This window comes from Paraburkholderia sp. JHI2823 (assembly GCF_038900695.1).
GTDB lineage: Bacteria > Pseudomonadota > Gammaproteobacteria > Burkholderiales > Burkholderiaceae > Paraburkholderia > Paraburkholderia mimosarum.
The window spans coordinates 1-56,401 of sequence record NZ_JAYMRY010000045.1; the positions used below are offsets into that span (position 1 = coordinate 1).

Genomic DNA, 56,401 nt, shown 5'->3' on the forward strand with positions numbered 1-56,401 from the left:
GCTGCTCCAGACGCTATCCTTCAACACGGAATGGAGATTAAACCCGGGAAAGACGGAAGCAAATCTCGCAAAAAACCGGACATTTCTATTGAGCCGGAGACCGGACATCTGTATCTGGCCATGACATAGAACGATCGTGCTTTTTAGCTTCGATGTCTGGAGAGCGCCTTGACCGCCAGCATGCACATCGCGAACCTTGACATCTGATCTCGGGGCATGGTCTTCCGTCTGCCATCGACATCAGGCTCATCGCGTCGGCTGGCCAAACAGCCGCGGATCCAGCGTAAAGGGTTCCGTGCTGATCACCTTTACGCTTGCCATCTCCGGATGCATCGGGTTCAGCAGCAGATCGAAATCGGTAGGACAAACGACCGACGGGACCCGCATCGCCAGTTGCTCGCCCGCTTCGAGCCATTGCCGGCCAAGCGCCCGTGTCGCCACAGGATCGCTCGTCAGGTCTGCCCAGCCGTCCGGCATGCCGGGTGCGAATGCGGCATCGTAGACAACGTCCGGCACCTCCAGCGTCACGAGGAAATAGCCACCGGCCGGTAGCAAGCCCGCCATATGCACCAGCGCCTCAAGCAGCGCCGTCGACGCGTGGCAGCAGGTGTAGAGCACCCGCATGCCGCGCGGGTTCCAGCGGCCTCCGGCGATCGCTGCACCATTGCCACTCAGGTCATCGGCACGGTAATACCCGCGCCGCTCTTTCGCCAGGCGGTAAAGCCTCATGCAGACACGCCGTGAATGACGCGCAGCAGGATCTCACGCACGCGGTCGTAGCCCGGTTGCGAGTCGAGCACCTCGAGCGGGCTGAGTCCACCCAGTTCCGCATTCGATCGCTGCATCCACTCGGCGGCCAGCGCCGGGTCCTCAAACACCTCGACAGCAAGCTGGCGCACATAGAGCACGCGCGCAACACGATCCGACTCGGCTGGCGACAGGCGCTCTGCGCGCGCCATCTTGCGCAGGATCGTCGAACTCGGCAGATTGAGACTCGCGAGCAGCGTCTGCACCGGCACGTGCAGCAGCTCCTTCGCCACGCGCTCGATGATCGCCGCTTCCATGCCTTCCCGGATCTGCCGGCGTTGCTCGAGCGGGTCGAACCTGACGAGGAACGTTTCGATATCGTCAGCGTGGGCGCCGGGTCTGCCAGAGCCGACCAAGGCCTTGCCGGCATGTGCGGCACCCGGACGCGCGGCCGAATGACGGCCGGACGGTTGATTCAGGGACATGATACGCTCCATCCCAGATGGGAATTCCATGTCTCCCATTCTAGATCAATCTCAAACGGGAATCAAGACTCTCCCATTTGATCACTTATTATGCTGCCCCCCAGTACGAGCCCACCTGCGCTGCGTTCTCCACGAGCTTGTCGCGCTCCGATGATCGCCGGATTCGCGAGCGCGGCGGCGGCGCACACCGGGTGGCCCGAATAGCGTTCCGCGTCCCGATCACGCACGCCGCGTGGACAACGAAGCCGAACCGGGCCCTCGTGGCGACCGCGGACCGCGCGATCAATCCGATCTGGAGCGCTTCATGACCCAGCGCGCTGGCAGCAAGACGGTCGAGATCAAGTCGAGCCACGTGGCCTACATGTCGCATCCGGCCGAAGTCGCGAAGCTGATCGAGCAAGCCGCAGCGCAGTCCAGCAGAGAATGACGAAACCCGGCTCGCCGCCTGGCCACGACATTACGCCAGGCGGTCTGCTGTCGCGGTGTGTTCAGCCATTGCCGCCGTGAAAGAGCGTGAGCTTGTTCGTGACAGAATTGACGCCCTGCACCGAGCGCGCGACTTGTTCGGCCTGCTGGATCTGGTTGCTATCGCGAACCGAGCCGCTCAGCGTTACGGCGCCGTCTTTCGCCTGAACGAAAATTCCGGAGACATCCAGCCCTTGCGCTTTCGACAATGCGCGCCGGACGGCATGGGAGAGCGCGCGGTCCGCCTTCTTCCCGCTGGGAGCCGCCGCCATCGCGCCCTGAGACATCGATGCGTCCGAAGGCGCATTCGCGGACTGGGCATGAGACATGCCCGCAAAGATCAGCAGAATAGACGCACACAGGGCACATCGCAGATTCGATTTCATGGCCAGCTCCTATAGTTGCCGCGCAGATCGCCATCGCGCACAGTGCAATTCGGCCGGCAAGCCGAAATGGTTACGCCCGCCGCGATGAATATTGCATCACGATCTGAAAACGTGCTTATAGGGCGTTCGGGCGGACGCCAAATCAGTCGCCCTTGCGGTGCGCTGCGTGACGCGCCAGAAAACGGTCGAGTTGCCCGCCAAAGGTCTTGCTGTCGCGCGCGTCATAAAGAGCCGTGCCCCATCGGCCGTGCTCCTGCGAGCCGCGCGCGATCACGTCCCGGGTATTCGTACCTTTCGTGCAGTTCGCCAATGAACTGCAGCGCGCGGGGCGCGGCAAGCGTGAAGCGCTTGAAGAAGCGGCCGGCGTGCGCTTGCGGCCGATTCTTATGACGACGGCCTCGATGGTGCTCGGCGTCTTGCCGCTCGTGATTGCATCGGGCGCTGGCGCGGCGGGCCGTAATGCGATGGGGATGGTGATTTTTACCGGGATGTCGATTGGCACGTTGTTTACGCTTCTTGTCGTGCCCGCGATGTATATGATTATCGCAGCGGATCATCATCTGGATCGTGAGCATCCCGCGGCGGCCTGATCTTTTCCCGCCCACTTCCGCATGATAATCAGGATAACTATAGGTCTATAGGTATGCGGCGCAGCACGCATGGATGCGTTGCACGAGAGGTGGGCGAAAGTCGGGCAACCAGCCGGGCCACCTCTCGACTTCAAATCACCCGAACGCGCCCCGCGTCAGGTCCTTGTCGAACTCTGCGGTCCAGCCCGTGCCGTGTCCGGTCTGGTAGCCCTTTTCCCTGAGCGTTGCGCGGCGAATGATGGTGACGTAGCCGTGCAGGGGGTAGACCTCGTCCACCGCGTCCGGCGTGTCTGTCTCCTGTAACGCGAAATCGGACTCGGCAAGGTGATGACGGTGCAAGACGGCGACGAAATCGGCCCTTTCATCTGGAGCAATGACTGACATTTCGCGTCCCTCCTTACTTGACGATGCTTCCAGACCAGCACACCTGAGTTGTTACTACGTAGCAATATCGCGCCCCAGCGTGCTCCTGCGCGCCGATGCCATCCCGACGGGAACAGCCTGATCGCACGCTGGTAATCCAGCCCGGCAACGGCCTTTGGCGCTGGCGTGAGTTGTGCGCCGGCATGTTGCCGTAGCTCTTCCGTATCATCGATGGTCCTTTGCGGCATCGGGCTGGCCACGCACGATCGTGACGGAACACGGCGCATAGGCGATCACTTGCCTCGCGACGGAACCCAGCAGCCAACGATCGAAGGCAGTACGCCCTCGATGCCCTACGACGATGTGGTCGATATTTTGTCGCTCGGCATACAGCACCAGTTCCTTGGCCGGATGCCCGACAACCATCTCATACTGGACAGTGCCCCCGGATAGCCCGAGCTTACCCTTGAGCTCAGTGAGAAGGTCCTGGCAGTGGCGTTTTTCGAACTCGAGCAGTTCAGGCCGCTCGTAGGCCAGCTTACCCCAGTCCGGCGGACGAGCAACCGTAAGAATGTGCAGCCGCGCCCCTTCCTTTTCAGCGAGATTTTTTGCGAAGCGGACTGCCTCCTGTGCGGAAACCGAGCCATCGTAACCCGCGAGAATGTCGTGCATCATTGCCTCCAATTACGCATCCGGTTCTCTTGCACCATTTCGGAACACGCTGTAGTGGCCGCATGCCAGGCCGAGTGCCCGCGAACGCCAGGTGTGGCCAACATCAGTAAACACTAGGGCGCTCGGTCAGCGCGCTCGGCGCCGAACTTCAGCCAAATCAGTCCGCGCGATTCTCGGCGCCGCTCTCGAATCCATGGCACCGCAGCAAGAGGAACAAGAAACGCCGCAGTCATGGCTTGCGCATTTCTCGCCTTACCCGCTCCAGGTATTTTCCTGACGCGACCTCGATTCGCACCGTATCCCCTTCCTTGATGAACTGGGGAACGAGAACTTCCATGCCGTTCTCGAGCGTGGCCGTCTTGAACGTGGAGGTTGCATGCTCGTGCACGCCCGGCGGCGCGGACATCACGCTTAACTCGACCGAATGCGGAAACGCGATGGTGGCCGGCTCGTCTTCATAAAGCGCGACCAGGATTCGCATACTGGGCCGAAGGAATTTTTCGTATGCGCCAATGGCTTCCGAGGGCAAACTGATCTGCTCGAAGGTGTCGGGATCCATGAAGTAGAAGGCGACACCATCCGTATATAGATATTCCATCTCCTTGTGATCGAGCGCGATCTCTTCGAGCCTGTCGCCCGGGTGTAGCCGCAACTCCCTGATGTGCCCGGTCTTCAGGTTCTTGACCTTGGCAAACACTGCGCTACCCTGCTGGCCCCCGCCCGCATGGTACCCGGCGCTGGCGACGCCATGAAGTTCACCTTCAAGCATGAAGACCATGCCCGGCTTCAATCCGGAAGCTTCGACCATTTACCTGTCTCCGATTTGTGTCAGACCGTCTGTACGCGTCCATCACCCCTTCGGTCGAAACGTCATGACAAAGCTCGTCGGCGTGCTGCCGCTGACATCCGCTGGCATAGGACTCGAATTTTCGACGGCGGTCACCACGGCGCGATCCCACCGCGGATTTCCGCTCGGACGCTCGATCGTCACACTGAGCAGCGCCCCGCTGGGGGTGCACCTGACCGCGACTACCGCAGATGGGTTGCCATCGATATCGAACGGTGCGACGACGTTGGCGCGTACCCGACGTGCCACCATTTCGGCATAGCGCGATGCGGCGGCGACATCGCCTTCTGGCAAAGGTCTGCCGGCGACTGCCTGCAGCGCTGCGAGCCGTGCTTCGCGCTCAAGCTGCGCCGGCCGATTTCCTGGCAGTGCAATGGTCATTTCGTCCGCCAGGGGCGCCCGGGGCGCCACGCCGGCGCGAGCGAACCGCGAGACGGACCCAGGCAGTCGCGCGACTTTGGCGATGTGGCTGCGATGCTGCGCGTCGGACGCCCGGCGGTTCGCAGCGGAGAGCCGCACAGGCGCTGCCGTTGTCGACGCCCATGCCTGGTTGGCCATGTGCGGGACCGCAGCGGCCACCTGAAACGACGTAACCGCTCCGGCGGCGGACGCAAATTGCGGGCCCCGCGGGCCAACAATCACCAGCGCCAGCAGCACGGCATGCAGGGTCGCCGCCAGACCAAACGCAGTCCCCAGGCCGTGCTCGCGCGGCGGCCGAATCTGCAGGCTGGATTTCGTGCCCATGGCTGATCTGCACCGGCCCGCGCACCCCTTGGGGCGTAGCGCACCGGTGCCCGGTTTGCTGCCAGTTCCAGTTTAGTCCGGTTACCGTCCGCGCGCTCGCGATGCCCAGCCTTTGAGTTCTTCGGGGACCAATGGCATCGGCGACACCTGCGACAAAATAAGGGTGCGGTGATGAATCGGTGCGATGCAACGCCGATTCAGCGCCTCGTCGGTTCACGAGCCGTCCGACAGTCCCGCAATGCCTGACCATCACCGTTTTGAAACCAACACCGACGACCTCTCGCCGGCTCCGGACGTCACCACCCGCCCGGACATCCCGAAGGCAACATAACTTGACATCGACTCGTCCGGAGCTTGTCACGTATGGCGTGACCGCCGACGAGGCGCACCGCTTCGGCTTACCGTGTGGGGGAACACTTCAATTAGTCATCGAGCCAGTCAGCGCCGCATCGAAACTGACTGAACTTCTCGCCGGCGCCCTGAATGGCGAGACGAAATTGCGAAAGCTTGACGTGTCGACAGGGCATGCCGCGCTCAACGCAATCGCCGCGCCACAAAATGTCTGGGGGTGACCCACTTCCGTGGACGGTTAAGCAGTTGAATTTCGAATGTGCTGATTTCCTCCGGTTTGGGGTTGCCGCGAGTTGTCCACGGTCGGTCGGCGGGTCGCTTATTACGACCACGACGCCGACCGGCGGTGGACAACTCGCCAGCGAGGCAGATTCGGTTTTGTTCTTCCTGAACTTGCTCGTAGCGGATCGGCGAGCGGTAGCCAATGCTGCTAAGACGACGGCTGACGTTGTACCAACCTTCGATCCACGAGAACACCGCTTGCCGTGCGTGTTCGCGGGTTTCGAAGTGTGTGCGGGCGAGCAATTCACATTCGAGTGTCGGGAAGAAGCTCTCGCACAAGGCGTTGTCGAAGCAATCCGCCACGCTCCCCATCGACAGACGCACGCCAGCCTCACGGCAGCGGCGGCCGAAGGCAATTGATGTGTATTGGCACCCCTGGTCGGAATGATGGACGACGTCGTCGGGACGGCGTTGCACGAGCGCCATATCGAGCGCCCTGAGCATGAGCTACGTGTACAGGTGCTCTGACATCGCCCAACCCACGATACGGCGGCTGAACACATCGAGCACCACTGCGAGATAGAGGAACCCTTCAGCGGTCGGCACATAGGTCGCATCTGCTACCCACAGCCGGTTGGGCGCGTCCGCGCTGAAATGTCGTTGCACCAGGTCTGGCGCGGGCCGTGCGCCGGGTGGTCGAGATCCAGCGCCGGCGGCGCACGCCGCATAGGCCCGCCAGACGCATCAGGCGGGCAACCCGTTTGCGCCCAACATGCACGCGTTGCTCGGTGAGTTCGAAATGAATGCGAGGCATGCCGTAGGTGCCGCGCGAGCGGGCGTGAATCACACGGATGCGCGCGAGCAGTTCGGCATTGCTGCACGCTCGCTTCGATGGCGCGCGTTCAAGCCACGCGTAGAAGCCGCTGGCGGAGACCCCGAGCAGCCGAGCCATCGTCGCAATGGGCCATTTGGCCTGATTCGCTTTCATGAACGCGAACCCTTCCCGGGTACGGTTACGGTCTCCCGTGCAAACCAGGCCGCGGCTTTTGACAAAATCTCGCGCTCAAGCTCGAGTTGGCGCACCTTTCCGCGCAGCCGCGTGAGCTCCTAACGCTCGCTCGTGGTCAGGCCATCATGGCGCTTGCCCGCGTCGCGATCGGACTGTGCCACCCAGTTGTAGATGGTCTGTGCGGTGGGCTCGAACTCCCGTGCCAGGTCCTCTGGCGTTCGCCCGGCTTTAACCAGCTCGACTAGCTGCGCCCGGAATTCGGGCGGGTATGGGTTGCGGTGCTTTCCCATGATGGGCACCTCCTGAACAAAAGGATAGGTGTCCACGAAAGCGGGTCAACTCCAGTTCCGCATGGCATGTTTGACTATTCCGCAAAGACATCCTGCAACGTGCGCAGGGTGTCCAACAACGTTTTATCGGCAACTGAGCCTTCCATCTTGACCAGCCGCAACTTGTTCACCGCGCGAATCTGATCCAGGAGGATTCAACCCATGTTTGCGCTTGAACCTCACTGGAATCCGAAAAGGCGCTGCGTGTGCAGATGTTCGTACCTACCGGGCACTGGGTAAAACTGACTGTGACGCACTTATTGGCCTCCGAACGGACGCCATTTTTTAGTAACGAACATCGGGAAGGAAGACGGGGCAAGTTCCTCGAAGTACATCTCTCGGAATAGCCGTTGCCTTCGCCACAGCCATCCCCCTGAACCGGGGCATGACACACGGTTAATGTTGCCGGGGAAACATCGGAACAGCACGTGGCCAGTCAGCCCCCTGACACCGAAGTAGCTTTGGAACCGGCGCCCTCGTGCAGACCAGCCCTTCCATGCGCGGGTCCTGACGAGAAACATCATAAATTCATTACAGTTCGCAGTCCACAAGCAACATATCGAACGCAGGTGGAGCCTTGGAGTCGGTCAGTCCAAGGGCACTCTATCGCTTTGCCGCGGGAGGGGCAACATGAAACTAGACGTCACAGCGTTCCGGCAACTGCGCCGTCTCGCTCCAGTCCTCGACGACATACTTAGCGCGGAGGAGGTGGAACACGCAGACCAGGCCGTGAATCTTGCGGCGTTGGCGCGCCTGTGCTCACAGCTTTACGACGCGTACCACTGCCAGCACCCGGACGAGATTGCGCAAGCGCACCTCGACGCACTCGATTCGCAATAACACAAGTCGTGATGCTCACCGGCGGCTCCATTGAATCTTCCGGAGCGCGGCCACACCATGCCGGTATGACCAGTTTGTTTACGGCCAAAAACCGATAAAAATTTAGAACTCTGATGAAGTGTGCCCACGATACGCTCGCGCGTGAACGGAATTAGCACCTTGAGACTATAAAGCAGCTCTCCGTGGCCCGGAGCATATACCCCCGGAACTGCATTTGGTGTCAAACACGCTCCCTGAGCCGCACCAAAAAAGCCCGACTGTCCCTCGGCTCCGCAGCTGGGCAGTCGGCCCTCACCCCTCACCCCTACAACCTAACAGCTCCGCTGACGAGGTGAGTCGTTCGTGCCAGATGGAACAGGAGCGCAGCGTGGATGCCATTGATATCGTTTCGAAGCAAACACATCAACACAGCTGTCGCCTGTCGCCGGGAATCCGCAGCAGCCGGCTCACTTCGATACGTCCGATGGCTCTTGCTCGCGCATCCGCCCCTGGTAATCAGGCCGCGCGGCGGTCAACTGAACGATATGGACGGGAAGCGCAAGTCGGCTGCAGCGTTCTTGGGTTTTCACCGCTGTGGCTCTTCGCTCTCTTTGTGACAAGCACCGCTGGCATGCATGTTGCGTCGATACGAGTGCCGGGGCGCCGTGCGTCTGGATGCGCCTTCTCACTGGACGGAGAGGATAAGATGACCAGTACTGGAGAGCATTCCTTACGCTTCGTAGTGGAAAAATGGCTTGAGTTCAACCGTCTCAAGACAGTCAGGGTCACCATGTTCGGTCGTACGCTCTCGGGCGGAAGGCGTTATGTGTGCGTCGAGACCCTGCACGACAATGAGAAGCTCGCACTGTTCTTCTTTAGGCACGATGACGGCTGCTGGCGAGTGTTTCCTCCTGCTCCGACGTTGCCGGCGATGGCGTGGGAGCGTCTGGCTGCGTAGCGAATTGCGCGACGCGTCACCTTCGTACATGGCCGTTGTGCCCGGCAAGCTAGCCGAAGGGCACAACCGTCCCTCCAGGGTGGAAGGCTTCAGTATGGCCACACGTCCGCCCGAAAGGCGCTGAATGGCCGCGTGTCGCGGACCACTCACCGAAAACAGCGAGCGTCTTCAGTTCACTCACTTATGGCGAACGTCTGTTGCTCGCCCTCCGCTTCATCAGAAACTGTTCAAGTCTTCCTGCATCCGCAGGCTTGGGCATATGCGCAACGTAGCCCGCCTCGACGGCCGCCGCCCTGTCGTCGGCACAACCGGTAATCGCCACAAAGGTTGTCGCCTGGAGGCGCTCCAGTTTGCGCAATGCCCGGACCAGTTCATACCCATCCATGTCCGGCAGTCCGATGTCGCTCAATACGATGTCGGGCGTCCAGTTGGCCACGATAGAGAGTGCCTCGGCGGCACGATAGGCGACCCGCGTTTCATGGCCGGACAGTTCGAAATAAAGCGCAATCGCGTCTGCGGTGTCGCGGTTGTCATCGACCACGAGTATCGACATGGGCGGTACTGCCGTCACCGCATCCTCGCCCTCCCCGACGGCGGAAGCGCTCGCCGGCGCGACGCGGCGTAACGTCAGTGTGAATTCACTGCCGCAACCCAGTCCTTCGCTATGAGCCACCAATGCGCCACCGTGCAATTCAGCCAGCTTGCGCGCGAGCGTCAGCCCCAGCCCCATTCCTCCGGGTGAACGCGCCAGTGAGCGCTCGGTCTGTCTGAACAGCTCGAAAATTTCCTCCAGGTCGGCGGCGGCAATCCCAATGCCGCTGTCCTGCACCCGGAGGGCGACCTCCGTCTCGCCAGCCTGGACGCTTACGTCGATACGACCGCCTGGGCGTGTAGGTCGCCGCGTTTTTCAACAAATGGGCGATTATCAGCGGGCATTGTGTCGTATCGGCATCCACGTAGAGGGCCTCGTCCACATCAACCGTCAGGGTGTGGGCACGCTTTTCAAGGGCTGCTTCGCTGAGCTCGATTGCACGGTCGACGAGGTCCCGCAACCGGACCGGCTCCAGACTCAGCGGCACGGCGCCGCGAGACACGAGAGACGTCGATAGAAGGTCGTCGACGATTTGGCTCATGGTAAGCGTTGCCCGAGCACCGTCTAGACCGATGGCGCCAAAGTGGACACAGTAGGCCCCACCAAACGAGTGGTGGAGACTACTTTGTCACCTGAGATAGCGACAGCTGCGAGACGGACGCGTAAAGGCACCCCCAACCACCCCATCGAGTTCCGGCGAGAACTCGCAAAGCTGGCATGCGAACCGGGTGTCTCGGTCGCACGGCTGGCTCTGGAACACGGGCTCAATACGAACCTGTTGTTCAAATGGCGCCGGGCCTATCAGGCGGGACAGTATGAGCCGCCGACACTGCTGCCGGTAGAGGTGGCGCATGAGGGACGCACGATAGAGAACGCGGTTGCGTTGCCTGTTCAGTCGCAGAGCAAGGCCCAGCCGGTCGTCGCGGGTGTGATTGAGATTTGCGTCGGCGTCGCACGCGTGCGCATCGAGGGCACGCCCGACGCAGCCACGCTACGTGTTGTGTTGCGTACGTTGCGTGCAGCTGCGGAGGCTGAGACGTGATCGGCCTTCCTGCCGGCACGCGTGTGTGGCTGGCTGCCGGCGTGACCGACATGCGGGCCGGATTCAACAGTCTCGCCGCCAAGGTACAGACCGTGCTGGAACGCGATCCGTTCTGCGGGCACGTCTTCGTGTTTCGCGGCAAACGCGGCGACCTGCTCAAGGTGCTGTGGTGGAGCGGCGATGGCATGTGCCTGCTGATGAAGCGACTCGAGAAGGGGCGCTTCGTATGGCCTCAAGCCGACGGTGGCGTTATTTGCCTGAGCCCGGCGCAACTGTCGATGCTGCTGGAAGGCATCGACTGGCGGCAACCGACGAGAACGGCACGACCGATCTCGGCGTTGTAAACGTCGTCGCTGGCGCGTAAACTGCCTGCATGACGCGCGCGAGCCCACTTCCCGACGATGTCGAAACGCTGAAGACCATGCTGCTCAGCCAGGAGGCGAGGCTGCGCGAGCGCGACGCTCAAGTGCTCAAACTGCAAGAAACCGTCGACTCCCAACAAGTCGCGCTGGCTACGCGCGCCGCCGAAGTTGAACACCTGAAACTGCTCATTGCCAAACTGCGCCGTATGCAGTTCGGTCGCAAGTCGGAGAAGCTGGACCATCAGATCGAGCAACTCGAACTGCGCCTCGAAGAGCTCGAGGCCGACGAAGGCGCAGCGCCGGTCGAGATCCCGAAGTCGCCGCGCAAGGCTGTGGAGCAGGCGCCGCGCAAGCCACTGCCTGAACATCTGCCGCGCGAGATCCGAACGCACCTGCCCGAATCTGCCCGGAGGTGCGCGGAGTGTGGTGGCGAGATGAAACGGCTGGGCGAAGACGTCGCCGAGCAGCTTGAGTACGTACCAGCAAGCTTCCGGGTCATCCGTCACGTGCGCCCCAAGTTTGCGTGCGTATGTTGCGATCACATCTCCCAGGCGCCTGTGCCGAGTCGTCCCATCGAACGCGGTCTCGCCGGCCCTGGGCTGCTGTCACACGTGCTGGTCTCGAAGTTCGCAGACCACGTGCCGCTTTACAGGCAATCGGTCATGTACGCGCGAGAAGGCGTCGAGCTTGATCGCTCGCTGCTGGCGAAGTGGGTCGGTCACGCGGCGATGCTCCTGCAGCCGCTCGTTGAAACACTACGTCGTCATGTGATGTCGGCGACGAAACTGCACGCCGACGACACGCCGGTTCCAGTGCTTGCACCGGGCAACGGCAAGACGAAGACCGGCCGCCTGTGGGTGTACGTACGCGATGATCGTGCATCGGCCGACATGACGCCGCCGGCGGTGTGGTTCGCCTATACGCCGGATCGCAAGGGCATCCATCCGCAGCAGCACCTCGAGTCGTTCAACGGCACACTGCAAGCCGACGCATATGGTGGCTACCAGGCCATCTACGAAACCGGGCGCGTTACGGAGGCGGCTTGCTGGGCGCACGCTCGACGACAGTTCTATGAATTGCACGCAGCGCGCCCCAATGCGTTGAACACCGAAGCGCTCGAGCGTATCGGCGAGCTATACAGGATTGAGGAGACGATCAGGGGCAAGCCGCCCGACGAGCGCCGTGCGCATCGCCAGGAGCATGCGCGGCCGCTACTCGATCAATTCCACGCGTGGCTCGCAACGACGCTGGAAACGCTCTCGCGCAAATCGGACACGAGTCGGGCGATTCTCTATGCGCTGAACCGGTGGGAAGCGCTCACACGCTATTGCGATGACGGGCAGTTGGAGATCGACAATCTACCTGTCGAACGCGCGCTGCGCGGCGTGGCCATCGGTCGCCGCAACTATCTGTTCGCCGGAGCAGACTCCGGTGGCGAACGTGCCGCCGCGATCTACAGCCTCATTGGCACCGCAAAACTCAACGGCATCGATCCTGAAGCGTATCTGCGCTACGTGCTCACACGCATCGCAGACCATGCGATCAACCGCATCGACGAGCTTGCTCCGTGGGTCGTCGCCGATCAGCTCCGCACCCCAGTCTGAAAATCACGATCTTCAGTCAATACGTCGCTGGTGCCACGCTTACGGCTCATGTAGCGGACATGCCGACGCAGGATCTGTTGGGCCCAGGCGAGTTGGGTGTCCGTCGCCTCCGCTCTTGCGAGGACTTCGACCGCTGTATGGATAGGCGCAAGCGGTGCCCTTAGCTCATGTGCCAGCATCGCCAGGAACTCGTCCCGGTTGTGCCTCGCCGCCTCCAGACGACCTTGCGCATCCGAAAGCTGTTTGGCGGCCAGCCGTCCTTCGAGACAGGTAACCGCGCAATTGGCGAGCGTCCTCAGTGCGACCTCCTCATCATCGGTGATGCTGTGCGGCTCATGGTCGATAGCGCAGAGCGTGCCGAGGCCCGCGCCGTCTGACGTCCTCAGTACCGCTCCCGCATAGAACACAACCCGGGGCTCCCCGACGACCTGCGGATGGTCCCGGAACCGCTCATCTTCGGTAGCGTTCGGAATGACGAGCATGTCGCCCGCGACCAGGGCGTGGGCGCACAGCGACTCCCCCCTGCTCACGGCTCGCGGCTGCAGCCCCCAGGCCGACTTGCACCACTGCCGGGTTTCGTCAATGAAGTTGATTTGCGCTATCGGGGTACGCAACGACATTGCCGCCAGGCGCGTTATCGCATCAAAAGACGACTCTGCTGGCGTGTCGAGAATGCCGAAACCATGCAGTCTACGCAAGCGCTCGGGCTCGTTCGGGGGGGGAATAGATGGCCTCCATAAACTGTCACTCTGGTCCTTAACGGGTCCCGAGAACAAAGACGCAAAAGACATACCTCGTCGCGATGCACGGGATGCACAGAAAGAAGATTGAACTGGCACCTCTTATGCTTCAGGAAGTACGGAGGCACAAGCGATGGAGGTCGACATGGCCAAAGGCACTGGAACCCGCCGCAGGGGCTTGAGCGCCCCAAACCGGCACGCTCTCCGTAACGCAGACGCAGAAATTTCCACTCTTGAGAAAGCATTGGCGGCGGACGGGGCGCACTCGCTCTTTGCCCAGACGTATATTGGATCAAGCTGAAAAAACTGCTCGGCCTCCTGGAGGTGGCCACGCAAAACGGTAGAAATAGCCAGCGGAATGGGGAGCATGCGGGCGAACTGGCACAGAAAAATGACGGTAGTCTCGCTATCGCGAACGGGTTGCGCCTTCGTGACAAGTGATAGGCCACGAGGCGGGAGACGGACATTGCTCCGCGATTTCCGGCGATGGTGACCATGCTGGGCTCACCGTCAGCAAAAACCGCACGGACGGTTCGGTGGAGGTGATGTTACAGGGTTCACCGGAGCAGCTTGCCTCCATGTGCACGTGGCTAAGCGAAGGCATGTCCGCAGCACTGGTCGACGAGCTTGAGGTGGTCGAACTGCAACCGCCATTTGTTTGCTTTGACCACTTTGAGCGACTGCCCACGCTGTAGAGCGAGCGATTCGCTACAACCGAAATGGTGACGCCATCCGCCTGAAGGCCTTCCGACCAGTGCCTTTGTTGAGGTCGACAGGATTGTTATTCACCGAAGGGTTTCGCGTTCGAGTTGTTCACGGGAAATGTAGCGCACGTCCTCGCTCCTTTAACGAATTAGATGATGAATTCCCCAGGTTCGTCGCATGGTCGCCAATGCGTTCGATGGCCTTCGCGATGAAAAGGACCTCTATTTCTCGAATTTTTCGGACTCCTTTAATAGCCTCAATGAAGCGCAATACGACCGGGAATACTGGCTCGAACAGTAGTCAAGTGGGCGAGTTGTCCGGTTGCTTTGCGGCTTTCACGCGGTCACGGAACCCGTCTCCAGAGCCAGAAATTCTCAGGCGTCGTTGCGCAGGTCGCCTGCCGTAGCTTCGCTCGATTTCGTCCGGCACCAATCACGCGAGCCGCCACTCCATGCTGAGGACCGGTACTTGCAGCTATAGAGACTGCTGCCGACGGAGCAGTGAACGTTGGACATTCCACAAGGAAAACGTTAGTCTGGAAACACTTCATGAACAGTCTGACCGACGTCGAGGAGCTAGCATATGGAAGTGAGCACCGAAGCGCTTGTTGACATGCTGCTCGAAGTTGAAGCAGAAGACCCAATCGACTACGCGGACCTACCGTTCGGCGAGCAGGAGCTACGGCGCCTTGTCATGAATTCGCTGGTGGAGCGGCACCGGGCGGTGGAAACGGCGATGTCGGATTCGGACCTCCATGCGATGTACCTGCTGAGCACCGCGAAGCTTGTTCTTGAAAACACGGTTCTCCATGCTCGACTGCTTTTGCTACAGGGACAACAGGTCGACATCCAGTCGCTCCTCGCACCGTTCACGCTCAAGGGCAAAGAGTAACGAGACAGGAAGCGACTTTTCCCATGAGCGTTCACAAGTCGTCGGAGAATATGCGTAGTGCGCGTTGCCGCGGGCCGGCCATCTAAATCCAGCTTGCGTCACGGGAGAAATGCGCAACGCTCGTCCCGTCCAGCTTCGTCATTTCGCGGCTTCTGTTTTCGGCGCAGCTGTACTGCTCTTCGACACACGCGGCGGTACGGGGAACGCCTCCGAATGCATCAGCTCTGCGTCCACCCGTTCATCGTGCCGAAGACACGGACGCCGGGCGGGATGTGCTTGCGCGGCACCATCCCGAACGTTGCGACGTCGGCCCTCTCTGCGTCGGCCACGCGCCTGACAATTGGTGCCGGATAGTCCTTGTACACGTCATCGCGCCACGGGCTATCGGGCGGTTCGACGCCGAACTGCTTGAATATCCGGTCGCGGCGCGCCGCCGCGTAGTTTGTGCACATCGGTTCCTCCGGTGAGATAAATCCAGTTTCTGTGACTCTACGCGACAAAACGTGCCGGTTTTCGCCTGAATCGGAGACGCTACGCGACAACAGGCGCCCGAAATGCTCCGCGTCACGGCTCGAGGAGCATCTGCGGAGGTGACTCGCTGATGCAGTCACAGACGTACCATGGTTATAGGGTGTGGGGGCACGCCATCCTCCAGCAGGAAGACATACTGCTGCCGGAGCGCTGCGCGGCAAGCGGAACCATCACGATGGGTGGGCAGTTGGTGGAGGCATCAGGCGTCCTGGGGCATTTCGATAGCGAAGAGGACGCTCAACGTGCAGGCCTGGTTTGGGCTCGCGCCTGGGTCGACGCACATGGGTGAGGTCACTGCCTGGCCAGCCCGCCTGCACGCACCGACCACGACGGGTGCGGCGAAATTTGCACCGCTTGAATCCAGGCATTCAGGAGACAGCCATGAACCTCGCCGGCAAGACGCTATTCATGTCAGGCGGCAGTCGCGGTATCGGACTTGCCATTGCACTCCGAGCGGCGCGTGACGGCGCGAACGTTGTGATTGCAGCCAAGACAGCCGACCCGGACCCGCGCCTTGAGGGCACGATATATACCGCGGCCGCTGCCGTGGAAGCGGTTGGCGGAAAGGCGCTTCCGCTTGTCGTCGACATCCGCGATGAGGAATGCGTAAAGGACGCGGTTGCCAGGACCGTTGAGGTGTTCGGCGGTATCGACATACTCGTGAACAATGCCAGCGCCATCCGACTGACGGGAACGCTGGATACACCCGTCAAGCGGTACGACCTGATGCACGGGGTGAACGGCAAGGGGCACGTTTGTCTGTGCCCAGGCCTGCCTGCCTCACCTGCTCAATTCGGCGAATCCACACATCCTGACGCTATCGCCTCCGCTAGTCACCGACCCAAAGTGGTTCAAGGACTTTCCGGCATACACCATCGCAAAATACACGATGAGCCTGTTCACGCTGGCGCTAGCTGGTGAGTTCAAGGACCAAGGCGTAGCCGTGAATTCGTTGTGGCCAAGAACCGCGATTGCGACTACTGCCGTGCGAAACGAGATTGGCGGTACGGACATGCTTGCGGCGTGTCGCAAGCCGGAGATAGTCGCTGACGCGGCTCACTATATCCTGACGCGCCCGGCTAAAGAATGCTCGGGCAACTTTTTCCTCGACGACGAAGTCCTGCTGGCTGCGGGCGTCCGGGACTTTGCTCAGTATGACGTGCAGGCTGGCGCTGTGTTACAGACGGATTTATTTGTGGAGGCCCTACCGGGCATGCTACCAGCGGACAACATGATGAAACCGAGGCGGAACTCGTGAGGATATGTTCGTTCACCGTAATGCAACGTGTTGTGCGAGAAATACGGCGGCACCCGCCGGTCAACGTGCGTATGGTCGTCGTGCGCTTGGTCGCTGCGCAGCGGCTCGCTTCGGCTCGCGGTATCGAGCCGCAGCCGCTCGCCTCTTTGCAAAGAAGTAGATGCCGGCGTCAGCCTGAAGGCGAGTTGAGCGCAAGGCTTAATCCGTCAGACGACGCCGCCATCGTAATTCCCGCGTCCTTCATTGCTATTTTCAGGTCCTCGGTTTTGCTCTCAACGTCTGCGTTCTCGCGGCAGCATCCCTGACCTGTTCCAGGACCGCGTATGAAAGTTGGCGACCAGGATGAGATGCCTCAGACCCGACCGGTGCGAGCAGCGCCTTGGTTTATTGCCCCCCATACTCCGCGTTGATGCGGTCGAATTCGCCCGATTTGCGTGCTTGCTGAAGCTCCTCCTTGACTTGGGCTCGGGTCTTTCCCATTGGAGCACCAGCGTCACTCCTCGTGGCGGTCACGCCACCCACAGAGTCTGTCGAAGACACGGTGGGACTTGTGGGCTGCGTTGCAGGCGCCATATCTTGAGCCTGGACATATCCGAATGCGAGAACCGCGGCGATAGCTGCCGCGACTTTGAGCGGTTTCATATCTATGTACTCCACGAAGTTCGATTGGTTTGGTTTCTTGAAACAGCCAACACAACCGCTATTTCAAATACGGCCTCCCGGGACTATCACGTCGCGCGCAAAGCGGTCGGACGATAAAGCCGCGGCGTGGCACGCCCCGGCAGCGTTCTGACAAAATTGCCGAAAAAAGGTCTTATTGAGGCCTCGGCGCGCAGGCCAAGCCCCGAGCCTTCACTCTCCCCTTGCCCGATGCCTCCGGCGTGCGACCTGCCACGATGAACTGCAAGTCGACACCCGCGTTTCGCAAGACGCTTAATAACTTTGCAAGGCCGCCCGGTTTGTCGTCGATGGTAGCTGCCCAAACATCGAGACGTTCCACGCTCAGTTCCATGGCAGTCCCTCCCGTCTCGGATCTCATTAGAAAATCTATTTCACGGACGGCACGCAGGCAAGGCAGGCGGAGTAATGCAAGGTCTGCGGGTTATTTCTGGAATGTGCCGAGCATTTCGGCAACGACATGGCCTTCCATCGCCTTTGCCAAGGCCGCCTTTGTGGGTCGCATTTCTTTTCCCGCGTGCCGTTCGTAAAGTAGATTCTTCTGATGAGATCCGAGGTGGGAGGGACTGCCACGGAACTGAGCGTAGAACGCGTCGATGTTTGGGCGGCTACCATCGACGATAAACCGGGTGGCCTTGCGAAGGTGTTGAGCGTCTTACGGGATGCTGGATGCTGGTGTCGACTTGCAGTTTGTCGTGGCACGTCGCGCGCCGGAGGCATCGGGCAAGGGGGCCGTGTTTGTCGCTCCACTACAGGGAGATAGTGCGATCCGTACCGCCACGCAGGTGGGGTTCACCGCCGACGGATAACGCTACCGAAGCCGGACGTGGAGAGGTTTGAACCGGCCGCCCCGGGGAGCCACACATCGCGCGGCAACGTTCTACCAGCGACTCAGAAGACCTTCTATGAACTCAGACGTCGGAATGCTCGAGACCTGGCTGGTGCGGGTGCACGGCCAGGTACAAGGCATCGGATACCGCGAAGCCTGTGTGTGCCGCGCCAGAGCCCTGGCTGTCACTGGCTGGGTGCGCAACCGCATGGACGGCTCCGTCGAGGCGATGATTCAGGGCTCCCCCAGGCAACTTGCCGAAATGTGCGCGTGGCTCAGAGAAGGAATGCCCGCAGCGCTCGTCGAAGAATTTGAGGTGACAGAAGTACCACCGCCGTTCGCCCGCTTCGATGAATTCAACCGGCTGCCGAGCTTGTAAATCCGGATCTCGCGCAAATTGAGACCGCGACGCCGAAGCAGCAGGCTGCGCACCGCTCCGAATTACGACCCGCAGGCAGGCACACATCCTCTCGCCGCGCTTCGAGCCTGGTACCTACCCGATACAGTCTTTCTGGCGGTAGTCGGGGATCCGGTCCGCGTGGCCGACGTTAGCGAGTCGGCGCCGTAGCGCGATCGCTCGATGCGACTCCGGACACCCACCACGGCAGCGCGCTGGCCGCAAGCCAGTCACGGCCTAACCCTTCACACAAACCACCTGCCGCAGCGTATGTACCACCTCAACCAGGCTCCGCTGCGCGGCCATTACCGCGTCGATGTCCTTATAGGCCATCGGAATTTCATCAATGACCCCTGCATCCTTTCGGCATTCGACATGCAGCGTCGCACTGATCTGATCCTCGACCGTGAAGCGCCGTTTGGCCTCCTTCCGGCTCATCGAGCGCCCGGCGCCGTGACTGCATGAGCAGAAGCTCTCTTCATTGCCGAGGCCGCGAACGATAAAGCTCTTCGCCCCCATGGATCCGGGAACGATACCGAACTCGCCCGCTCGCGCCGACAGCGCCCCTTTACGCGTTACGAAGATGTCGGCGCCGAAGTGCCGTTCCTTCTGCACGTAATTGTGGTGGCAGTTCACCACGTGCTCATCGATCGCGAAGGATTTGCCGATAGTCGCGCGCACCGCGTCGATCACGGCATTCATCATGACCTCACGGTTGCTTCGCGCGTAGCGCTGTGCCCAGCCGACCGCCTCCACGTAGTCATCGAAGTGCCGGCTGCCTTCCTTGAAGTACGCGAGATCCTTGTCCGGAAGATTCGCAAGGTGTTGACGCATGTCGGCCTGGGCCAGTGTGATGAACAGGCTCCCGATTGCGTTGCCTACACCACGCGATCCGCTATGCAGCATGAACCAGACGCCGTCACCTTCGTCAAGACATACTTCGATGAAGTGATTGCCGGTGCCGAGCGTGCCCACGTGCGCGTGGTTGTTCGTGCGCGCGAGGGAAGGATACTTGTCGACGATGCGCTGAAAACCGGGCGCCAGCAGCCTCCAGGCGTCGTCGACGGCCGGCGGCGGACGCGACCATGCACCCGGGTCGCGCCGCCCCGGCGCACCGCCATGCGGAACCGCTCGCTCGATCGCGCCGCGCACGCCGGAAAGCGAATCGGGCAGGTCCGCGGCCGTGAGCGTCGTGCGAACCGCCATCATCCCGCAGCCGATATCGACTCCCACCGCCGCCGGGATGATCGCCCCTTGTGTCGGAATCACGCTGCCGATCGTCGATCCTTTGCCCACGTGCGCGTCCGGCATTACGGCAACGTGCCTGAACACGAAAGGCATGCGGGCCGTGTTTCTCAGTTGCCGGCGAGCCGCCTCCTCAATCGCGACGCCCTGGGTCCACATTTCCACGGCCTTGCCGCCTGCCACTTCCATTAGCTGAATATCGACCGGGCCCATGTCTTAGCCCCTTCGTCAGTGTCGCTCGTCGGCACGGGTCAGTGCGCGGCGTATGGTGTTAGCGTGAGCCGCTTTTCCTGATTCGACAACCCGCCGGCATTCCAGGAGGCAGCGGTTCGGCCTTTCCTGCCGTTCGACGGTCAACTGTGACGGTCCGCTGCGTGAAGGAATACACAGTCGGAACACACGGTCGCCGCTCCCACGTTCCCCGCAGCGCACCTGGCGGGACTAGACTGTTAGATCGATACGTGGACCGCCCCTCTGGCGCGACGTTCTCGACCGTTTCTTCAGGGAGCCGTTCATGAATGACAGGACGTATAACGTGCTCTTTCTTTGCACCGGCAACTCGGCGCGCAGCGTGATGGCGGAGGCGCTACTCGCCACGCTGGGGAAAGGTCGATTTCGCACGTACAGCGCAGGAAGTAATCCGACCGGAAAAATTAATCCTTTCGCCATCGAACAGGTGCGCAAGACTGGGTACGACCTGGCGAATCTGCGCAGCAAATCGTGGGACGAGTTCGCCATCTCCGAACCGAGTGCGCCCCAGATGGACTTCGTTATCACCGTGTGCGATCAAGCCGCTGGCGCGGTATGTCCGTTGTGGCCCGGCCATCCTGCATCAGCACACTGGAGCTTCTCCGACCCCGCGGCCGTGGAGGCCGAGGATGAAAGCAAACGTGCTGCATTCGAACAGGTTTTCCAGCAGATTCGACGCAGGGTCGAGGCGTTCGTCCAGCTACCGCTGGACGAACTTGATGACGCCACCATTCGCGCCGAGTTGCGACGGATTAGCGATATCGACGACACGGCCGTCCGCACATCCGGGATGCCGACGTGAGGCTGGAGCTTTCGAAGCGCAATTCCGATTGCCTTCTCTCTAATGACGGCTACATCCGACCTGCACCATAGTGGTCGATGAACCAGACGGTCCGATGAGCGCGGCGCAGTTGGCCGCGCAATTGCAGGGCACGTGACCCTGCCCAAATTGGTCAAGAGCGCTAGTGGGCGCGCCCCGATGGAGGCCGACATGGCAAACCGGCTCGCTGCAGAATCCTCGCCTTACCTTCGCCAGCATGCGGACAATCCGGTGGACTGGTATCCGTGGAGCGACGAGGCGTTTCGCCGTGCACGCGAGGAAAACAGGCCGATCCTTCTCTCAGTGGGCTACGCGGCGTGCCACTGGTGCCACGTCATGGCGCACGAGTCCTTCGAGAATCCGCGCATTGCCACCGAGATGAATGAGCGCTATGTCAACATCAAGGTCGATCGGCAGGAGCGTCCCGACATCGATGAAATCTACCAGCAGGTCAGCCAGATGATGGGACAAGGAGGCGGCTGGCCGCTTACCGTGTTTCTCACGCCGCGGGGAGAGCCGTTCTTCGGCGGCACCTATTTCCCGCCGGACGATCGCTACGGCCGCCCCGGGTTCGCGCACCTGTTGGTAGCCCTGAGTGAAGCCTGGCGGCATCGGCAGGATCAATTGCAGGACACCATTGTGCAGATCCAGCAGGGCTTCCGGCAGCTTGATCAGGCACACCAGGGCGTTTCAACCGCCACTGTCGAAGACCTGCCTGCACAGGCAGCACGCGCCTTGGCACGGGCGACTGACCCGGCTCATGGGGGGCTTGGCGGCGCGCCCAAGTTCCCCAATCCGAGCTGTTACGACCTCATGCTGCGCGTCTATGAACGAAGCCGCGAACCCACGCTGCTTGACGCATTGGAACGCACACTCGACCGCATGGCGGCGGGTGGCATCTATGACCAGCTCGGCGGCGGGTTCGCCCGCTATAGCGTCGACGCGCATTGGGCCGTACCGCACTTCGAGAAAATGCTTTATGACAATGGCCAGCTTGTGAAGCTGTATGCTGATGCTTATCGCCTGACTGGCAAGCGAACATGGCGCTGCATCTTCGAGGAGTCCCTCGCCTATGTTCTGCGCGACATGACGCACCCGGAAGGCGGTTTCTACGCCAGCGAAGATGCCGACAGCGAAGGCGAGGAAGGCAAATTCTATTGCTGGAAGCCCGCCGAGATTAAGGCAGTCCTTGGCGAGTCAGAAGGCGCACTGGCCTGCCGTGCCTACGGTGTGACAGAACGCGGCAATTTCGAGCACGGTGCCTCGGTACTCCACCGTGCGGCCGAGCTGGACGCGCTGGAGGAAGCGCAGCTCGCTGGCTGGCGCGAGCGGTTGCTGGCCGCGCGCGCCCGACGTGTGCGCCCGGCCCGTGACGACAACATTCTCACCGGTTGGAACGGTCTGATGATCGCGGGGCTCTGTGCCGCTTTCCAGGCGACGGGTGTCCCCGGGTATCTCAGCGCGGCAAAGCGTGCCGCCAGTTTTATCGAGAACAAACTGACACTTGCCGACGGCGGCGTATTCCGGGTCTGGAAGGACGACGTAGCCAAGGTACCGGGGTTCCTCGAGGACTACGCCTTTCTCTGTAATGCGCTGCTCGACCTCTACGAATCATGCTTCGACAGGCACTACCTCGATCGCGCGATCGAGCTCGCGACCCTCATCCTCGACAAGTTCTGGGAGGAGGGGCTGTATTTCACACCGTGCGATGGCGAGCCCCTGGTGCACAGGCCCCGTGCCCCATACGACAGCGCCTCACCGTCGGGCGTCTCATCAACCGCATTTGCCTTCGTGCGTCTGCATGCACTCACCGGGCGCGATCTCTACCTTGACCGCGCCGAACACGAATTCCGGAGATACGAAACCGCAGCAGGCAAAGTACCATCCGCTTTCGCGCACCTCATGGCCGCGAGGGACTTCGTGCAGCGCGGCCCGCTCGGGATCGTCTTTGCAGGCGAGAAAGTTTCAGCCGCAAATCTTGCAACTGGCGTTCACCGCGCCTACCTCCCCGCGCGCGTGCTGGCGTTTGCAGAAGACGTGCCGATCGGCCGGGAGTGCCACCCGGTCGACGGCCGGGCCGCGGCATACGTGTGCCGGAATCGCACGTGCGCTGCACCCATGACCGAGGGCAACGCGCTCGTTGCATATTGCTTGTCCGGTAGGGTGTGACGGTGCGGGACCGATCCATGCACGCCCTTTTCGAACCCCGGCTTGTCAACGACGTGTTCGGCGATCCAGGTCTGTATGTGGACTTTCGCGACGAACGCCGCGCTCTCCTTTTCGATCTCGGCGATATCAGCAGTTTGCTGCCTGGCCAACTGATGCGTTTATCGCATGTCTTTGTTACCCACACGCACATGGACCATTTTTGCGGCTTCGATTATCTCTTGCGTGTAACGCTCGGGCGCAAGGCTGGCATTGTCCTGTTCGGCGGCCCCGATTTCCTTGAACAGGTCGAACACAAGCTGCGCGCCTATACGTGGAACGTGGTGCACCGTTACGAGGTCGAGCTGGTGATCGACGCGCGTGAAATCGGAGCGGGCGGTGGCGGACGGCGCGCGCTTTTCTCAAGTCGAAATCGGTTTGCCCGCGAAGCAGACGCGGTTTACGAGCGATCCGACGACGTGGTGCACGACGAAGCGACCTTTCGCGTACGTGGCCGCTTTGTCGATCATGACATCCCGTGCGTTGCGTACGTGATCGAGGAGAAGGCCCGCGTCAAGGTCGCGAAGGACCAACTCGCGACGCTCGGCGTGTCCGCGGGCGCGTGGCTCCGCGAACTGCAACATGCGGTGCTGACGGGCGCACCTGAGGAGGCACCCATTCGGGTGCTGTGGCGCGACCGGCATGGCGATCACGCGATGACTCGACAGGTCGCGGAACTACGGCACCTGATTCTCGCCATTGTTCCTGGGCAGCGCATTGGCTATGTAACGGACTTGCGCTACACGGAATCGAACGTGGAGACGCTTTTTCAGTTGATGCACGACGTAGACCAGCTTTTTATCGAGGGCGTCTTTCTTGACGAAGACAAGGCACACGGCCTGCGCAAGAATCACCTGACCGCCCGCCAGGCCGGTCTGATCGCGCGCCGGATCGGAGCCCGGGCGGTTGTGCCGTTCCACTTTTCACCGCGTTACCAAGGACGCTCGGCGGAACTGATTGCCGAGGTGCAGGCGGCATGGTCCCAGACGTCGTCTTGTTGACGAGAGGCCTGGGTGAACCCGATGGGCGTCTCTACCGCCTGTGTTGCACAGGCCGCCGGCCGAGGGAGTACATGGACCCGCCACGAAATGTCAGCCCGAAAGTCTGTCGTGCGCCGTTGTCTTTCATCTGCCCCTTTGCGGTCACGCGTGAACAAGTCAAAGCCCAACTCATGCGGCATCGGCATCGTCGGGGCGCTCGGCGTGTTGCGGTGAAACCCACATGCCGGGCGATCATCGGCCGGCATGTCAACAGTCGGCCACGATAAAGCGCCGCAATTGACGCACGAACTCCGCGCGGGCGGCGGCAGGCAGTTGCCGTCCGACGGGAATACGCTGCCAGCCGTCGCAAAGATAGACGGCGCCATCGTTGTCGCCGAGAGACACGGCCAGGCGGGCCGCATTCATCCAATGCATCGTGCGGCGTCCGCGCTCGTGTACTTCGACGATCACGAACGGGGAAGCGAACGTCAGCACCTCGCCGTCCGTCGCGTGCCTGCAATAGGCGATAAAGGCGATGCCGACGGCCACGGTGCAAAGCATTGAGAATGGCAGCGCGAGCCACTCGCCGAATGCGAATGCCGCTGCCACGCCGATTGCGAGGACCAGCGCCATGAGGAACACGGTCGCGGCGAGCGACTGCCGCGGCGTGAGGGAGCAGTTGCGCTTGATGCGCCACTCGCGGCTCGGCCCCTCTCCCCCGCCGTCGAACGGGTCAGGTCCGTACGACCGCCTGAAATATGCGTACATGATCGAAAGTCCCGCGTCGGGGACGCCATATCACACGCTCGAGGCGACGCTCCTCGTCGAATGACGGAATGTACCGGCATTCCCAGCTTGTCAGCGCGTGACGACCGACGCGGCGATCCGGTCGGCCAACGCCCCGGGAATGCGGCTGAGCGCGGCGGCTTGCACCGCCACGCCTCGGTTCATCAGTTGCGTTGAGCGTCGCCAGTTGCGTGACGGTAGCGCTGGCGGGCTGCCCCCCCGATTGCCACGTGCACGCCCCTTGTAATATCACCGTTCCGCTCGCGACTCGATCAGCACGGCAAAGGACTACGACGGGCCGCCCGCGTCCGCCTTGATCCTGCGGAACGTGGTGCGCTCCAGTCTCATGTACAGGTTCGCCGCCACGATACCGAAGACGATGTGAACGAACAGGCTGGCCCAGTTGCGCGCTTCTGCGAACCACGGAAAAAGCTGTGTCATGCCGTAGAAATTAATCACGTAAACGGCTACAGCGAAAGCGCCACCCGCCAGTGAAGCCATCCCCATGCTCGAGTCAAGGTTGAATGACGTCATGATCAGACCGAGGACAAGCGTGAATACGATGGCAAGGGCAAAATGCACCACAAAAGCCGCGAGCACGATGCCAGGCGAGAATGCTTGCGGCGATTGCAATGCGCCTCGTCCCAGAATGATCGCGGCGACCATGCGTGGGGGTTCCAGCAGACTTGCGCCCGTCATCAGTGCCATCAGAACGACCCCTAACGCCAGGAATACAACGCCCGCAATGACGCCTGCCAGCACGGCTGCCCGCCAGTCGAGGTGGCCGTGTGTGAAATGATGGGAATCCATATGAAGTTGCACGATTGTCTCCCGATCGATTCGAATAATTCATTCTAGGCCAGCTCGCGCAACTGATAGGGTAACTAAAGAACCTGCCCGCCCGGCAAACGGCGCGTCGCTTTTCGCGCGCTTCTGTGTGACCTGCCGGTCTTCGACGGCGCGAATCCGACAGTGCGCGTTCGGCGTGAGTCGACGGCGAGCCGGTTGAGTGCGGCAATGACCGCCGAGGCGCTCGAAGATCATTTTGGCGCTCATTGCGCTCTGGAATCCGCCTTAATGGTTGCTTTCGAAAACGGCCGAAATTCTGTCCGCGCGGTTTGCGCGGAAGCGATCGACCAGAACGGCGGCAAAGGAGTACTGTTACATAGCGGACTGTTCCGGGTGGACGGCATGGAACCCGATCGCGGCACCACGACATAGTCCCGGCGCGTGCCACCGCATGCACCTCTGTCCCGGCGCGGGTGAGGTGGGACGGCATGGTCTGCAACCGCTAGTCAACGATGGAAGGAGGCCACATGTCACTCATCGTCGCAGCACGCTTCACCACATTCCCCGCCGCTGAAGACGCGGTGCAACGGCTCGTCAATGCCGGTTTTGTCGAGGAGGACGTCACACTGTTTTTCGTCAATCCGATCGGCCAGCACGCACGTTTTCGGCCCGGCGGCGATGTCAGCGCCGACGCAAACGCGAGGGAGACGCCGAAGGGTGCCGAGATGGGCATTACGATTGGCGCAGCGGTTGGCGCCGTGGTCGGCGTCGGGATCTTCGCAGCGTTTTCGGCGCCGCTTATCGTGTCGCTGATCGCGGCCGGGGTGAGCGCATATGTCGGTTCATTGGTCGGCGCGATGATGCGCACGCGTGAAGACACCAACGAAGAAACCCGTGAATCCGGGGTGCTGGTGGCCGTACACGTGTGTCCGGACAACCAGATGGACGCCGCGCGGGTGCTGCGCGAGGCGGGCGGCGCGGCGATCGAACGCGCGACCGGCCGCTGGCAACAAGGGCGGTGGGCCGACTTCGATCCGCTCAAGCAGCCTGAGCCGCTCAACGAATTCAGTGAGAAGCACGCCTGATTTGAAGGTGTTTTTTGCCGGGATTTTCAGAGAGCCAGGAAACAAAGACGGCCCGACATTTGTCGGGTCGTTTTGTATTCAGAGCGGTGCACTCCGGGCACTCGCCGGTGGAACGGTCGGCGCGGGGGTCAGTGGAAGAAGAGTTCCCGCATGCCGAAGGTGTGATGCGCTTCGGCAGCCATGAGAACCATCAGCACCAGCAGGCCCAAGGGCGGCATCAGGATCGCGTACACCAGCGCCAGCCGCTCCCACATCATGTGCATGAAAATCGACACGATCAGCCCGGCCTTGGCGATCATGAGCACGACGATCAGCGTCCAGCGCAGCAGGCCCTGCACGTGAAAGTAATCCACCATGTACGACATCGTGCTCAGTACGAACAGCAGGCCCCAGATTTTCAGGTAGATGCCGATCGGATGCTGCTGGCCGTGCGCGGCCTCGGGTCGCTGGGCGGGATCGGTGTGGTCCATGGTCTGCCTCACCACAAATAGAACAGCGCAAAGATGAACACCCACACCAGGTCGACAAAGTGCCAGTACAAGCCGGCAATCTCCACGATCTGGAAGTTACCATGCCCCGTGAACCCCGGCTGCAGGATTTTGCGTGCGATCAGCAGCAGATAGATCACACCGCAACTCACGTGAAAGCCGTGGAACCCGGTGATCATGAAGAAGCACGCGCCAAACTGCGCCGCGCCAACCGGGTTGCCCCAGGGGCGGATACCTTCATGGACGATCAGCTTGGTCCATTCGAAGGCCTGCATCGACACGAAGGTCGCGCCCAGCAGCGCGGTCGCGAGCAACAGTGCGGCGGCGCGGTTTGCGTTACGCCGGTAGCCAAAGTTGACCGCCATCGCCATGGTGCCGCTGCTGCTGATCAGGATGAATGTCATGATGGCGATCAGCAGCAAAGGCACATCCACGCCGCCCACAGTGAGCCCGAACACTTTGGAAGTATCAGGCCACGGCACCGTGGTCGACATCCGCACCGTCATGTAGCCGATCAGGAAGCTGCTGAAGATGAAGGTGTCCGACAGCAGGAAGATCCACATCATCGCCTTGCCCCACGGCACCTTGAAGGCTTCGCGGTCGGCGGACCAGTCCGTGACGATGCCACGCCAGCCGTCAGGCACGGCGTCGGTGGGCGTGGTGGCAGCGGATTCGGTGGGGAGCGTGGGCGTGGTCACGGCGCGGCTCCATACAGCGGCCCGCAGATGGCGGCGACGAGCCCAGGGGTGATCCACCACATCGCCGCCAGCAGCACGAGCCAGACAGCCAGCAGGAAATGCCAGTAGATGGCGCAAAGCGCGATGGCGCGGTGGGCCCGGAAGGGATCCGCTCGTTGAAGAAGCATGATCGTCACGGCCCAGGCCACCAGCCCGCCCAGTACATGCAACCCGTGCAGGCCGGTGAGCAGGTAGAGGAAGCTATTGGATGGATTGACGGTGACGGTCTGCCCGGCCGCCGACAGCATGCGCCAGGCGGCCAGTTGTCCGATCACGAACACGGCCGCCAGCACCCCGCCTGACAGAAGCCAAGCCGCGCGGCGCAAGGTAATCTGCCGGGCACGCTGCATGGCAATACTTGCCAGCACCAGCGCGCCGGTGTTCCACCATAGCAGCGCTGGATGCGGGATGGGCTGCCAGTCGGGCTCGCGCATACGCATTCCGTAGGCGAACAGCAGCAGTGAAAACAATGTCGTTGCCACCGCCATGAAGACGATCAGGCCGATGCGGCTCGCATTCGGCGAGACAGGTGGCGCGTCAGGAACGAAGGATCGGGGCAGTGTGGTCATTCGCGTGCCTCTCCGGGGTGAAGCGTCGAGTGGGCGGCCGGTTCAGGCGCCGTTGCAGGCGGCTGGTTTTGCGGGACGAAGTCTTCCTCCTGCCCCGGTGGGCTGTATTCGTAGGCCCAGCGATAAACGACTGGCAGCGCGGCGCCCCAGTTGCCATGCACTGGCGGTGTTTGCGGCGTCTGCCATTCCAGCGTGGTGGCCCGCCAAGGGTTGCTGTCGGCACGCTTGCCGCGCACCAGGCTCCACGCCAGGTTGTACAGGAACAGCAACTGCGCCACGGCAACAACGAGCGCAACGACGGTGATGAACGTGTTGAGCGTCTGCGCCGAGGATGGAATGAAGCTGTAGCCCTCATACGCGTAATACCGCCGCGGCATGCCCAGGATGCCGAGATAGTGCATCGGGAAGTAGATCGCATAGGTGCCGAGGAAGGTGGCCCAGAAGTGCACACGCCCGAGCGTGTCGTTGAGCATGCGGCCCGTCACCTTCGGATACCAGTGGTAGATGCCGCCAAACACCACCAGGATCGGCGACACGGCCATCACCATATGGAAGTGCGCCACCACGAAGTACGTGTTCGACAGCGGAATGTCCACGCTCACGTTGCCGAGATAGAGCCCGGTCAGCCCACCGAGGACGAAGGTGCTGATGAAGCCGATGGCAAACAGCATCGGCACGGTCAGGTGGATATCGCCGCGCCACAGCGTCAGCACCCAGTTGTAGACCTTGAGGGCGGTCGGGACGGCGATGATGAGCGTGGTGGTGGCAAAGAAGAAGCCGAAGTACGGATTCATGCCGGCAATGAACATGTGGTGCGCCCAGACCACGAAGCTCAGCGCACCGATGGCGACGATGGCCCACACCATCATCTTGTAGCCGAAGATGCTCTTGCGCGCGTGCGTGCTGATGAGGTCTGACGCGATGCCAAAGGCCGGCAGCGCGACGATGTAGACCTCCGGATGCCCGAAGAACCAGAACAGGTGCTGAAACAGCAGCGGGCTGCCGCCGGCATGCTTGAGCGTCTGCCCCATCGACACCACAGCCGGTATGAAGAAACTGGTGCCGAGTGTCCTGTCGAGCAGCATCATCACCGCCGACACGAACAGCGCCGGAAACGCCAGCAGCGCCAGGATGGTCGCGATGAAGATGCCCCACACCGTGAGCGGCATGCGCATGAGCGTCATGCCGCGCGTGCGCGCCTGCAGCGTGGTGGTGACGTAATTCAAGCCGCCCATCGTTGCCGCGACGATGAAGATCGCCAGCGACACCAGCATCAACACGATGCCCCATTCCACGCCGGGCGTGCCCGGCAGGATGGCCTGGGGTGGATACAGCGTCCAGCCCGCGCCGGTCGGCCCGCCTGGCACGAAAAAGCTCGCCACCAGCACCAGCACGGCCAGCAGGTAGACCCAGTAGCTCAGCATGTTGAGAAACGGGAAAACCATGTCGCGCGCGCCCAGCATCAGCGGGATCAGGTAGTTGCCGAAGCCGCCCAGAAACAGCGCCGTCAGCAGGTAGATCACCATGATCATCCCGTGCATGGTGACGAACTGGTAGTAGTGGTTGGCGTCGATGAAACTGAACTTACCCGGAAAGCCGAGTTGCAACCGCATCAGGTCCGACAAAACCAGGCCGACCAGGCCGATGGCGATAGCCGTCAGCGAATACTGCACGGCGATGACCTTGTGGTCCTGGCTCCAGACATAGCGGGTCCAGAAGCTTTGCGGGACGTGATCGGTGTGAGCGTAGGGCATTGCGTCTGCTCCGCTAGGGTTGAGCTGCGCTGCTGGCGGCCGGGCCGCCTTGCGATTCGATGAAGGTCACCAGCGCGGTCAGCTCCTGCTCGCTCAGGTCGAACTTCGGCATGATGGGTGCGAAGCCCTTCACGACGCGGGCCGTCGGGTTGCGGATGAAGGCACGCAGATAGGCTTCGTCCACCTTCGCGGTACTGCCGTCGGCCATCGTTTCGGTCTTGCCGTACAGGCCCTTCCAGGTGGGGCCCACGCGCGGACTGCCGTCCACGGTATGGCAGGCGAAGCAGCCCTTGCCCTCTGCGAGCGTCTTGCCCTGGTCAGCAAGCGCCTGGGCGCTGCCGCCTGCCTTGGTGGATGCGGCCTGTACCCTGGCCTGCTGCCGCTGCGCGAACGTGCTCTGCTGCGCCAGCCAGCGCGAGAACGATGCTTCGTCTTCCACCACCACCACGCCGCGCATGTTGGAGTGCCCGATACCGCAAAGCTGCGCGCACAGGATGTCGTAACGCCCTGCCTTGGTCGGCGTGAACCAGAAGGTGGTCACCATGCCGGGCACCATGTTCATGCGCGCACGGAACGCCGGTACGTAGAAGTCGTGCAGCACGTCGCGCGACCGTGTCAGGACCTGGATTGGCCGGTTGAGCGGCAGGTGAACCTCGGGCGTCTCGATCAGGTAGTTGTCACGGCCGTTGGGGTCAGCGGGGTTCAGGCCGAACGGGTTGTCGTTGCTGATGTAGCGCACGTCCGTCGTGCCCAGCTTGCCACCGGGGCCGGCAAAGCGGAAGCGCCATTGCCATTGCTGGCCGAACACTTCCATCTGCAGCACGTTGGGCGGCGGCCGTACGAAGTCCGCGTAGACGAAGAGCCCCGGTGCCAGCAACGCTGCAACGCCGACAGAGGTCAGGCCGATCAGCCACCATTCCAGCCGCTTGTGGTGCGGCTCGTAGGCAGCGCGATGACCCGTGCGGTGGCGGTAGCGCACTAGTGCGATCACGATGAACAGGTTGATCGCGATGAAGAGCGCGCCAGTAATGACGAGCGTGATCGTCAGCATGTCGTCCATGCGCACCCAGTTCGAGGCGATCGGTGTGATCCACCAGGGACTGGCAAAGTGAAACCCTACCGCCAATACGATGATCAGGCTCAGGGCAATCGCAAGCGCCATAGGCCACCTCGCAGCGCGTCACTCGCTGGAGCCGCTAACAAAAGCTCCTGGCGTAGTTGTGCCGCCTGGCCGTACTTCGTACTGTTTGCTCCGGCACTTCTGCCAGGACCGCTTCGCTGAGCGTTGTAAGCGGCTCTAAAGCAAAGGTAGTCCTCTCCTCTGCATCGTGCAAGAAAGCGCAAGGGGGAAGCGCGCCCCATATACGGATCGCGCGAATGGAGAGTCTCGTGCTGCGATGCAATGCAAAACGGCGCCATTACTTCCCTTTTCTTCCCTATCCGCCCTTGGCACTTCCAGATCCGGCCGTGTCGACAGCGCGTGTACGAGCCCGAAGATCGACAACGTGATCGTGTTGCCGCGCATCTCTTCAGGTGGAATCTTGCGTGCGCGAATATCCGCGCGCATCCGGTCGAGTCCGGCGCGCAGACCGGCCGCGTCCCGATGCGCGGCAGCACCGGGCCGAACAAGCCATCTGGCAGGACTGCTGTCGTGCAGCCTTCATGCGTTGCACCCATGCGCGGAGCTTCCGGGTCTATAGTGATCGATGAGCGTCCCGACTAGCGCGTTGTGCAACCGGCAATGAAAGTCTCCACCCGGGATATCGTCTGACTTTTCCCGACTTTCGTATGGTGTCGTCGACTCGAACAGGCGTGCTACGAACCGCTTGATCGGGATCTGATGGCGTATGTCGACACCTTGATCCGCAGCGGCTGCGGCGCCCGTACCGGCTCCGCGTGGCAATTCGCCCACCGGCAACAATGAAAGGCCGGAGTTTGCCGTGCTGATCGCGCATATCGAGCGGGCTGCACGCGACGTACTCGCGTTTCTCAAGGTCGCTGATGCCCCGTTTCACATTACAGGGTGCTGGGTCAATGTACTGGATCCTGGCGGGACCCACGCGATGCAAAGCCATCCAAACAATTACCTGAGCGGGTTTTGTCGCGATAAGGGAGTCAGTGCGAGCGGATTTGATATGAAGAGGACTGCTTACATGACCAGCGAATAGAATTGCTCGGCGGCGGTTCTGGTGTCGCCAACGTGCTGCATCTGCCCTTTGCGAATCATGTGCATCATTTCGATGCCGGACAGAATGATGCGCGCACACTGGAAACTCTTGAAGCCCATCATCGGCTTGATGACGCGTTTGATGGCGCGGTGATCCTGCTCGATGACGTTGTTCAGATACTTGTTCTGCCGGATCTGGATTGGCTTTTTCCGCTCAGCGTTGAGCGCTTCGAGCGCGGCCAGATTGGCGCCGCTCTTGTCCACCGTGATAGTCTCGGGCTCAACATTCTGGGCAATCGCCTCGTCGAATACCGGCGTGCAGCAGCCTTGTCGCGATGCACACGCAGCAGGAAATCGATCGTGTTGCCCTGCTTGTCGACGGCCCGGTACAGATATTTCCATTGTCCCTTGACCTTGACGTAGGTCTCGTCCATGCGCCAGCTCTTGCCGGCCGGGCGCTTAATTCGCCGGAATGCCTTTTCGAACAAGGGTACGAGTTTGATCATCCATCGGTGCACACTTGAGTGATCGACCTCAATTCCCCGCTCGACCATCATCTCTTCGAGGTTGCGCAGGCTCAGCGAGTACGCCACGTACCAGCGAACACACAGCAGAATCACATCCAGCGGATAGTGCAGCCGTTTTAGAACCTTGCCGATCCCCACAGGAAACGGCGCACGCGATGAATTCTTCGTTTTGCCCATCTCGTTCGTGATTCGTAAGGGAATGCGAATTCTAGCGCACCGCGTTAGCGCGACAGAACCCCTTTGCGCTCGTCTGTCCACGCGATCGCCCAAAGGTGCGCACACTCGGCTGCCTCGTTCTGGCTTTCAAACCAGGCGATATCGCGCTCAATGTGCATCTCCGCCACGCTCGCGACTTCCTGACAGTGACGAGGTCACTGCCAGGAAGTCGCACTGAGAGCTACGCGCGACTGCCGGTTATTGCCCGTCCTCGCCGGACTCTCGTGCCTTGGCGGCGTTTACTGGCGCTATGGTCCCGAAGAGTCCATTAACTTCCTGATTTGGACCAGCAGAGAAGTACAGCGTGTCTGGGCTCGACTTGAGGCCGCCACCCAGTGTCAGCGTCCACAGGCCGTCGATAGCCAGTGGATTGCCGGATGCGTTCTCCAGCTGATCGACAAACCTGCCGTCATTGTCGAAGACATTGATGTGACCATCGCCGAAGTTGCCAATCAGGATCTTGCCGCTGAAGCGGCCGAATGCAAACGATGCGCGCGTGATTCCCCACGGCGAGTTGAGTGCACCCCGGCTGGCGAAGCGGCGCAGCAGGTGGCCGTCGGTATCGAATACATCGACGAAGCCATTTCCTCTGCCGGCAACGTCGTCGTGTTTCTCAGCGTTCTGCAGCGCGTAGGTAACGAAAAGGTCGCCATTGATGTTCGCGATACCGAACGGCGCGTAGCCGGCCGGGATGCGCCGGTCGATGAAGCCGCCGTCTGTCGTCGCAGGCGTAAACAAGCCATTCGTACCGTTCGGCCCGAATACATCGACCCGACCCGAGCGGAAGTTCGTGGCAAACAGGAAGGCTCCTTTCGCGTTCACACCGAAGGCGAGACCCTTGTAGACAGCCCCGCTGGCCGCGGATGGAGTGGACGAATTATCGACCGCGATCACGGCGTGGTCCGCCGGATTCAATCCACCCGCCCAGGCGGAGAGCGTGCCGTCCTCGGTTGCGAAGATGAATACGGCCGGGATCCTGGTGCCTGGAACCAGAAATGCCGATGAGGGATTCCACACTATGCCAGTCGGCGCCGCAGGCGCGGGGTTCGGTGGATTGTTGGGAGAGAAGGGTTGACACGCGCTAGCCGGTATGACGTTGCCTGGCCGAGGGATGGAGACCTGCAGCCGCTGGACCTTTGTGCCCTCGCCGTCATACAGCGTGGAGCAGCCCGTGGCATTGTCGTTGACCCAGAATGGACTTCCTGCTGGACTGAAGGCAATACCCCAGGCGTTCTGCAGTACCCTGTCGACCTTCGGGGCTGCGCCTGCCACGTTGGACACGAGGGGTGTGACGACGTAAGCATCATCGTCAGCGGCAAGTGCGATTGTGAAACCGGCGGCGAGAACGAGCACGGCCGCCGCTTTATGGCCCAAAGAGACCTGAGACATGACTTTCCTCCATAGTGTGACTGGCGAGAAATTGCGCCGTGCGTTAGCGCGAGAGAGGACTGCGGTCCGGTTCACGGCGCGCGAGCGTTCCTGGGTTTCACTTGGCGACCCAGGCGACGCTTTTCGGATTGAAGGCAATGCTCCACGAATGCTTCAGATTTGCGTCGACGCGAGCTGTGGAACCATTGCCGTTGGAAACACGGGTGGTGATCGGGTGTTGCAGGGCGTGCACTGAACCGCCGCGTGCCATACTGTCGGCCAGTAACATGCCGTCCATAGGTGCGCGCAGCGTGTGGATCCGTTTCATGTTCGGCCTCCCGCGCCTGGAGGAGCGTTGGTTGGGATCGAGAGTAAACGGGCGAGCTGCCACCTTTATTCAACGCGCCGAGCGAAAAAGAACAGCGATGAGAATCGTCCGTGTGCCGACGCCAAACGTATGCGAACCGTTTCGGCGTGGGCGTTGCGCTGTTCGAACTGTATCGGCCGACGTGCCCCGTGCAATCGGAGTTGCTTCTCCGCACAATTGGTCCCGCCGGGTGTCAGATTGCGCAGTGGGCGAACTACACGAAGTTATCGCTCGAGATGTACCTTCAATAATGCTGGTCGCCTCTGGGCGCGTCACTTCGGTGCGAAGACGAATGGGTCAAATCGACCCATCTCGGACACCCATAGTCGGTCGCCGGGCGGCCGGTTCAAGGCGGCGGATTCAACCGGTCGATGCAATAGTTTTCTGGAACCGTTCAGCCGGCGTTTCGTAATTCAATGTCTTCCTTGGACGCTCGTTCAGCCTTCTTGCCACGGCATTGAGTTTGGCCTGTGAGTACACCGACAGATCGATACCTTTCGGGAAGTACTGCCTCAGGAGTCCATTGGTATTTTCATTCGAACCCGTTGCCAGGGGTGCTTCGGATCGCAGAAGTACACGGCAATGTCGGTGGCTATGGTGAATCGTTTGTGACCTGCCATCTCCGTGCCTCTGTCCCATGTGAGTGATTTATAGAGTTCGTGCGGGAGCTTGCTTGCATGTTTTATCAGCGCATTGACTACCGTCTCACTGTCCTTGCTGGTGAGCTTCACCAGCATGAGATAGCGCGTCTGGCGCTCTACAAGTGTTGCAATCTGGCTACCGCTGCTGCCACACAGCAGGTCTCCCTCCCAGTGACCAGGCACCGCGCGGTCTTCGACTGTGGCGGGCCGTTCGCTGATTGATATGGCGTCGCGGATCCTGCCGTGATCGTCTGTCTTCTGGGTGTGATGCCGCGACCGCCGCATGGCTCGGGTGCGCCGTAAATGTTCCAGCAGCTCTTTCTTCAGAGCGCCCCGCGCCTGAATGAAGAGACTACGGTAGATGGTCTCGTGTGACACGTGGTGATCCTCGTTGCGCGGCCAGGCGCGTTTCAGCCATCCAGCAATCTGCTGGGGCGACCACTGCAACTGGAGCTTGTCGGCAACGATATGGGCCAGCATCCGATACCTGACCAGTTTGCAGACCTTGGGCCGATGCGCCCGTTCCCATGCGAGCTGGTCCGCATTGCTTGCCCGGTAGCCTTTCTCTCCACTGTTGCGCTTAATCTCGCGACAGATCGTGGAAGGCGACCGCGACAGTCGCCGTGCGATTGACTGGATCGAGTCGCCCGCCACCAGGCCTCTCGAGATCTCCTCGCGCTCAGCAAGCGTTAGCGCCAGCCTTGATCGCCGCCGTTGCGCGGGCTGGATTCCACCAGTTTGCGCCAGAATTCCTTCTACCGACGAATGATTGCGATTAAAAAGCTCGGCGATATGCTGCAACGACTCGCCTGCACGCCAACGCTCCCACATCAACGCTTTCTGGTTCTCGCTGTAGTAGATCCGGCGCCTCTGTTTCATTTGCAACACTCCCGCTGCTCATGCAGCGCTCATTGTGTTGCATCGACCGGTTGAATCCGCCGGCCAAAAGCCGTCGCTTGAGATACCTCTCTCACCGGCACCACCGCCTCTTCAAGATCTGGCCGGCCGCGTCCGCGCGCTGTTGTTGCTGCGTTGTGCGGCGATGCGCGGTGACACTGCTTGCGTCGTACCTCTGAGTGCAGGCTGGACCTGTAATTCTGGGGCCGCAACAGGTTATTCCCCCAATCCGCTATCGCCGATCACGGGAATAGTGAACAGAAAAGTCGCGCCGTATCCGGCATTGTTCTCTGCCCACACCCGCCCACCATGGGCATCGATAATCGAACGGCAAATAGAAAGCCCCACACCCATACCTTCGGGCTTCGTAGTAAAGAACGGTTCGAATAGCCGATCGGCGTGCTGCAGGTCAATTCCTGTCCCGGAGTCTTGCACCGAGACGATTACATAGCCGTCGTCGCTGCGCCACGACTTGATCGTCAGTTCGCGCGGCCGGTCTTCGATCGTGCTCATTGCCTGGATACCGTTTGTAATCAGATTCGTGATGACTTGTGCCAGTTGGATCTGATCGCCAAGCACCGCAGGCAGTTTCGAAGCAAGCGTCGCGCGCAGTGCTACGTTGTGCTTCAAGACCTCGCGCTGGAGCAGTACCATGACGTCACTGATCAGCTCGTTGATTTCCAGTCGCGTCATCTCAGGGGCAATCCGCTTTGCGAGCATGCGGACGCGCTTGATGATTTCGGTCGCGCGTTGTACATCGGTAAGCATGCGTTGCACGGAGGCTCGCACTTTTTCAAGGTCGGGTACGTCCCGGTCAATCCATCGCAGGCACGCGGCACCATGGGTGGCGACCGCTGCGAGAGGCTGGGCGATTTCGTGGGCCACCGACGCGCCCAATTCGCCGATCGACGTCAAACGAGACACCTGCTGCAGCGCCTCTTCGACCCGCTTGCGCTCGGTGATGTCGGTGCCCGTTTCGAGCGTCGCGATCGGTCGCCCCTGTTCGTCTCGCACCAGGGCCCAACGGCTGGCCACTGCGGCTTCCGACCCGTCGCGCCGGGTATTGACGATCTCGCCTTCCCAACGGCCCGTTTCAATCAAATTTTTTTTGATGTCCTCGAGTGCTGCAGGAAAACGCGTGTGAAGCAGACGGTCCGCAACGTGGCCGAGCGCCTCGTGTTTCTTCCACCCATAAAGCGCTTCCGCGCCGCTGTTCCAGTAGGTAATTACATCGTCCATATCGCGAACTACGACGCTGTCATGTGTAAGGTCGAGAAGCTGTGCCTGCTCACGATGGACAGCTGCTAGTCGGCGAGTCCTGTGCACGAGAAAGGTGACGACGAACGATGTCACAAAAAAGGCAGTCAACGCTACGATGTCCTGCTGGGCATCTATCCGGAAGGTAAACAGTGGCTGTGTGAAGAAAAAGTTGAGGCAACCAGCAGCGATCACCGAGATAGCTACCGATGAAACGAGGCTGCCCATCAGTGACACCAGCAAGACCTCGATCAGGTAGACGAACCCAACTACCGCGACGCCGGCCCCCAAGCGAAAGCATAACCAGGTCGCGACCGCTATGCTGATAGCGCCGGCGAACAGGATCGCGGCAAGGGAGCGCGATTGAACGATCCCGGTGGTCGTTCTGGTTGCGCGGATCCCCGACCAGCCACCGTTTGCAAAGAGATCCTTCATTCGGTTTTTCACCTTTGAACGGCAAGTCGAAGCGCTGACTCGCCCTCTCGGTCAAGGGAGACCGTAAACCATGTGCTCGTGGTACTCACGCAAAGTCTGGGCGTGCTGCGCCTGGCAACACCTCTGCGTTCACCCAGCCCTACTTTCATTGGGGAGGACTGTCCTGTCAATCCTGATCTATCATCAGGGCTGTCCGCAGGCGAGCGGACCGCTCCCCTGACTTCGCTCGAACATCATGCGTGTCTGCTGCACATCGCGGGGCCAGGAACCTTGTTCATGCGCAAACTTGCGATGCGAGCGAAAGGCCGGGTCAACTTTCATGACAGTCTCGCAGCACGGCGAGCGCTGTCGTCGCGTTTGAATCGGCCTCGTCGACACACAACGCGACGTACACCAGGAACATCTACGCACTTTCGAGGCCGCCATGCAGCGCGCCGATGCGCGCGCTGCCCTCACGCTGGAGGAACACATCAGCACGACGCTGATGATCGTGCGCCGTGCTCCGGCGGGTGCGCTGCCTTTTGCGTGAGCGCGCGCACGAGTGGTGGCCTGGCTTCACCGCATGCGTCCGTTCTCCACCAGGCGCTTGTGCCACGACAACGCTTCATCGAGTAGATGCGGCGTGTGCTTGCCCACGCTCTCGCGGCAGGCGCGCTCGAAGTAGTCTTCGAGCAGCGGACGATAATCGGGATGCGCGCATTGCGCGATGATGGCCCGGGCGCGCTGCTTGGGCGAGAGCCCGCGCAGATCGGCAAGCCCCTGCTCGGTCACGATCACGGTCACGTCGTGCTCGGTATGGTCAACGTGGCTTGCCATGGGCACGATGCATGAAATGGCACCGTTCTTCGCAATGCTCGGTGTCACGAAGCATGACAAGAAGCCATTCCGCGCAAAATCGCCTGAGCCGCCAATGCCGTTGATGATCGAGGTGCCCGCGACGTGTGTGGAATTGACGTTGCCATAGATGTCCGCCTCCACCATACCGTTGATGGCAATGCAGCCCAGACGCCTCACCAGTTCGGCGTGGTTCGAGATTTCCTGGGGACGCAGCACGATGCGGCTCCGGTAGTGGCCGATGTTTCGCTGGAATTCATCGACGCCCTCTGGGCTCAGCGAGAGCGCCGTGGCCGAAGCTACGCGCAGCGTGTCGGTGCGGATCAGGTCCAGCATGCCGTCCTGGATCACTTCGGTGAACGCGCTGAGGCCTTCGAAGCCTCCCTCGCGCAAGCCACTGAGTACGGCGTTGGCGATATTGCCCACGCCCGACTGCAGCGGCAGCAATTCCGGGCGCAGCCGGCCGTGCGCGATTTCGTGCCGGAAGAACTCGACGAGATGTCCGGCGATGCGCGCGCTGATTTCGTCAGGTGCCGCGAAGCGTCCCAGGCGGTCCGGCGCGTTGGTCTCGACGACCGCCACCACCTTCGCGGGATCGACGCGCAGATATGGCTCGCCGATGCGGTCGCCGGGCGCGACTAGCGGTATCGGCTTGCGCTCAGGCGGAAGCGCCGTGCCGTAGTAGATGTCGTGCATGCCATCGAGTTCGGCGGGCTGATTCGAGTTCACCTCGAGGATTACATGAGTCGCGAGATCGAGCCACGTCTTGTTGTTGCCCACCGAAGTCGAAGGAATCAGGCGGCCGTCGGGCAGGATGCCGACGACCTCGATCACAGCGAGGTCGATATCGCCGAGAAAACCGAACCAGGCATACTGCGCCACCTGACCGAGGTGAATGTCCATGTACTCGATCTCGCCCCGATTGATGCGCGCGCGTAGTTCTGGATCGCTCTGGTAGGGTAGACGAAAATCGATTCCACCCACTTTGGCGAGCGCCCCGTCGAGTTCCGGCGCCGTGGAAGCACCCGTCAGTACGCGAATGGCGAACCGTTCGCCACGTGCGTGCGCCCCCTCGATCAGCAGCGCGAGCTCGAGCGGCACGGCCTTCGGATACCCTGAGCCGGTGAACCCGCTCATACCAACCGTCATGCCCGGCTGAATCCGCGCCGCAGCTGCGCCGGCCGGCATCAACTTCGACTTGAACGTTGCATTTCGAATGCGTGAGTTCATACCCGCTCCTTGCCGTTCCATTTCTACGGACACGTTTGAATCGCTTGCGGGCCGGGCTATGCACCACGCCCAGCGCACCCGTCAATGCACTCTACGCGCATCCCGCCCGGATGCCGTGGGCTTGTGCACACAGCGACCGGTATCCGTTCTTTGCCCGACAAGCTCCTCGGCTGCGCACGCCTCGCGCATCCCGGATGGCGCCGCGGTTGACCGCGGTCCGCCGATTGGCCACAGCCAGCACGGCGCGCCTCCGGCACACCACCTGCCTGATGGGCGAATGTCGCGCCCGTCAGGAGCCAACCGCGGCGGCTACCTTTCTGACCGACCCACGCGCCATTTCCATCATGGCATCCAGGCGCATCCGTGTGATCCATCTTGCCGGACACTAAACGCGATGGCCTGGGCAGCGCCTTACTCGCGCGACGGCACTGGTCCGCTTGCAATCTCGGCCATGCTGAGCGTACTTCTCGCGCAGCAATGACTGGCTTGCGCGCTCCGCATAGCGCCCCTTGCGCAAAGCGAAACTCTGCGCCCTCGCCGCGCAGAAGGTCATACGACTGCCCCACGAGGTCGACGGCTCCGAATGGACTTTCCGCGCACCGGCTGCCACCTGCACGCTCGACGCGTTCCATTCTGGATGCTGCCACTCTTCGGTGCACGCAAAGGGGAATGAAGGCGCCCGGCAGATGCGATCTTGATCCCGCAGGAAGCTGACAAGGATTCGGCTACAAAGCCTTTTCCGGAGCGCTGGGATGCATCTCTCCTCACGTGGCCTTGTTTCCAAACTGATATGCATATTCACGGTTGAGCAAGCGGTGTGCCGGTGTTCGATAAGACTGGAGCCGTGTTCGGTGTGAACAAAGTCAGGCACGGAACCGTACACTGACACGTCGTTCGTGCCAAAGTCCGGGATGCTATCGATTTGGGCATCTCGGGCTGCAAACTGGGCTTAGATGGATCGGAACGAACCGCGCGGTCCACGAGCCCGCTGGTTTTCAGACTGACCTGACACGTCGCTTCGAAGCCGACCCGGCCGCGTTGGCGGATCTGGGCAACACGGCGAAGCTCAAGGATGTCGCCCATGACGAATTCGACGCCGTCTTCTATCCGGGCGGGCACGGTCCGATGTGGGATCTCGCTGAAGACCCTGACTCCATTGGCCTGATCGAGCGCACGATCGCAGCCGGCAAGCCCGTCGATCTTGTCTGCCACGCGCCCGGGGTGCTGCGGCACGTGAAGGGTCCCGATGGCAAGCCGCTAGTCAACGGCAAGTCGGTCACGGGCTTTACCAATAGCGAAGAGGAAGCGGTTGGCCTGACCAAGGTGGCGCCGTTCCTCGTTGAAGACGAGATCAAAGCGAAGGGCGGCAACTATTCGAAGGGCCCGGACTGGTAGCCGTATGTGCTCGAAGACGGCCTGCTGTTCACCGGGCAGAATCTCGCATCGTCGGGGCAGGCCGCAAAGGCATTGCTGGAAAACTTGGGCACGCGTCACTGAGTTCTGCTGTCGCGCCGGAAAGTGGCGACTGTCCGGCGCGGGCGCCGCCCGAACTCATCATGGCAATTCGTCATCGCCGGAGCGTTGCAATACCGGATCGGGGAAATCGAATGAAAGGACTTCCCCGTCCTGAGGCTGCGGCGAAGCCGCGAATGTCGGCACCAAAGTGCCATGATGGAGTGTCGTGCCTTCATCAACGCCAGTAAGAGGGGAAGTCCATGTCCATTGTCACCGTCGGAATCGATCTTGCCAAGAATGTGTTTGCAATCCATGGAGTGAATGAAACCGGCAACGCGATATTGGCCAAGCCGAAGGTCACGCGTGATCAACTCGTGGCGTTGATTGCGCAATTGCCGCCGTGACTGATCGGTATGGAAGCCTGCTCGGGCGCGCATCACTGGGCCCGCGTGTTCCAGCGATATGGGCCATGTGGTGAAGCTGATGGCTGCCCGGCTGGTGGCACCGTACCGGATGTCCGGCAAGCACGGCAAGAACGACGCGGCAGATGCCGCGGCCATCTGCGAGGCAGTGACGCGCCCCAGCATGCGTTTCGTGCCGGTCAAGGACGAACACCAGCAGGCGACGCTTTGCCTCCATCGAACGCGGCAAGGCTTTGTTGAAGAGCGTACTGCAACATATAACCGTCTCCGTGGACTGCTCGCCGAATTCGGCGTGGTCTTGCCGCAGAAACCGGAGCGTTTGCGCAAGGAGATCACAGCGCACCTGGATTCTTTGCCGGGTTGGGCTAGCAGAAGCATCCGAGACCTGCTCGAACACGTCGACAACATCGAAGACCGGCTGGCCGAATATGATCGCGCGATCCGCGAGGTAGCGCGCGAGGACGAGCGTAGCCGGCGACTGATGCAATTGCGTGGCATCGGCCCGACTACAGCCAGTGCGTTGCTTGCAAGCATCGGCGCCGGGCACGACTTCAGGAACGGCCGTCAGGTAGCCGCCCGGCTCGGCTTGACGCCTGGGCAATATAGCAGCGGAGGTAAAGCGCGACTTGGCAGTATCACCAAGGCTGGCGACGCCTATATACGCTGTCTGCTCGTGAACGGTGCTCGCGCAGTCATGGCGAACCTGGGTGACAAACAGGACCGCTTCAGCCGTTGGGTCAGGGCCTTAACCGAGCGTCGCGGCTATTGGCGCACTGCTGTGGCTATTTCTGCCAAAAATGTGAGGATGGCATGGGCTCTGCTGAGATACGGCGATGACTTCAAACATGAACTATCTGCGGGTTAAAACACCGGCATCCACACCGTACCGCCATCTGACCATGACCAGATAGAAGATCACTTTGCACTGCCAGCGGTGATGTGAAGTGGGTTTGACCCGCGCGGGGCCTACCTGCGAAAAGTACTGGGACTTCAATCCCGATAATCGAGCGAGGTCCTCGCGCACGTCTTTCCATCAGGGTCCGGGCCACTGGACCACAATGACCGTTTGTAGTTCTGCAGTCCTTCACCTTCTCACGCAACACAGGCAACGGCAAAGCACCAAGATAAATCCGCGATTGAGCTTGCGCTCAACGGGGAAGCCCTTGTAGTACTTCTCGTGCTGAAAATGGCGCTAAGCCGCGGCCCACTCGCTCCCCTCTGGCGAACGGATCAAGTGGGCCAGCAATGTTCAATGCAGAGTGTGGATGCAGTTGATGGCCTCATCATCAGCGTCATCGGACGAGGCTTGATCAAGGATTGCGCACCGGAAGTCGAACTTGACGCGAAGGATCGCTGATTCAATCCGTACATCGCCCCGATGGCCCATCAGGCGGGTATTGATCGCCTCCTCGACGGCTAGAATCGCCTGCTCGATGCTCTCCGGATCATCGTTGTCGAATCCGACCTCGACCTCAACGCTCTCGAGCAGGTCTAGCGCTGTTTCAATGTCCTCTGAAGCGACATACAGCGTCGTGGCGTCTTCTCTCATGTACCCTCCCCGTTGGGTTGTCTAAAGTCTTCAGACAGGTGCGAATAGCACGGCTATCGTTGCACAACCAGAACAAACCTGCCGAGCGACGAAGGCAGGTGTTGGGTTTGAAACAACGGAGGGGTTGCTGTACGTAGTTAAGCGAATAGAATTGAAGGTTCCCACTGTTCCGTGGTCGTTGAGTTCGCCCCGAAGCCGTCGTTCAAGTTGACACGATTACAACGACTTCTTTCACATTGCCTCCGCGCCTTTTCGAGCCAGCTGCTGAAACCGTTGGCAGTGTCGGCTCTCCTGCAGTTGCCAGCCTGACGTTTAGCTTGATTGCAATCGGCTCGACGCCGGCGTTGGTTTGACCATCGGCAGCCGCAAGTTAGGCCTATCTGGCGAGTCTCGCTTCGAGATAGCGCACCAGCAATGCATCTGCATAAGGTCTGTCGCCAACCGGACCGGATTTGCCATGATCAATCCGGCCCGCCAAATTGCATCCTGGGCTTGACCGTACCACGCACTTCAATGCCCGAGTTAATTGCCCGATGCGCTCGAGTTTTCCCGAGACTTCGACATGCAACGATATCGTTATGATACGTTTTCTTACCGAAACAGAAAGCTGCCCAATTAAACATTTGGAGTACTTATGTAAGATGGAGTGTGTGCCTCTCACCAGGTCTGTCCTGTCCCACTATCGATGAACCTCGCCTATCCGATGGACGCGTGCACTTGCGAGGGAAATTGTGCCTGTCGCTTACCGTGACGGCTTTCTCATCGACGGCATGGTCGCCAAACATGGCGCTGCCCTAGCTCACGGTTGCGCGCTCGCGCGCAGACAGTCGAGCGCGAGCGCGACGGCATGGCGGCCTTCCGCGTCCGCGCGCCAGTACATCGAGACAGCGCCCGCCCCGCCAAACGGCATCGGCAACACGTGCAGTAAGCCCGATCGCTCAAAGCGCTGGGCTGCGCGCTGCGACGCGACGCCGAGCAACTCCGAATGCTTGAGCAGCGTTATGTTGAGCAGCGACGAGTTCGATTCGATGCAGTTTCGCGGCATGCTCCTCCCGGCCGAGATAAGCGCCGATTCAAGCGCGTTGCCGATCGGCGTACCTTCAGGCCAGACGATCCACCGATAGTTGAACAGATCGTCCCAGGCGATGACATCACGCGACGCGAGCGGATGTTCCAGCCCGGCAACAAAGTTGACCGGATCGTGGTAGAGCGTCTCCGACTTCAGTTGTGAGGTCAGTTGCGGGTTCGCGGCGCGGCCGACCACGACGTCGACCTCGCCTTGCAGCAGTTGCGGAACCAGGCGATCCATCGTGCCCTCGGCAAGCCGCACCTGGGCGCGCGGCATCTGCCGGATCAAACGCGCCACCGCAAGCGGCACCGTATCGGCGGCCGATACGCCCGATGCGCCGATCGTGATGAGCCCGCTGCCGCCGTCGCGCAGCGCATCCATATCGTCACGCGCGCTGTCGAGGTGGCCGATGATGCTCCGCGCGTGCTGAACCATCGCTTCGCCATACGGTGTCGGCCGCAGGCCGCGCGCATGACGCTCGAACAGCGGCAGGCCGACATCGGCCTCCAGTTCCTTCAGCCACTTCGACAGTGCCGGCTGCGTCGTGTGCAACGCTTCGGCCGACTGGCTCAAATTGCCGGTCTGCGCGAACGACAACAGCATCTGCAGATGCCGCAGGCGCAACCGGTAGGTCCAGTCGAGCATTGCCTCTCCCTCCGAGGTATATCTGTTTTCGTATAGATAATGACAATTTGCCATTATACAAATATACCGCGCCCGAATATAAATGCACCCAAACAGCAAGTACCGTGGCGCTCCTCTCCTCTGGAACGCCCGATCGCGCAGGAGACACGCGTGTCCACATCCCTGTCAGCAAACCGCCGCGCCGGGCATCGCATTTCGCGGCCGCGGGTGTCTGCGCCCCTCGAAGTTTCCGATCTGGGCTGCGCCTGAGCGGCCCGGTGCCCATCCATTCGACAGAGAGATACATCCATGCCATTCATCTTCCCGCCTGAAACGCCGATCGCCGTGCCCGTCGTCGGCGCGAGCGACTCGATCGCCGTGCGTCGCGTCTATTGCGTGGGCCGCAACTACGCCGCGCACGCACGCGAAATGGGTTTCGATCCGGATCGCGAACCGCCGTTCTTCTTCTGCAAGCCCGACAACGCGGTCGTGCCGGTCGCGTATGACGAAATGCTCGAACTGGCCTACCCGGCCGAGACCGAGAACTATCACTACGAAGCCGAACTCGTCGCGGTGATCGGCAAGACCGGCTCGAACGTGCCGCTCGAACAGGCGCTCGACCATGTATGGGGCTATGCGGTCGGCCTCGACATGACCCGCCGCGACCTGCAGATGAAGATGCGCGAAATGGGCCGTCCGTGGGAAATCGGCAAGGCGTTCGACGAATCGGCGCCGATCGGCCCGATCCATCCGGCTTCCCAGGTCGGCCACTTCGAACAGGCAGGCATCTGGCTGACCGTGAACGGCGAAACAAAGCAGAAGAGCGACGTCACGCACCTGATCTGGTCGGTCGCGGAAACCGTGTCGTACCTTTCGCGCTTCTTCAAGCTCGAACCGGGCGACCTGATCTACACCGGCACGCCCGAAGGCGTCGGCGCGGTGAAGCGCGGCGACACGATCAAGGTCGGCGTCGAGCGCCTCGGCGAACTCACGGTCAAGATCGTCTGACGCACACCCCGATATCAAACAGGACCACCGACGTGGATCTCTATAGCTTCTTCAACAGCTCGAGCTCTTACCGCGTGCGCATCGCGCTCGCGCTCAAGGGTATCGAGACGACTTTTCACGGCGTGAATATCCGCGGCGGCGAGCATCACGACGCGCAGTACATGGCGAAGGTCAACCCGTCGGCCGTCGTGCCCGCGATCGTTGATGGCGACTTTCATCTGGGTCAGTCGCTCGCGATCATCGACTGGCTCGACGCCAGGCATCCCGAGCCGCGTCTGATTCCGGCCGAGCCGGTACGGCGCGCGCATGTGCTCGAATTTTCGAACTTGATCGCATGTGACATTCACCCGGTCAACAACCTGCGCATCCTCAAGTATCTGACCGACGTGCTCAAGGTCACGCTCGAGCAGAAGGACGCCTGGTATAGGCACTGGATTGCAGAGGGTTTCGGCGCTGCCGAGCGCCTGCTCGATCAGGCCGCATCGCGCGAAGGCGGCCCGTGGTGCTTCGGCGCGGAGCCCACGCTCGCCGACGTGTGCCTCGTGCCGCAGGTCGCGAACGCTCAGCGTATGGGGTGCGAGCTGTCCGCGTATCCGCGGGTAATGGCCGCATACCGCCGTGCAGCCGAGCATCCCGCCTTCGTCAAGGCCGAACCAAAAAACCAGCCCGACTACACCGCATAACGCACCGGGCTCTTGACCGCATTTTGGTTTTCGAATCATCCAGGAGACAGACATGCCCCAAACATACAAGGCCCATCGCCGCGTGATCGTGGTCGGCGGCGGCATTGGCGGCCTCGCCGCGGCGCTCGCCATCGCGAGACAGAACATCGAGGTGCTGCTGCTCGAACAGGCGCCACAGATCGGCGAAATCGGCGCAGGCATCCAGCTCGGCGCGAACGCATTCACGGCGCTCGACGCGCTCGGCGCGGGCGAGGCTGCACGCAATCGCACCGTCTACACCGATTCGTTGACGCTGATGGACGCGGTCGATGCGAAGGAGATCGTGCGCATTGAAACGGGCGACGCCTACCGCAAGCGCTTCGGTAATCCGTACGGCGTCATCCATCGTGCCGACATCCACCTGTCGATCTTCGAAGCGGTGCAGGGCAACCCGCTGATCCAGTTCCGCACCAATACGCAGATCAGGCAGCTCGAACAGAGCGAGCGCGGCGTCACGGTGATCGACCAGCACGGCGAACGTTATACGGCCGATGCCGTGATCGGTGCAGATGGCGTGAAGTCCGCGGTGCGTGCGGCGCTCCATGGCGACGAGCCCACCCCGACCGGCCACGTGGTGTACCGCGCGGTGGTCAACGTCGAGAACATGCCGAAGGATCTGCAGATCAATTCGCCCGTGGTCTGGGCCGGCCCGCGTTGCCACCTCGTGCACTATCCGCTGCGCGGCGGCCGCGAATACAACCTCGTCGTCACTTTCCACAGCCGCCAGAAGGAAGTCTGGGGCGTGACCGATGGTAGCAAGGAAGAAGTGCTGTCGTACTTCGAGGGCATCCACCCGTTGCCGCACCAGATGCTCGACCGGCCGAGCTCGTGGCGCCGCTGGGCTACCGCCGACCGGGATCCGGTCGATCAGTGGAGCTTCGGCCGCGTGACGATCCTCGGCGACGCCGCGCACCCGATGACGCAATACCTTGCCCAGGGTGCCTGTCAGGCGCTCGAGGATGCAGTCACGCTCGGCGAGGCGATCAAGGCCACCGACGGCGATTTCGCCGCGGCTTTCAAGCTCTATGAACAGGTCCGGATTCCGCGCACCGCGCGCGTGCTCTGGAGTGCGCGCGAGATGGGCCGCATCTATCACGCGAAGGGTGTCGAGCGTCTCGTGCGCAACCAGTTGTGGGTTGGCCGCACCCGGGATCAGTTCTATGACGCGCTCGACTGGCTGTATGGCTGGCGCGTGGAAGACTGCCTGAAGGGCGTGGCCTGAGCCGCTGGCGGAGCCCGGGCACGCCACGAAACCCGGTTGGGCGCGACGCGCCCGGCCTCTCTCACGGGAGCTACCACGGCAGCGCATCGTGCGGCCCCGCAACCCGTCCATACCGAAGGAGACACGGATGGCCACCCCTGCGTCGACGCTCGACGTCACCTCATTCATCGACCGCAACCGCATCACGCCGTTCCAGCTGCTGATCGCGGTGCAGTGTTTTCTGATCGTCGCGATCGACGGTTTCGACACCGCCGCAATCGGCTTCATCGCCCCGCCGATCCGCGCGCTCTGGCATCTTTCACCGCAAGACCTCGGTCCGGTGTTCGGCGCGGGACTCGCTGGTCTGATGGCCGGCGCGCTGCTGTTCGGCCCGATCGGTGACCGCATCGGGCGCAAGCGTCTGTTGCTCGGCTGCCTGCTCGTGTTCGGCATGTCGAGTGTCGCCGCCGCCGCGTCGCCGTCGTTCGGCTGGCTCATCGCGCTACGCTTCGTGACCGGCCTCGGCCTGGGCGGCGCGATGCCAAACGCGGTTACGCTGACTTCCGAATATTGCCCGGCACGTCTGCGCTCGTTCCTCGTCACCACGATGTTCTGCGGCTTCACATGTGGCTCGGCGCTGGGTGGATTCGCGGCTGCCGCGCTGATCGTGAATTTTGGCTGGCGCTCGGTGCTGCTCGTCGGCGGCGTCGTGCCGCTCGTGATGGCTCTCGTCTATGTGCGAGCGCTGCCAGAATCGGTGCGCTACATGGTGAATGCGCAATGGCCGGCGGCAAGGATCGCCGCAACGCTGCGGCGCATCGATCCGAACGCGAACCTCGACGGGGTCACGTTCAGGGCCGCCGACGTGAGCCACGGCTCTGGGGGCTCGCATATCGGCCGGCTGTTCGCGCCGGAACTGCGAAGCGGCACGCTGTTGCTGTGGCTCACGTTCTTCATGAGCCTGCTCGTGATCTATCTGCTGCAAAGCTGGCTGCCGACGCTGCTGCACACGAGCGGCGCCTCGCTGCGCACGGCGGCGCTCGTGACGGCGATGTTCCAGGTTGGCGGCACGCTCGGTGCGATCGCGCTCGGCTGGCTCATGGACCGTCTCAACCCCTGCTTCGTGCTGGCCGTCGCCTACGTGCTGGCGGGCGTGTTCATAGCCACCATCGGTCACGTGACCGGCAACCCGTGGCTCGCCACGATTTCGGTGTTCTGGGCGGGTGTGTGCGTATCGGGCACGCAGTGCGGTGCGAACGCGTTGTCCGCCGCGTTCTACCCGACCGACTGCCGCGTAACGGGTGTGAGCTATGCGAACGGCGTCGGCCGCTTTGGCTCCGTGCTCGGCTCGCTCGCGGGCGGCTCGATGCTGGCGGCCGGGTTCGACATGCCGACGCTGTTCGCGGTCGTCGGCGTTCCAGCGGTCGTGGCCGGCTTCGCAATGGCCGTATTCGGTTTTCGCATGCGGCGGGCGCAGGTCGCACCCGCGCCGGTGGCCGTTGGCCAATGGGAATAAGCAGAGGCTTTTTTGTTGCGAACTTCATCCGTAAGGGAAAGCAAGATTATGAGCAATCAAACACCCCACGGTGGGCAGCCGGAAGATACCCCCGCGCTTCGTCAGCTCTACGCCGACTTCAAGAGCAACCACCTAAATCCACTGTGGACGCAGATCGGCGGGCTGATGCCGAAGCATCCGAAGCCGCGCGCGGTGCCGCACGTGTGGAAATGGTCGACGCTGTACCCGCTCGCGCAGCAGTCGGGCGACCTGGTGCCCGTCGGCCGCGGTGGGGAGCGCCGGGCCATCGGACTCGCGAACCCCGGCCTCGGCGGCGAAGCCTATGTCTCACCGACCTTGTGGTGCGCGATCCAGTATCTCGGTCCGCGCGAAACGGCACCCGAGCATCGTCACTCGCAGAACGCGTTCCGCTTCGTCGTCGAAGGCGAAGGCGTCTGGACGGTCGTCAACGGCGACCCGGTGCGCATGAGCCGCGGGGACTTCCTGATCACACCGGGCTGGTGCTTCCACGGCCACCAGAACGTGCGCAACGCGCCGATGGCCTGGATCGACGGGCTCGACATACCGTTCAGCTACATGAACGACGTGGGCTTCTTCGAAATCGGCCCGGATGAACTGAGCGACAGGACGACGCCGGACTTCTCGCGCGGCGAACGCCTGTGGTGCCACCCTGGGCTGCGGCCGCTGTCGGGGCTGAAAAACACGATCTCGTCGCCGATCGGTGCTTATCGCTGGGAATACACCGATCGTGCGCTGAGCGAGCAGCTGCGTCTCGAAGACGAGGGCTATCCCGCTACGGTCGAGCCAGGCCACGCGGCCGTCCGCTACGTCAATCCGACGACAGGCGGCGACGTCATGCCGACGATTCGCGCCGAGTTCCATCGGTTGCGCGCAGGTGTGAGCACCGCCTCCCGTCGTGACGTCGGTTCACTGGTGTTCCAGGTGTTCGAGGGACGTGGCGCAGTCGTTCTCGATGGTGCGAGGCGCGAACTGGAAAAGGGCGACATCTTCGTCGTGCCGAGCTGGGTACCCTGGTCGCTTCAGGCGGAAAGCCAGTTCGACCTGTTCCATTTCTCGGATGCGCCGATCATGGAACGCCTGCACTTCGATCGCACGCTGATCGAAGAGCGCAAATAACGAGAATCAAAGGCCCCGGCCATTGAATGGCTGGGGCCCGCAGCGAACGGAGCAAGTCTGGCGACTGGCGCCCTGCGCAGCACGAAAGTCTTTAAACGATCATTCCGGGGACCGCCATTGGCGCCACGCCCCCTGTTCCCCGACGCGTGCAACGCAAGCCCGTTCAGTCCGCGGAAAATGTCTCGCCGAATAGGTCTGGACCGGTGTGAGCCACGGTCGGCTCCGGCACCGTGCCCGCGCGGACCAGCGCCAATTGAGAGGAAGGCAACCATACCTCCTCCAGTGCGCTGATACCGCCTTCGATCAACTGCTGCAGGAAGAAAGACGGCTTGCGGCCGGTCGTTTCGCCCAGGAACCGGATCCTGCGCTCGATGACCGGATCGATACGGACCGCGACAACCTTCAACTTTTCTGCGCTCTTCTTCCTGCCCAACATGTGCTCCCTGACAATCCACTTCATCGCATTTTAATCGACGCCCTCGGCACACGCCCCCCGTCGCTCAACATTGCCGTTCCTGACCGGGCATCGGACGTTCATTCGCCAAAGCCTGGTGCTGCTGCCGCTTGTGTTCGTCACTTCCCTGACTAGACTGAAATGTGCCGGATAAGGCTCGTTGAGCGGCAGTCGGCCGTCGCGGGTCAACAGGCGGCCACCAGGCGCGCAGATCACGCCGGCCAGGAGACAAAGTGAAACGCTTCATTGCAACGCTTGGAAAGAGCATGACATCGAGGCTGACGCAGTGCACCGTGGCAGGTGCGGTTCTGCTCGCGTGCCTCGTTTCCTTCGCGTCGGCGTATGCCCAGCCCGTGGTCACGGGGCCACTGAGCATCAACGGGTCGCTAGTTGTCCTTGGGCCGGTGACAGTCGATGGCTCCCTGACGGTGGCCGGTGACATTTACGCCCGCGGCCCGATCACGGCGGCCTGGATTGAACACATTCCTCCCGACGAACCGGGCGTAAGCATGCGCTGGGGAGAAAACACATTTCATGGACCGCTTACTGTGCACGGCTCCCTGATTGTCCACGGCGATCTGGAAGCGCATGGCCCGATCACCGTGGGCGGTCCTGCTGGTGCCGTCGGGCGAGTGAACGCCGAAGGCCCGATTACCGAGCGCCGTTGAAATGCGTGGAGAGAGTGTATTGAGCATCGCATGCGAAAGCACCGATTTCGCCGGCGCACCGTGGACGTTCTGGTCCAAATCCTCGAGGTAGAAATCGGTACGCTTGCTCACAGCGTAATCGCACTGCACATGCCCGTGTTCCATCCCGGCGAGAAGCCGTTATAGGCACCATGCGTGTAGGCGAACGGCTTCGTGAAAATTCGAACGTGAGAGCGACCCGCTGAATACGCGGGTCGCCGGATCATGCAGGCGTTCGAGCGCTGGATTGAATTCAGCTCGGATGAGAAGGCACTTCGCCGCCGAGCGGAACGTGCAAGCTGGATTTATGAAACAGCGGGTGACGGCGCGCAAGGATGAAGTAAATCAATCCGGCCAGGAGCAATCCGGCTTCAAAACTCAGGTCCCCCCATCCCAGGACGTTGTGCATCAGCGGACTGACGTAGGTGGGAGAATTGGAAAACGCGACGCATGCCACGGTGCCCGCAATCAATGCGATGACTCCAGGCCAGAAGATCCCACCGTTATACCAGTAGGCGCCACTTCCCCATTTCATCCAGTCTTCCCTGCTGTACCGCCCATCGCGCATGAAGTAGTCGACGATGACAATGGCGGCCCATGGCGCGGTCCAGAACACCATGTAGTTCAGAAACACCTGGTACATGTCGAAGAACTGTCCGAAAAACACGGTGACGATCCGGAAGCACAGCGTGAAAAGCGCAATGATGGTTAGCGATGTCACACGGTTGATCGGAATACGCAGGGCCAGCAGGCCAAGACCAGCGGTGTAGCCGTTGGGGACGTTTGCTGCAATCCCCCCGAGGATGATCGCGAACAGGAGCGGAACGGTGAACCACGTCGGCAGGAACCGGCCCAACTGGCTTACCGGGTCGTCACCGAGCGAGCCCCCCAGCGCGGTTGCAAACAGCACGCCGATGACTTCGCAGAACACGAGCGCAACGAACTGGCCACCACCCGCCGCGAGCGCGATTTTCTTCCAGCTCGTTTCAGCCGGAAAATAACGGCTATAGTCCGAAGCGAAATTGGCCCAGCCAATCGGATAGGAAAAGACGATCCCCATCGCGATCAACCACGTGTGGAATGAGCCGCCGCCGTGATTGATGGCGGACGCTGCGGCAAGGCTCGTATGGGGCAGCACAAAGGCTGCCAGGCCGCCAAACAGAATCGCAAGTGCCACGGCGATCCACTTCTCCGCTGCGATGATGGTCGCGTGACCGAAGATCGCTAACAGGATTTCCGCAGCGAGGATGATGGCAAGCGACACCCATACGACTGCGTGGCTCTGAAAACCGCCCATCTTTAGCAGTGTCTCTAGCGCCTGTGTTGCGACCACGGAGTTGATCGAGAACCAGCTCAGTGCCGAAACAAGGCTCACAGCCTTCGGCAGGAACGAGCCAAGCTGGCCGAACGAACTGCGTGAGGTCATGATGCCCGATGTTCCGGTGCGCGGCCCCATGATGGTCGTAAGTCCGAGCACGAAACACCCAAGCAGATTTCCAACCAGAATTGCACCGAGCGCCTGCCATAGTGAAAGACCTTGCGAAAGGGCCAGGGCACCCGTGACGACCACGACATAGTTCGTGTTTGCGCCGATCCACATTTTGAACAGTTCGGCCGGCGTGCCGTGGCGATCTTTCAAGGGGATCGGGTCTATGCCGTGCTGCTCCACGCTCCAGGCCTTGTCCGCGTCGACTCCGCTGTACGGTTCATTCTTTACGTGATTCACCATATTCTTCTCCGGTTGCCGATCTGATCATTGACCTGAATTTCTGCGTTGAATGAAAGCATCGCGCAATGCCGCTGCGATCCCCGCCACGCAAACTTCGTACAGCAGCGATCCCTTGTCCGCCGAGGCCGTGGCAGCGGACGAAAGGCAACCCGACGCGGGCGTCCACTCGGGAATCGGAGGGTAGACGTCATAGGGGGGAAACGTAGCGGCGGCGTGCCTGGGCACGCAGGTCATGTCGACCAGGTGAGGATGCAGATGCAGCATCAAGGACGTCTCCAGTACGCCCCCGTGCTCGACCGCCCAACCTGGGAAGCCCTCGGGGTAAATACGTGTGATGGTCTCCTCAGTCACGAAATCCCAGTAGGACAGCATGACCACCTGAAAGTCATGAATACCCTCCCACCGCAATTCTCGAATGGCGAGATCCACCCCTTCGACAGCGAACATCGAGTTTTCGAAATGTCCGTTGACCAGACAGATCTTGCGCGCGCCGTGGCGTGCGAACTCTTTCAGGACGTCCTTGACGGTCAAGGAAAGCGTATGTCCGTCCAGGCTCGTGGTGCCGCAAAGATGGTTGCCACCCCCGCTTTTTTGCTGCGACTTGTAGCCGTATGCAATTGCGGGCGCGACCATTGCACCGATCCGCCGCGCCACCTCCTCCGAAATCGCTGTGGGCAGCAGCACGTCGGGATTCATCGACATGTGAGGGCCGTGTTGCTCCAGTGCTCCTATCGGAATAAGAATGGTCTGCGCATCGTCCTTGACGCGGCGCGCATATTCAGGCCATGCAAGATCTCCGATTCTCACTTTTGCGTTCATCGACTCTTCTCCTTGTCTTTGGGAAATCGTGCATCTGCGAATGGTTGCAGACGCAAAGAATAGCAACCAGAGTTACGACTGCGATAGGGCAACCGCGTGTCATGGCCACCAATCGTCGGCCAGCCGGAGGGGCACCGCCAACACTACGGGCATCGCCGCATGCCGCCATGTGCAGTGGGCTCAAGGCTATGGTAGAAGTTGCAGTGCGTGAAAAATATCTCTTCCAGACATTTGACTTTCTCCATTCGACATTGAGGGTTAACACCCCTGGTGACTATGCGACTGCATCAGGAGCGGGCATCGCGCACGTAACGTGCAATGCACCTGATCGCGCCATTCGTGTGCATGCGCTCTATGCCATGAAGGGCGTGAAGCGGCGAAGCCCGCGCTCACCGCTCGCGCGAGCGCTGGGTCCGTGTCACTGTCGAGCGGACGCGGGACGGCTGGCAGCAGCGCGCCGGCAAGAAGAACAGCGGAGGAAGAGACGAGCCCGCGCATCAGGGTTGTTTATTGCGCACCCAACCGGGCAAGCGGCCTTGCCAATCTGGTCAAACGCGAACACGCATCGCAAATGCGCGAATGCCGCGACTACATTCAGCAGCAGATGTGCCGCAAGGACGGCGGTCGATGCGACAGCAGACAGAGATGTCCCGCCGAAAATCACACCGGAAATGTCGGCCGTAGCTGGGTGGAAAAATACGGCTGACGTAGGCGTCGCAACTGCCAGCAACCATTTGAACGTCACTTGCGCCGCACCGCTGCGCGCGGTCGAGAAAGCGCGACGAGATTGGTGCCGATACGATCGTCGCAACGCCCAATTCGACGTAGAACGAACGATCCACAGGCCCCATGCTCTCACTGCGCAACGGCGCAACGATCAAATTCGTGTACCCAATGTACCGCCAGGCCAAAGAGGCCGTAGTCGCCAGGCGCAGGCGCCATCAACACCGCGTTCCTGGTTCCATTGCTACCTTGCTTATCCTGCCTGGACAAGGGCTCATGCAACGGTGGCTCTCGCCCTGTACGACCATTGAGCACGCAACCGATTATGTGAACCCGTATCCAGGCCCCAGTCAGTCGTCCGCCAGTGGCCGACGTGATGTCTCGTGGCTTGCCAGCATGGCGACCAGCGCAACGCCGGCAGCGCCGACGAGGTACCAGGCCGGTGCCAGCTTGCTGCCTGTCGCACTGATTAGCCAGGTGGCGACGAGCGGTGCGGTGCCACCAAATAGAGCGTTCGCGGCATTAAAACAGAAGGCAAAGCCGCTGTAGCGAACCCGTGTCGGGAATATCTCGGACAGGAAACATGGCAAAGTGCCGTCGTTCAGGGTGAGCAAAGCGCCGAACGCAATCTGTATGAGCACGATCGTCGCAAAGCTCGCCCCGACCAGACCCTTGAACAGCGGCACAGTTAGTATGGCGAACATAACCGATGCAGCAATCAGCATGGTCTTGCGCCCAACCCGGTCGGACAGTGCGCCCATCAGGAAAATCAATCCGATATATGAGGCGAGCGAGATGGTCGCCGCAACGAACGAAGCGGTTTCACCCATACCCATTTCTGTCGACAGATAGGTCGGCATGTAGCTCAGTATCAGATAGAACGCCACAGCGTTCAGGCAAGTGACCCCGAACGCGATGAGCATCCTGCCTCGATGGCGGGTGAGCAACTCCTTCACGGGTGCCTTTGCCACGGCGTGCGCCCCTTCGAGCGCCTTGAACTTCGGCGTGTCTTCAAGCCTGATACG

51 protein-coding genes and 12 pseudogenes (1 of these 63 cut by a window edge) are annotated in these 56,401 nt (G+C 61.3%); 27 read left to right on the forward strand and 36 right to left on the reverse strand.

Annotated elements, in window-relative coordinates; genetic code table 11:
* Positions 1-246: 246 nt before the first annotated feature.
* Both VSR34_RS31820 and VSR34_RS31825 read right to left on the reverse strand, forming a co-directional pair.
* Positions 247-729: an RES family NAD+ phosphorylase gene (locus VSR34_RS31820; protein ID WP_342964492.1), complete on the reverse strand. Its 483-nt coding sequence runs from the start codon at positions 727-729 to the stop codon at positions 247-249.
* A complete protein-coding gene (locus tag VSR34_RS31825; protein WP_028213997.1) occupies positions 726-1,232 on the reverse strand; it encodes an antitoxin Xre/MbcA/ParS toxin-binding domain-containing protein in 507 nt (168 codons plus the stop codon). The genes VSR34_RS31820 and VSR34_RS31825 overlap by 4 nt, the downstream gene beginning before the upstream one ends.
* Before the next feature lie 304 nt (positions 1,233-1,536).
* On the opposite strand from VSR34_RS31825, the gene VSR34_RS31830 reads away from it, so the two are divergent.
* Positions 1,537-1,659, forward strand: coding sequence for a hypothetical protein (locus VSR34_RS31830; RefSeq protein WP_272945670.1), 123 nt, complete (start codon positions 1,537-1,539; stop codon positions 1,657-1,659).
* Between the two features lie 61 nt (positions 1,660-1,720).
* On the opposite strand, the gene VSR34_RS31835 is transcribed toward VSR34_RS31830, so the two are convergent.
* A complete protein-coding gene (locus VSR34_RS31835; protein ID WP_028213999.1) occupies positions 1,721-2,083 on the reverse strand; it encodes a BON domain-containing protein in 363 nt (120 codons plus the stop codon).
* A 142-nt stretch (positions 2,084-2,225) separates the two neighbouring features.
* Entirely contained in the window at positions 2,226-2,357 is a 132-nt protein-coding gene (locus tag VSR34_RS31840) for a hypothetical protein (protein ID WP_255217832.1), read from the reverse strand.
* Between the two features lie 22 nt (positions 2,358-2,379).
* On the opposite strand from VSR34_RS31840, the pseudogene VSR34_RS31845 reads away from it, so the two are divergent.
* Positions 2,380-2,673, forward strand: a pseudogene (locus tag VSR34_RS31845) (efflux RND transporter permease subunit); the annotation flags it as partial.
* Between the two features lie 135 nt (positions 2,674-2,808).
* Here VSR34_RS31845 and VSR34_RS31850 read toward each other — a convergent pair.
* The 6 genes and pseudogenes from VSR34_RS31850 to VSR34_RS31875 form a co-directional block, all read right to left on the reverse strand.
* Positions 2,809-3,057 (reverse strand): hypothetical protein, encoded by a 249-nt coding sequence (locus VSR34_RS31850; protein WP_028214001.1) that lies wholly within the window; start codon positions 3,055-3,057, stop codon positions 2,809-2,811.
* Between the two features lie 204 nt (positions 3,058-3,261).
* Positions 3,262-3,711 (reverse strand): universal stress protein, encoded by a 450-nt coding sequence (locus tag VSR34_RS31855; RefSeq protein ID WP_238328044.1) that lies wholly within the window; start codon positions 3,709-3,711, stop codon positions 3,262-3,264.
* A gap of 226 nt (positions 3,712-3,937) precedes the next feature.
* Positions 3,938-4,516 (reverse strand): elongation factor P, encoded by a 579-nt coding sequence (locus tag VSR34_RS31860; RefSeq protein ID WP_028214003.1) that lies wholly within the window; start codon positions 4,514-4,516, stop codon positions 3,938-3,940.
* A 42-nt stretch (positions 4,517-4,558) separates the two neighbouring features.
* Positions 4,559-5,299 (reverse strand): energy transducer TonB, encoded by a 741-nt coding sequence (locus VSR34_RS31865; protein WP_342964493.1) that lies wholly within the window; start codon positions 5,297-5,299, stop codon positions 4,559-4,561.
* A gap of 744 nt (positions 5,300-6,043) precedes the next feature.
* Positions 6,044-7,171: pseudogene (locus VSR34_RS31870) on the reverse strand (IS3 family transposase); the annotation flags it as partial.
* Between the two features lie 74 nt (positions 7,172-7,245).
* A pseudogene (locus tag VSR34_RS31875) lies at positions 7,246-7,408 on the reverse strand (type II toxin-antitoxin system PemK/MazF family toxin); the annotation flags it as partial.
* A 432-nt stretch (positions 7,409-7,840) separates the two neighbouring features.
* Here VSR34_RS31875 and VSR34_RS31880 point away from each other — a divergent pair.
* Both VSR34_RS31880 and VSR34_RS31885 read left to right on the forward strand, forming a co-directional pair.
* Positions 7,841-8,050, forward strand: a complete 210-nt coding sequence (locus tag VSR34_RS31880) for a hypothetical protein (RefSeq protein WP_028214006.1) — start codon at positions 7,841-7,843, stop codon at positions 8,048-8,050.
* Positions 8,051-8,735: 685 nt separating this feature from the next.
* A complete protein-coding gene (locus VSR34_RS31885) occupies positions 8,736-8,987 on the forward strand; it encodes a hypothetical protein (protein WP_028214007.1) in 252 nt (83 codons plus the stop codon).
* A gap of 181 nt (positions 8,988-9,168) precedes the next feature.
* Here VSR34_RS31885 and VSR34_RS31890 read toward each other — a convergent pair whose 3' ends face one another.
* Together VSR34_RS31890 and VSR34_RS31895 are read right to left on the reverse strand one after the other, a co-directional pair.
* Entirely contained in the window at positions 9,169-9,540 is a 372-nt protein-coding gene (locus VSR34_RS31890) for a response regulator (protein ID WP_342964513.1), read from the reverse strand.
* 78 nt (positions 9,541-9,618) lie between these two features.
* A pseudogene (locus VSR34_RS31895) lies at positions 9,619-9,864 on the reverse strand (ATP-binding protein); the annotation flags it as partial.
* Between the two features lie 340 nt (positions 9,865-10,204).
* Here VSR34_RS31895 and VSR34_RS31900 point away from each other — a divergent pair.
* From VSR34_RS31900 to VSR34_RS31910, 3 genes are read left to right on the forward strand one after another with little or no spacing between them, the layout of a single operon-like run.
* Positions 10,205-10,621: a transposase gene (locus VSR34_RS31900; protein ID WP_342964494.1), complete on the forward strand. Its 417-nt coding sequence runs from the start codon at positions 10,205-10,207 to the stop codon at positions 10,619-10,621.
* Entirely contained in the window at positions 10,618-10,965 is a 348-nt protein-coding gene (tnpB, locus tag VSR34_RS31905; protein WP_342964495.1) for an IS66 family insertion sequence element accessory protein TnpB, read from the forward strand. The genes VSR34_RS31900 and tnpB overlap by 4 nt, the downstream gene beginning before the upstream one ends.
* Positions 10,966-10,994: 29 nt before the next feature.
* A complete protein-coding gene (locus VSR34_RS31910; protein ID WP_342964496.1) occupies positions 10,995-12,587 on the forward strand; it encodes an IS66 family transposase in 1,593 nt (530 codons plus the stop codon).
* Here VSR34_RS31910 and VSR34_RS31915 read toward each other — a convergent pair.
* Complete coding sequence (locus VSR34_RS31915) at positions 12,566-13,285, reverse strand: GAF domain-containing protein (RefSeq protein WP_342964497.1); 720 nt, start codon at positions 13,283-13,285, stop codon at positions 12,566-12,568. The genes VSR34_RS31910 and VSR34_RS31915 overlap by 22 nt on opposite strands.
* Before the next feature lie 542 nt (positions 13,286-13,827).
* Between VSR34_RS31915 and VSR34_RS31920 the strand changes: the two are divergent.
* Together VSR34_RS31920 and VSR34_RS31925 are read left to right on the forward strand one after the other, a co-directional pair.
* A pseudogene (locus tag VSR34_RS31920) lies at positions 13,828-14,022 on the forward strand (acylphosphatase); the annotation flags it as partial.
* 592 nt (positions 14,023-14,614) lie between these two features.
* Entirely contained in the window at positions 14,615-14,923 is a 309-nt protein-coding gene (locus tag VSR34_RS31925; RefSeq protein ID WP_342964498.1) for a hypothetical protein, read from the forward strand.
* Between the two features lie 218 nt (positions 14,924-15,141).
* Here the strand turns inward: VSR34_RS31925 and VSR34_RS31930 are convergent, their stop codons facing one another.
* Positions 15,142-15,375 (reverse strand): hypothetical protein, encoded by a 234-nt coding sequence (locus tag VSR34_RS31930; RefSeq protein WP_342964499.1) that lies wholly within the window; start codon positions 15,373-15,375, stop codon positions 15,142-15,144.
* 149 nt (positions 15,376-15,524) lie between these two features.
* On the opposite strand from VSR34_RS31930, the gene VSR34_RS31935 reads away from it, so the two are divergent.
* The 4 genes and pseudogenes from VSR34_RS31935 to VSR34_RS31950 all read left to right on the forward strand — a co-directional run bounded on the left by VSR34_RS31935 (position 15,525) and on the right by VSR34_RS31950 (position 18,598).
* Complete coding sequence (locus tag VSR34_RS31935) at positions 15,525-15,743, forward strand: hypothetical protein (RefSeq protein WP_342964500.1); 219 nt, start codon at positions 15,525-15,527, stop codon at positions 15,741-15,743.
* 92 nt (positions 15,744-15,835) lie between these two features.
* Positions 15,836-16,712, forward strand: a pseudogene (locus tag VSR34_RS31940) (NAD(P)-dependent oxidoreductase).
* Positions 16,713-17,934: 1,222 nt separating this feature from the next.
* Positions 17,935-18,184 (forward strand): annotated as a pseudogene (locus VSR34_RS31945) (hypothetical protein); the annotation flags it as partial.
* Between the two features lie 111 nt (positions 18,185-18,295).
* The gene (locus tag VSR34_RS31950) at positions 18,296-18,598 is read left to right on the forward strand and encodes an acylphosphatase (protein WP_028214015.1); all 303 of its coding nucleotides are present in this window, start codon (positions 18,296-18,298) and stop codon (positions 18,596-18,598) included.
* 255 nt (positions 18,599-18,853) lie between these two features.
* Here the strand turns inward: VSR34_RS31950 and VSR34_RS31955 are convergent, their stop codons facing one another.
* Positions 18,854-20,074 carry an RtcB family protein gene (locus VSR34_RS31955; protein ID WP_028232361.1) on the reverse strand — a complete coding sequence of 407 codons (1,221 nt, stop codon included), beginning with the start codon at positions 20,072-20,074 and terminating at the stop codon, positions 18,854-18,856.
* A gap of 301 nt (positions 20,075-20,375) precedes the next feature.
* On the opposite strand from VSR34_RS31955, the gene VSR34_RS31960 reads away from it, so the two are divergent.
* The 3 genes from VSR34_RS31960 to VSR34_RS31970 all read left to right on the forward strand — a co-directional run bounded on the left by VSR34_RS31960 (position 20,376) and on the right by VSR34_RS31970 (position 24,136).
* A complete protein-coding gene (locus VSR34_RS31960) occupies positions 20,376-20,912 on the forward strand; it encodes an arsenate reductase ArsC (RefSeq protein ID WP_028214017.1) in 537 nt (178 codons plus the stop codon).
* Between the two features lie 189 nt (positions 20,913-21,101).
* A complete protein-coding gene (locus tag VSR34_RS31965) occupies positions 21,102-23,099 on the forward strand; it encodes a thioredoxin domain-containing protein (RefSeq protein ID WP_342964501.1) in 1,998 nt (665 codons plus the stop codon).
* Between the two features lie 17 nt (positions 23,100-23,116).
* Complete coding sequence (locus tag VSR34_RS31970) at positions 23,117-24,136, forward strand: MBL fold metallo-hydrolase (RefSeq protein ID WP_342964502.1); 1,020 nt, start codon at positions 23,117-23,119, stop codon at positions 24,134-24,136.
* A 246-nt stretch (positions 24,137-24,382) separates the two neighbouring features.
* Here the strand turns inward: VSR34_RS31970 and VSR34_RS31975 are convergent, their stop codons facing one another.
* Together VSR34_RS31975 and VSR34_RS31980 are read right to left on the reverse strand one after the other, a co-directional pair.
* The gene (locus VSR34_RS31975; protein WP_342964503.1) at positions 24,383-24,883 is read right to left on the reverse strand and encodes a DUF2244 domain-containing protein; all 501 of its coding nucleotides are present in this window, start codon (positions 24,881-24,883) and stop codon (positions 24,383-24,385) included.
* Positions 24,884-25,189: 306 nt separating this feature from the next.
* Positions 25,190-25,723, reverse strand: coding sequence for a hypothetical protein (locus tag VSR34_RS31980; protein ID WP_028214020.1), 534 nt, complete (start codon positions 25,721-25,723; stop codon positions 25,190-25,192).
* Between the two features lie 120 nt (positions 25,724-25,843).
* Between VSR34_RS31980 and VSR34_RS31985 the strand changes: the two genes are divergently transcribed.
* Both VSR34_RS31985 and VSR34_RS31990 read left to right on the forward strand, forming a co-directional pair.
* Entirely contained in the window at positions 25,844-26,122 is a 279-nt protein-coding gene (locus VSR34_RS31985) for a DUF1488 family protein (RefSeq protein ID WP_255217834.1), read from the forward strand.
* A 95-nt stretch (positions 26,123-26,217) separates the two neighbouring features.
* The gene (locus VSR34_RS31990; RefSeq protein ID WP_028214021.1) at positions 26,218-26,775 is read left to right on the forward strand and encodes a glycine zipper domain-containing protein; all 558 of its coding nucleotides are present in this window, start codon (positions 26,218-26,220) and stop codon (positions 26,773-26,775) included.
* A 128-nt stretch (positions 26,776-26,903) separates the two neighbouring features.
* Here the strand turns inward: VSR34_RS31990 and VSR34_RS31995 are convergent, their stop codons facing one another.
* The 12 genes and pseudogenes from VSR34_RS31995 to VSR34_RS32050 form a co-directional block, all read right to left on the reverse strand.
* Positions 26,904-27,245: a cytochrome C oxidase subunit IV family protein gene (locus tag VSR34_RS31995; RefSeq protein ID WP_028232359.1), complete on the reverse strand. Its 342-nt coding sequence runs from the start codon at positions 27,243-27,245 to the stop codon at positions 26,904-26,906.
* A gap of 8 nt (positions 27,246-27,253) precedes the next feature.
* The gene (locus VSR34_RS32000) at positions 27,254-27,961 is read right to left on the reverse strand and encodes a heme-copper oxidase subunit III family protein (protein ID WP_028214023.1); all 708 of its coding nucleotides are present in this window, start codon (positions 27,959-27,961) and stop codon (positions 27,254-27,256) included.
* Positions 27,958-28,569 (reverse strand): cytochrome c oxidase subunit 3, encoded by a 612-nt coding sequence (locus VSR34_RS32005; RefSeq protein ID WP_028232358.1) that lies wholly within the window; start codon positions 28,567-28,569, stop codon positions 27,958-27,960. Before VSR34_RS32005 ends, VSR34_RS32000 begins: the two co-directional genes overlap by 4 nt.
* Positions 28,566-30,323: a cytochrome c oxidase subunit I gene (gene ctaD / locus VSR34_RS32010; RefSeq protein ID WP_028214025.1), complete on the reverse strand. Its 1,758-nt coding sequence runs from the start codon at positions 30,321-30,323 to the stop codon at positions 28,566-28,568. The genes VSR34_RS32005 and ctaD overlap by 4 nt, the downstream gene beginning before the upstream one ends.
* Positions 30,324-30,336: 13 nt before the next feature.
* Positions 30,337-31,485, reverse strand: a complete 1,149-nt coding sequence (locus VSR34_RS32015; protein WP_028214026.1) for a c-type cytochrome — start codon at positions 31,483-31,485, stop codon at positions 30,337-30,339.
* Positions 31,486-31,806: 321 nt separating this feature from the next.
* Positions 31,807-31,970 (reverse strand): annotated as a pseudogene (locus VSR34_RS32020) (2-oxo acid dehydrogenase subunit E2); the annotation flags it as partial.
* Positions 31,971-32,472: 502 nt separating this feature from the next.
* A protein-coding gene (locus VSR34_RS32025) for an IS6 family transposase (RefSeq protein ID WP_342964504.1) occupies positions 32,473-33,194 on the reverse strand; the annotation gives its coding sequence in 2 pieces (ribosomal slippage) (positions 32,473-32,798 and positions 32,798-33,194; 723 coding nt in all).
* A 237-nt stretch (positions 33,195-33,431) separates the two neighbouring features.
* On the reverse strand, positions 33,432-34,622 hold the full coding sequence (locus VSR34_RS32030; RefSeq protein ID WP_028233107.1) for a TIGR03118 family protein: 1,191 nt from the start codon (positions 34,620-34,622) through the stop codon (positions 33,432-33,434).
* A 97-nt stretch (positions 34,623-34,719) separates the two neighbouring features.
* On the reverse strand, positions 34,720-34,929 hold the full coding sequence (locus VSR34_RS32035) for a hypothetical protein (protein ID WP_156123899.1): 210 nt from the start codon (positions 34,927-34,929) through the stop codon (positions 34,720-34,722).
* Between the two features lie 399 nt (positions 34,930-35,328).
* Positions 35,329-36,488 (reverse strand): annotated as a pseudogene (locus tag VSR34_RS32040) (IS30 family transposase).
* A gap of 234 nt (positions 36,489-36,722) precedes the next feature.
* Positions 36,723-38,198 (reverse strand): ATP-binding protein, encoded by a 1,476-nt coding sequence (locus tag VSR34_RS32045; protein ID WP_342964505.1) that lies wholly within the window; start codon positions 38,196-38,198, stop codon positions 36,723-36,725.
* 555 nt (positions 38,199-38,753) lie between these two features.
* A complete protein-coding gene (locus tag VSR34_RS32050) occupies positions 38,754-40,262 on the reverse strand; it encodes an acetyl-CoA hydrolase/transferase family protein (RefSeq protein WP_342964506.1) in 1,509 nt (502 codons plus the stop codon).
* 936 nt (positions 40,263-41,198) lie between these two features.
* Between VSR34_RS32050 and VSR34_RS32055 the strand changes: the two are divergent.
* Positions 41,199-41,759 (forward strand): annotated as a pseudogene (locus VSR34_RS32055) (type 1 glutamine amidotransferase domain-containing protein).
* 218 nt (positions 41,760-41,977) lie between these two features.
* Positions 41,978-43,004, forward strand: a pseudogene (locus VSR34_RS32060) (IS110 family transposase).
* A 384-nt stretch (positions 43,005-43,388) separates the two neighbouring features.
* Here the strand turns inward: VSR34_RS32060 and VSR34_RS32065 are convergent.
* Positions 43,389-43,688 carry a hypothetical protein gene (locus VSR34_RS32065; protein ID WP_028215611.1) on the reverse strand — a complete coding sequence of 100 codons (300 nt, stop codon included), beginning with the start codon at positions 43,686-43,688 and terminating at the stop codon, positions 43,389-43,391.
* Positions 43,689-44,487: 799 nt separating this feature from the next.
* A complete protein-coding gene (locus VSR34_RS32070; protein ID WP_342964514.1) occupies positions 44,488-45,402 on the reverse strand; it encodes a LysR substrate-binding domain-containing protein in 915 nt (304 codons plus the stop codon).
* A gap of 288 nt (positions 45,403-45,690) precedes the next feature.
* Here VSR34_RS32070 and VSR34_RS32075 point away from each other — a divergent pair, with 288 nt between their 5' ends.
* The 5 genes from VSR34_RS32075 to VSR34_RS32095 all read left to right on the forward strand — a co-directional run bounded on the left by VSR34_RS32075 (position 45,691) and on the right by VSR34_RS32095 (position 50,965).
* Positions 45,691-46,389 carry a fumarylacetoacetate hydrolase family protein gene (locus VSR34_RS32075; protein ID WP_342964507.1) on the forward strand — a complete coding sequence of 233 codons (699 nt, stop codon included), beginning with the start codon at positions 45,691-45,693 and terminating at the stop codon, positions 46,387-46,389.
* Between the two features lie 32 nt (positions 46,390-46,421).
* Positions 46,422-47,072, forward strand: a complete 651-nt coding sequence (gene maiA / locus VSR34_RS32080; protein WP_342964508.1) for a maleylacetoacetate isomerase — start codon at positions 46,422-46,424, stop codon at positions 47,070-47,072.
* Between the two features lie 52 nt (positions 47,073-47,124).
* Entirely contained in the window at positions 47,125-48,333 is a 1,209-nt protein-coding gene (locus tag VSR34_RS32085) for a 3-hydroxybenzoate 6-monooxygenase (protein WP_028232455.1), read from the forward strand.
* A gap of 127 nt (positions 48,334-48,460) precedes the next feature.
* Positions 48,461-49,828, forward strand: a complete 1,368-nt coding sequence (locus VSR34_RS32090) for an MFS transporter (RefSeq protein ID WP_342964509.1) — start codon at positions 48,461-48,463, stop codon at positions 49,826-49,828.
* 48 nt (positions 49,829-49,876) lie between these two features.
* The gene (locus VSR34_RS32095; protein ID WP_028232453.1) at positions 49,877-50,965 is read left to right on the forward strand and encodes a cupin domain-containing protein; all 1,089 of its coding nucleotides are present in this window, start codon (positions 49,877-49,879) and stop codon (positions 50,963-50,965) included.
* 163 nt (positions 50,966-51,128) lie between these two features.
* On the opposite strand, the gene VSR34_RS32100 is transcribed toward VSR34_RS32095, so the two are convergent.
* Positions 51,129-51,425, reverse strand: coding sequence for a hypothetical protein (locus VSR34_RS32100; RefSeq protein ID WP_244145456.1), 297 nt, complete (start codon positions 51,423-51,425; stop codon positions 51,129-51,131).
* A gap of 227 nt (positions 51,426-51,652) precedes the next feature.
* On the opposite strand from VSR34_RS32100, the gene VSR34_RS32105 reads away from it, so the two are divergent.
* Positions 51,653-52,087 carry a hypothetical protein gene (locus VSR34_RS32105; protein ID WP_028232451.1) on the forward strand — a complete coding sequence of 145 codons (435 nt, stop codon included), beginning with the start codon at positions 51,653-51,655 and terminating at the stop codon, positions 52,085-52,087.
* A 6-nt stretch (positions 52,088-52,093) separates the two neighbouring features.
* On the opposite strand, the pseudogene VSR34_RS32110 reads toward VSR34_RS32105, so the two are convergent.
* From VSR34_RS32110 to VSR34_RS32120, 3 genes and pseudogenes are all read right to left on the reverse strand, one after another.
* A pseudogene (locus VSR34_RS32110) lies at positions 52,094-52,272 on the reverse strand (porin); the annotation flags it as partial.
* Between the two features lie 86 nt (positions 52,273-52,358).
* On the reverse strand, positions 52,359-53,834 hold the full coding sequence (locus tag VSR34_RS32115) for a cytosine permease (protein ID WP_342964510.1): 1,476 nt from the start codon (positions 53,832-53,834) through the stop codon (positions 52,359-52,361).
* A 24-nt stretch (positions 53,835-53,858) separates the two neighbouring features.
* The gene (locus VSR34_RS32120; RefSeq protein ID WP_028232449.1) at positions 53,859-54,653 is read right to left on the reverse strand and encodes a creatininase; all 795 of its coding nucleotides are present in this window, start codon (positions 54,651-54,653) and stop codon (positions 53,859-53,861) included.
* A gap of 415 nt (positions 54,654-55,068) precedes the next feature.
* On the opposite strand from VSR34_RS32120, the gene VSR34_RS32125 reads away from it, so the two are divergent.
* Positions 55,069-55,359 carry a hypothetical protein gene (locus VSR34_RS32125; RefSeq protein WP_342964511.1) on the forward strand — a complete coding sequence of 97 codons (291 nt, stop codon included), beginning with the start codon at positions 55,069-55,071 and terminating at the stop codon, positions 55,357-55,359.
* Positions 55,360-55,726: 367 nt separating this feature from the next.
* On the opposite strand, the gene VSR34_RS32130 is transcribed toward VSR34_RS32125, so the two are convergent.
* Positions 55,727-56,401, reverse strand: the 3' portion of a protein-coding gene (locus VSR34_RS32130; protein WP_042291838.1) for an MFS transporter. Its footprint extends 636 nt past the window's final position; 675 of the gene's 1,311 nt are visible here — the last part of the coding sequence; its start codon lies beyond the right edge, outside the window — the gene reads right to left on this strand; its stop codon occupies positions 55,727-55,729.

What these genes read in the sequence shown, in the direction of transcription:
- VSR34_RS31820 (WP_342964492.1), bottom strand. Translation starts at nt 729, where the DNA reads ATGAGGCTTTACCGCCTGGCGAAAGAGCGGCGCGGGTATTACCGTGCC.
- VSR34_RS31825 (WP_028213997.1), bottom strand. Translation starts at nt 1,232, where the DNA reads ATGTCCCTGAATCAACCGTCCGGCCGTCATTCGGCCGCGCGTCCGGGT.
- VSR34_RS31830 (WP_272945670.1), top strand. Translation starts at nt 1,537, where the DNA reads ATGACCCAGCGCGCTGGCAGCAAGACGGTCGAGATCAAGTCGAGCCAC.
- VSR34_RS31835 (WP_028213999.1), bottom strand. Translation starts at nt 2,083, where the DNA reads ATGAAATCGAATCTGCGATGTGCCCTGTGTGCGTCTATTCTGCTGATC.
- VSR34_RS31850 (WP_028214001.1), bottom strand. Translation starts at nt 3,057, where the DNA reads ATGTCAGTCATTGCTCCAGATGAAAGGGCCGATTTCGTCGCCGTCTTG.
- VSR34_RS31855 (WP_238328044.1), bottom strand. Translation starts at nt 3,711, where the DNA reads ATGATGCACGACATTCTCGCGGGTTACGATGGCTCGGTTTCCGCACAG.
- VSR34_RS31860 (WP_028214003.1), bottom strand. Translation starts at nt 4,516, where the DNA reads ATGGTCGAAGCTTCCGGATTGAAGCCGGGCATGGTCTTCATGCTTGAA.
- VSR34_RS31865 (WP_342964493.1), bottom strand. Translation starts at nt 5,299, where the DNA reads ATGGGCACGAAATCCAGCCTGCAGATTCGGCCGCCGCGCGAGCACGGC.
- VSR34_RS31880 (WP_028214006.1), top strand. Translation starts at nt 7,841, where the DNA reads ATGAAACTAGACGTCACAGCGTTCCGGCAACTGCGCCGTCTCGCTCCA.
- VSR34_RS31885 (WP_028214007.1), top strand. Translation starts at nt 8,736, where the DNA reads ATGACCAGTACTGGAGAGCATTCCTTACGCTTCGTAGTGGAAAAATGG.
- VSR34_RS31890 (WP_342964513.1), bottom strand. Translation starts at nt 9,540, where the DNA reads ATGTCGATACTCGTGGTCGATGACAACCGCGACACCGCAGACGCGATT.
- VSR34_RS31910 (WP_342964496.1), top strand. Translation starts at nt 10,995, where the DNA reads ATGACGCGCGCGAGCCCACTTCCCGACGATGTCGAAACGCTGAAGACC.
- VSR34_RS31925 (WP_342964498.1), top strand. Translation starts at nt 14,615, where the DNA reads ATGGAAGTGAGCACCGAAGCGCTTGTTGACATGCTGCTCGAAGTTGAA.
- VSR34_RS31930 (WP_342964499.1), bottom strand. Translation starts at nt 15,375, where the DNA reads ATGTGCACAAACTACGCGGCGGCGCGCCGCGACCGGATATTCAAGCAG.
- VSR34_RS31935 (WP_342964500.1), top strand. Translation starts at nt 15,525, where the DNA reads ATGCAGTCACAGACGTACCATGGTTATAGGGTGTGGGGGCACGCCATC.
- VSR34_RS31950 (WP_028214015.1), top strand. Translation starts at nt 18,296, where the DNA reads ATGAACTCAGACGTCGGAATGCTCGAGACCTGGCTGGTGCGGGTGCAC.
- VSR34_RS31955 (WP_028232361.1), bottom strand. Translation starts at nt 20,074, where the DNA reads ATGGGCCCGGTCGATATTCAGCTAATGGAAGTGGCAGGCGGCAAGGCC.
- VSR34_RS31960 (WP_028214017.1), top strand. Translation starts at nt 20,376, where the DNA reads ATGAATGACAGGACGTATAACGTGCTCTTTCTTTGCACCGGCAACTCG.
- VSR34_RS31965 (WP_342964501.1), top strand. Translation starts at nt 21,102, where the DNA reads ATGGCAAACCGGCTCGCTGCAGAATCCTCGCCTTACCTTCGCCAGCAT.
- VSR34_RS31970 (WP_342964502.1), top strand. Translation starts at nt 23,117, where the DNA reads ATGCACGCCCTTTTCGAACCCCGGCTTGTCAACGACGTGTTCGGCGAT.
- VSR34_RS31975 (WP_342964503.1), bottom strand. Translation starts at nt 24,883, where the DNA reads ATGTACGCATATTTCAGGCGGTCGTACGGACCTGACCCGTTCGACGGC.
- VSR34_RS31990 (WP_028214021.1), top strand. Translation starts at nt 26,218, where the DNA reads ATGTCACTCATCGTCGCAGCACGCTTCACCACATTCCCCGCCGCTGAA.
- VSR34_RS31995 (WP_028232359.1), bottom strand. Translation starts at nt 27,245, where the DNA reads ATGGACCACACCGATCCCGCCCAGCGACCCGAGGCCGCGCACGGCCAG.
- VSR34_RS32005 (WP_028232358.1), bottom strand. Translation starts at nt 28,569, where the DNA reads ATGACCACACTGCCCCGATCCTTCGTTCCTGACGCGCCACCTGTCTCG.
- ctaD (WP_028214025.1), bottom strand. Translation starts at nt 30,323, where the DNA reads ATGCCCTACGCTCACACCGATCACGTCCCGCAAAGCTTCTGGACCCGC.
- VSR34_RS32015 (WP_028214026.1), bottom strand. Translation starts at nt 31,485, where the DNA reads ATGGCGCTTGCGATTGCCCTGAGCCTGATCATCGTATTGGCGGTAGGG.
- VSR34_RS32030 (WP_028233107.1), bottom strand. Translation starts at nt 34,622, where the DNA reads ATGTCTCAGGTCTCTTTGGGCCATAAAGCGGCGGCCGTGCTCGTTCTC.
- VSR34_RS32035 (WP_156123899.1), bottom strand. Translation starts at nt 34,929, where the DNA reads ATGAAACGGATCCACACGCTGCGCGCACCTATGGACGGCATGTTACTG.
- VSR34_RS32045 (WP_342964505.1), bottom strand. Translation starts at nt 38,198, where the DNA reads ATGAAGGATCTCTTTGCAAACGGTGGCTGGTCGGGGATCCGCGCAACC.
- VSR34_RS32050 (WP_342964506.1), bottom strand. Translation starts at nt 40,262, where the DNA reads ATGAACTCACGCATTCGAAATGCAACGTTCAAGTCGAAGTTGATGCCG.
- VSR34_RS32065 (WP_028215611.1), bottom strand. Translation starts at nt 43,688, where the DNA reads ATGAGAGAAGACGCCACGACGCTGTATGTCGCTTCAGAGGACATTGAA.
- VSR34_RS32070 (WP_342964514.1), bottom strand. Translation starts at nt 45,402, where the DNA reads ATGCTCGACTGGACCTACCGGTTGCGCCTGCGGCATCTGCAGATGCTG.
- VSR34_RS32075 (WP_342964507.1), top strand. Translation starts at nt 45,691, where the DNA reads ATGCCATTCATCTTCCCGCCTGAAACGCCGATCGCCGTGCCCGTCGTC.
- VSR34_RS32085 (WP_028232455.1), top strand. Translation starts at nt 47,125, where the DNA reads ATGCCCCAAACATACAAGGCCCATCGCCGCGTGATCGTGGTCGGCGGC.
- VSR34_RS32090 (WP_342964509.1), top strand. Translation starts at nt 48,461, where the DNA reads ATGGCCACCCCTGCGTCGACGCTCGACGTCACCTCATTCATCGACCGC.
- VSR34_RS32095 (WP_028232453.1), top strand. Translation starts at nt 49,877, where the DNA reads ATGAGCAATCAAACACCCCACGGTGGGCAGCCGGAAGATACCCCCGCG.
- VSR34_RS32100 (WP_244145456.1), bottom strand. Translation starts at nt 51,425, where the DNA reads ATGAAGTGGATTGTCAGGGAGCACATGTTGGGCAGGAAGAAGAGCGCA.
- VSR34_RS32115 (WP_342964510.1), bottom strand. Translation starts at nt 53,834, where the DNA reads ATGGTGAATCACGTAAAGAATGAACCGTACAGCGGAGTCGACGCGGAC.
- VSR34_RS32120 (WP_028232449.1), bottom strand. Translation starts at nt 54,653, where the DNA reads ATGAACGCAAAAGTGAGAATCGGAGATCTTGCATGGCCTGAATATGCG.